This is a genomic window from Porphyromonas loveana (assembly GCF_003096695.1).
In the GTDB taxonomy this organism is placed as follows: Bacteria; Bacteroidota; Bacteroidia; order Bacteroidales; family Porphyromonadaceae; genus Porphyromonas; species Porphyromonas loveana.
Genome location: NZ_QEKY01000002.1, coordinates 1 through 57,671, shown reverse-complemented (window position 1 = coordinate 57,671; position 57,671 = coordinate 1). Strand labels below are relative to the sequence as shown.

At 49.8% G+C, this 57,671-nt stretch carries 44 protein-coding genes and 2 riboswitches (1 of these 46 running past the window's edge); of the genes, 36 read left to right on the top strand and 8 right to left on the bottom strand.

What is annotated here, in order from left to right; genetic code table 11:
• A protein-coding gene (locus tag C7382_RS01205; RefSeq protein WP_116678501.1) for a M24 family metallopeptidase crosses the window boundary here: on the bottom strand, positions 1-751 show its 5' portion. Its footprint begins 437 nt before the window's first position; only the first 751 of its 1,188 coding nucleotides appear in the window; its start codon is at positions 749-751; the stop codon falls past the left edge of the window.
• 430 nt (positions 752-1,181) lie between these two features.
• On the opposite strand from C7382_RS01205, the gene C7382_RS01200 reads away from it, so the two are divergent.
• From C7382_RS01200 to C7382_RS01180, 5 genes are read left to right on the top strand one after another with little or no spacing between them, the layout of a single operon-like run.
• Positions 1,182-3,932, top strand: coding sequence for a calcium-translocating P-type ATPase, PMCA-type (locus C7382_RS01200; RefSeq protein ID WP_116678500.1), 2,751 nt, complete (start codon positions 1,182-1,184; stop codon positions 3,930-3,932).
• 51 nt (positions 3,933-3,983) lie between these two features.
• On the top strand, positions 3,984-4,712 hold the full coding sequence (locus C7382_RS01195) for a nucleoside-specific channel-forming Tsx family protein (RefSeq protein ID WP_116678499.1): 729 nt from the start codon (positions 3,984-3,986) through the stop codon (positions 4,710-4,712).
• Positions 4,713-4,730: 18 nt separating this feature from the next.
• Positions 4,731-6,032, top strand: a complete 1,302-nt coding sequence (locus C7382_RS01190; RefSeq protein WP_116678498.1) for an NCS2 family permease — start codon at positions 4,731-4,733, stop codon at positions 6,030-6,032.
• A gap of 22 nt (positions 6,033-6,054) precedes the next feature.
• Positions 6,055-6,879, top strand: a complete 825-nt coding sequence (gene ispE, locus C7382_RS01185) for a 4-(cytidine 5'-diphospho)-2-C-methyl-D-erythritol kinase (RefSeq protein ID WP_116678497.1) — start codon at positions 6,055-6,057, stop codon at positions 6,877-6,879.
• Positions 6,858-8,774 (top strand): YgiQ family radical SAM protein, encoded by a 1,917-nt coding sequence (locus C7382_RS01180; RefSeq protein ID WP_116678496.1) that lies wholly within the window; start codon positions 6,858-6,860, stop codon positions 8,772-8,774. Before ispE ends, C7382_RS01180 begins: the two co-directional genes overlap by 22 nt.
• A gap of 233 nt (positions 8,775-9,007) precedes the next feature.
• Here C7382_RS01180 and dnaK read toward each other — a convergent pair whose 3' ends face one another.
• Positions 9,008-10,927 (bottom strand): molecular chaperone DnaK, encoded by a 1,920-nt coding sequence (gene dnaK / locus C7382_RS01175; protein WP_116678495.1) that lies wholly within the window; start codon positions 10,925-10,927, stop codon positions 9,008-9,010.
• A gap of 1,134 nt (positions 10,928-12,061) precedes the next feature.
• On the opposite strand from dnaK, the gene C7382_RS01170 reads away from it, so the two are divergent.
• From C7382_RS01170 to C7382_RS01130, 9 genes are all read left to right on the top strand, one after another.
• A complete protein-coding gene (locus C7382_RS01170) occupies positions 12,062-12,994 on the top strand; it encodes a metal-dependent transcriptional regulator (RefSeq protein WP_116678494.1) in 933 nt (310 codons plus the stop codon).
• Between the two features lie 24 nt (positions 12,995-13,018).
• Entirely contained in the window at positions 13,019-13,579 is a 561-nt protein-coding gene (gene fic / locus C7382_RS01165; RefSeq protein WP_116678493.1) for a protein adenylyltransferase Fic, read from the top strand.
• Between the two features lie 20 nt (positions 13,580-13,599).
• On the top strand, positions 13,600-15,774 hold the full coding sequence (gene feoB, locus C7382_RS01160) for a ferrous iron transport protein B (RefSeq protein ID WP_116678492.1): 2,175 nt from the start codon (positions 13,600-13,602) through the stop codon (positions 15,772-15,774).
• A gap of 40 nt (positions 15,775-15,814) precedes the next feature.
• Positions 15,815-17,476: a glycosyltransferase gene (locus C7382_RS01155; RefSeq protein WP_116678491.1), complete on the top strand. Its 1,662-nt coding sequence runs from the start codon at positions 15,815-15,817 to the stop codon at positions 17,474-17,476.
• Positions 17,477-17,528: 52 nt separating this feature from the next.
• Positions 17,529-18,482 (top strand): calcium/sodium antiporter, encoded by a 954-nt coding sequence (locus C7382_RS01150; protein ID WP_116678490.1) that lies wholly within the window; start codon positions 17,529-17,531, stop codon positions 18,480-18,482.
• 13 nt (positions 18,483-18,495) lie between these two features.
• The gene (locus C7382_RS01145; RefSeq protein ID WP_116678489.1) at positions 18,496-18,960 is read left to right on the top strand and encodes an arginine repressor; all 465 of its coding nucleotides are present in this window, start codon (positions 18,496-18,498) and stop codon (positions 18,958-18,960) included.
• 551 nt (positions 18,961-19,511) lie between these two features.
• Positions 19,512-21,299, top strand: a complete 1,788-nt coding sequence (gene lepA, locus C7382_RS01140) for a translation elongation factor 4 (RefSeq protein WP_116678488.1) — start codon at positions 19,512-19,514, stop codon at positions 21,297-21,299.
• 32 nt (positions 21,300-21,331) lie between these two features.
• On the top strand, positions 21,332-22,915 hold the full coding sequence (gene dnaB, locus C7382_RS01135) for a replicative DNA helicase (protein ID WP_116678487.1): 1,584 nt from the start codon (positions 21,332-21,334) through the stop codon (positions 22,913-22,915).
• Positions 22,916-23,096: 181 nt separating this feature from the next.
• Entirely contained in the window at positions 23,097-24,632 is a 1,536-nt protein-coding gene (locus C7382_RS01130) for a T9SS type A sorting domain-containing protein (RefSeq protein WP_116678486.1), read from the top strand.
• Positions 24,633-24,908: 276 nt separating this feature from the next.
• Here C7382_RS01130 and C7382_RS01125 read toward each other — a convergent pair whose 3' ends face one another.
• From C7382_RS01125 to C7382_RS01105, 5 genes are all read right to left on the bottom strand, one after another.
• Positions 24,909-25,661 carry an ABC transporter ATP-binding protein gene (locus C7382_RS01125; RefSeq protein ID WP_116678485.1) on the bottom strand — a complete coding sequence of 251 codons (753 nt, stop codon included), beginning with the start codon at positions 25,659-25,661 and terminating at the stop codon, positions 24,909-24,911.
• Between the two features lie 12 nt (positions 25,662-25,673).
• Positions 25,674-26,741 carry an iron ABC transporter permease gene (locus C7382_RS01120; RefSeq protein WP_116678484.1) on the bottom strand — a complete coding sequence of 356 codons (1,068 nt, stop codon included), beginning with the start codon at positions 26,739-26,741 and terminating at the stop codon, positions 25,674-25,676.
• The gene (locus tag C7382_RS01115) at positions 26,738-27,886 is read right to left on the bottom strand and encodes an ABC transporter substrate-binding protein (protein ID WP_116678483.1); all 1,149 of its coding nucleotides are present in this window, start codon (positions 27,884-27,886) and stop codon (positions 26,738-26,740) included. Before C7382_RS01115 ends, C7382_RS01120 begins: the two co-directional genes overlap by 4 nt.
• Positions 27,887-28,017: 131 nt before the next feature.
• Entirely contained in the window at positions 28,018-28,902 is an 885-nt protein-coding gene (locus tag C7382_RS01110; RefSeq protein WP_116678482.1) for a sirohydrochlorin cobaltochelatase, read from the bottom strand.
• 27 nt (positions 28,903-28,929) lie between these two features.
• Complete coding sequence (locus tag C7382_RS01105; RefSeq protein ID WP_116678481.1) at positions 28,930-31,203, bottom strand: TonB-dependent receptor; 2,274 nt, start codon at positions 31,201-31,203, stop codon at positions 28,930-28,932.
• Positions 31,204-31,420: 217 nt separating this feature from the next.
• Positions 31,421-31,669, bottom strand: a riboswitch (cobalamin riboswitch).
• Between the two features lie 301 nt (positions 31,670-31,970).
• Positions 31,971-32,169: riboswitch (cobalamin riboswitch) on the bottom strand.
• Between the two features lie 537 nt (positions 32,170-32,706).
• Between C7382_RS01105 and C7382_RS01100 the strand changes: the two genes are divergently transcribed.
• The 22 genes from C7382_RS01100 (at position 32,707) to C7382_RS00995 (ending at position 57,277) form a co-directional block, all read left to right on the top strand.
• On the top strand, positions 32,707-34,086 hold the full coding sequence (locus C7382_RS01100) for a tryptophanase (protein ID WP_116678480.1): 1,380 nt from the start codon (positions 32,707-32,709) through the stop codon (positions 34,084-34,086).
• 138 nt (positions 34,087-34,224) lie between these two features.
• Positions 34,225-35,223: a PhoH family protein gene (locus C7382_RS01095; protein ID WP_116678479.1), complete on the top strand. Its 999-nt coding sequence runs from the start codon at positions 34,225-34,227 to the stop codon at positions 35,221-35,223.
• A gap of 43 nt (positions 35,224-35,266) precedes the next feature.
• Positions 35,267-36,208: a phosphoribosylaminoimidazolesuccinocarboxamide synthase gene (locus C7382_RS01090; RefSeq protein WP_116678478.1), complete on the top strand. Its 942-nt coding sequence runs from the start codon at positions 35,267-35,269 to the stop codon at positions 36,206-36,208.
• A gap of 32 nt (positions 36,209-36,240) precedes the next feature.
• A complete protein-coding gene (ubiE, locus tag C7382_RS01085; RefSeq protein WP_116678477.1) occupies positions 36,241-36,978 on the top strand; it encodes a bifunctional demethylmenaquinone methyltransferase/2-methoxy-6-polyprenyl-1,4-benzoquinol methylase UbiE in 738 nt (245 codons plus the stop codon).
• Positions 36,975-37,724: a shikimate dehydrogenase family protein gene (locus tag C7382_RS01080; RefSeq protein ID WP_116678476.1), complete on the top strand. Its 750-nt coding sequence runs from the start codon at positions 36,975-36,977 to the stop codon at positions 37,722-37,724. The genes ubiE and C7382_RS01080 overlap by 4 nt, the downstream gene beginning before the upstream one ends.
• A gap of 10 nt (positions 37,725-37,734) precedes the next feature.
• On the top strand, positions 37,735-40,056 hold the full coding sequence (gene tamL, locus C7382_RS01075) for a translocation and assembly module lipoprotein TamL (RefSeq protein ID WP_116678475.1): 2,322 nt from the start codon (positions 37,735-37,737) through the stop codon (positions 40,054-40,056).
• A gap of 42 nt (positions 40,057-40,098) precedes the next feature.
• Complete coding sequence (locus C7382_RS01070; protein WP_207772688.1) at positions 40,099-41,622, top strand: T9SS type A sorting domain-containing protein; 1,524 nt, start codon at positions 40,099-40,101, stop codon at positions 41,620-41,622.
• A 946-nt stretch (positions 41,623-42,568) separates the two neighbouring features.
• On the top strand, positions 42,569-43,213 hold the full coding sequence (locus C7382_RS01065; protein WP_116678473.1) for a CoA transferase subunit A: 645 nt from the start codon (positions 42,569-42,571) through the stop codon (positions 43,211-43,213).
• 41 nt (positions 43,214-43,254) lie between these two features.
• A complete protein-coding gene (gene kal / locus C7382_RS01060; RefSeq protein ID WP_116678472.1) occupies positions 43,255-43,644 on the top strand; it encodes a 3-aminobutyryl-CoA ammonia lyase in 390 nt (129 codons plus the stop codon).
• Positions 43,645-43,674: 30 nt separating this feature from the next.
• On the top strand, positions 43,675-44,496 hold the full coding sequence (gene kce, locus C7382_RS01055) for a 3-keto-5-aminohexanoate cleavage enzyme (protein WP_116678471.1): 822 nt from the start codon (positions 43,675-43,677) through the stop codon (positions 44,494-44,496).
• A gap of 35 nt (positions 44,497-44,531) precedes the next feature.
• Positions 44,532-45,575 (top strand): L-erythro-3,5-diaminohexanoate dehydrogenase, encoded by a 1,044-nt coding sequence (gene kdd / locus C7382_RS01050; protein WP_116678470.1) that lies wholly within the window; start codon positions 44,532-44,534, stop codon positions 45,573-45,575.
• Positions 45,576-45,680: 105 nt separating this feature from the next.
• Entirely contained in the window at positions 45,681-46,922 is a 1,242-nt protein-coding gene (gene kamA, locus C7382_RS01045) for a lysine 2,3-aminomutase (RefSeq protein ID WP_116678469.1), read from the top strand.
• Positions 46,923-47,039: 117 nt separating this feature from the next.
• A complete protein-coding gene (gene kamB, locus C7382_RS01040) occupies positions 47,040-48,038 on the top strand; it encodes a lysine 5,6-aminomutase reactivase subunit KamB (RefSeq protein WP_449421196.1) in 999 nt (332 codons plus the stop codon).
• Positions 48,038-49,435: a lysine 5,6-aminomutase reactivase ATPase KamC gene (gene kamC, locus C7382_RS01035; protein WP_116678468.1), complete on the top strand. Its 1,398-nt coding sequence runs from the start codon at positions 48,038-48,040 to the stop codon at positions 49,433-49,435. The genes kamB and kamC overlap by 1 nt, the downstream gene beginning before the upstream one ends.
• A 23-nt stretch (positions 49,436-49,458) precedes the next feature.
• Entirely contained in the window at positions 49,459-51,030 is a 1,572-nt protein-coding gene (gene kamD, locus C7382_RS01030; RefSeq protein ID WP_116678467.1) for a lysine 5,6-aminomutase subunit alpha, read from the top strand.
• The gene (gene kamE, locus C7382_RS01025) at positions 51,027-51,818 is read left to right on the top strand and encodes a lysine 5,6-aminomutase subunit beta (protein ID WP_116678466.1); all 792 of its coding nucleotides are present in this window, start codon (positions 51,027-51,029) and stop codon (positions 51,816-51,818) included. Before kamD ends, kamE begins: the two co-directional genes overlap by 4 nt.
• 22 nt (positions 51,819-51,840) lie before the next feature.
• On the top strand, positions 51,841-52,503 hold the full coding sequence (locus tag C7382_RS01020) for a 3-oxoacid CoA-transferase subunit B (protein WP_116678465.1): 663 nt from the start codon (positions 51,841-51,843) through the stop codon (positions 52,501-52,503).
• A gap of 45 nt (positions 52,504-52,548) precedes the next feature.
• On the top strand, positions 52,549-53,688 hold the full coding sequence (locus C7382_RS01015) for an acyl-CoA dehydrogenase (RefSeq protein WP_116678464.1): 1,140 nt from the start codon (positions 52,549-52,551) through the stop codon (positions 53,686-53,688).
• Between the two features lie 14 nt (positions 53,689-53,702).
• Positions 53,703-54,488: an electron transfer flavoprotein subunit beta/FixA family protein gene (locus C7382_RS01010; RefSeq protein ID WP_116678463.1), complete on the top strand. Its 786-nt coding sequence runs from the start codon at positions 53,703-53,705 to the stop codon at positions 54,486-54,488.
• A gap of 13 nt (positions 54,489-54,501) precedes the next feature.
• Positions 54,502-55,509, top strand: coding sequence for an electron transfer flavoprotein subunit alpha/FixB family protein (locus C7382_RS01005; RefSeq protein ID WP_116678462.1), 1,008 nt, complete (start codon positions 54,502-54,504; stop codon positions 55,507-55,509).
• 108 nt (positions 55,510-55,617) lie between these two features.
• On the top strand, positions 55,618-56,388 hold the full coding sequence (locus C7382_RS01000; protein ID WP_116678461.1) for an enoyl-CoA hydratase-related protein: 771 nt from the start codon (positions 55,618-55,620) through the stop codon (positions 56,386-56,388).
• A 43-nt stretch (positions 56,389-56,431) separates the two neighbouring features.
• Positions 56,432-57,277, top strand: a complete 846-nt coding sequence (locus tag C7382_RS00995; protein WP_116678460.1) for a 3-hydroxyacyl-CoA dehydrogenase family protein — start codon at positions 56,432-56,434, stop codon at positions 57,275-57,277.
• Between the two features lie 119 nt (positions 57,278-57,396).
• Here the strand turns inward: C7382_RS00995 and C7382_RS10150 are convergent.
• A partial coding sequence (locus C7382_RS10150) for a hypothetical protein (protein ID WP_207772686.1) occupies positions 57,397-57,671 on the bottom strand: 275 nt, incomplete at its 5' end.

Below are 57,671 nucleotides of genomic sequence, written 5' to 3'. Positions count from 1 at the left end.
AATAGTTACCCGCCATATCCACCATCACACACATACCTTCCTGCATGGGAGAACCGTCGGCACCCAACGGCAGAGCATCCGTGCCTCCTCCACCCATGGCGAAGTCGTAAGGCGAAGGAGACTCGGCATTGTCTCCCACAATTACATTGCCCATGTATATCTCCATTGCGGCATCATAGGTCCTGAAAATACCTTCCGAACCACAGCTACGCATGAGGTGCTCGATCTCGACCTGAAACTCCCTGTCGGTCATCCCCGGGCAGAAGACAGAAGGAATGCGGGCATAGACCTCCCCGTGCAGAGCTGCCGTACGACGGAAGAGCTCGATCTCTCCCGGTGTCTTGATCATGCGCACGCGGCGTAGCAGCGCAGTAGCATTGCCATATTGGGCACAGGGGAAGAGCTTCTGCTGGCGCACGATGTCGCTATATGCTGTCTCGTCTGTCTCCAGCATGACACGGCCAGGAAGTACCCCTCCTCTACTCTCTATTTGAAGCGGAATATCTTCCAGCTTGCGCATGGGGCATACACAGGAGCCTGTAAGCGACTGGGGACGTCGAATGAAAAAGATGGGATCGCCTTCGGCAGGCAGATAGGCAGCACCACCATATATAGAACCGAAGAGGTAAAGCAGATTGACGTTGCTCGTTACGAGGAGAGCATCGTATCCTTCCTCGACCATAGCCGAGCGTACGCGTTCCCTGCGTAATAAGAGATCTGCTTGGAGTGCGGCAGGTGATAGTGTGATCATTATAATTGTATTGTTTTGATTATCGGTGGCAAAAGTACTGAAAAAACAGACCAACCTGTCTTCTAAACAGCTCTCAGACTGGTATATCAGGATCTTTTCCACTCCATCTTTCGCACGAGAAAGGAGGGCTCCGGTTGCGGACACGAAGGCGTTCGTGACGCAGCACTTTTCAGAAGAGGAGGTTCTTTCGGCCTATTGAGATTTATGTGCCTAAAACCATTCGGGCAGTGCGCCTAAAAACGTGGCGCGTATTTTTTTGAGATTTGGCACCTTTTCAAAAATATTTACGCGCCATTTCAAAAATAATTTGGTGCCGTTTTTCTGAGATTTTGGCGTAACATTTTTCTCCTTTCAGGTGCCAAAAGTTGTAGTATGACGAACAAAGAAAGTGTACATTTGTCCCTCATTACCGCTTAATAATAGATCGACGATGCACATATCCACAGAAAGACTTGACAAGAAGTCTCCTTCTACTCACAGCGGGCTCACCGATGGTGAAGTCCTCCAAAGCCGTGCCACGCATGGTAGCAATGCCCTGACTCCTCCCGAGAAAGAATCGCTCTGGAGCAAATTTGTCAGTAAGTTCAAAGACCCCATTATCATCATCCTATTGGTAGCCATGGTGCTTTCGTTCGCCGTGTCCTGCTATCATTATTTCGGAGCAGGCGACAGTGCATCCGTCTTTTTGGAGCCTGCCGGCGTGCTCTTGGCCGTTATCCTCGCCACGGGTGTGGCATTCTACTTCGAGCTGAAGTCTGAGAAGGAGTTTGAGATACTGAACCAAGTGAATGAGGACATCCTCTATAAAGTGTATCGCAATGGCAAGATCAGTCAAGTATTGAAGAATGAGATTGTCGTAGGCGACATGGTGATACTGGAGACCGGAGAACAGATCCCTGCCGACGGACAGCTCATAGAGGCCATATCGTTGCAGGTGGACGAGTCCAGCCTCACCGGCGAACCTGTTGTGAATAAGACGATCCATGCCGAAGACTTCGACGAGCATGCTACTTATCCATCCGACTACCTCTGCCGCGGCACCACGATCCTCGACGGGCACTGCACCTATCGTGTGGATAAGGTGGGCGATGCCACCGAGTACGGACGCGTATTCGAAGGCACTCAGATAGACGCCAGCGTGCAGACACCTCTCAATCGTCAGCTCGATCAGCTGGCCAGACTGATCACCAAGATCAGCTACAGCATCGCAGCACTTGTCCTCATCGGCAGCATCCTTGTGTATGTGGCAGAGAACGACTTCGATGCTTTTGACTGGGCCGATGCCATGACTTTCTTCCTCAATAAGATAATGATAGCGGTGACGATCATCGTCGTGGCCGTACCGGAAGGATTGCCCATGAGTGTCACACTCAGCTTGGCATACAGTATGCGGAGCATGATGAAGACCAACAATCTGGTCAGGAAAATGCACGCCTGTGAGACGATGGGTGCAGCCACTGTCATCTGCACGGACAAGACGGGTACCCTCACGCAGAACCGCATGACTGTAGCGGAGACTTTCTTCGCCCCCGCCTATCAAGATCAAATGCCACTCATAGCCGAAGCCATGGCCGCCAATTCGACTGCCCATCTGGACTATTCGGATGAGAAGACGGTGCGATCGCTCGGCAATCCCACGGAGGGGGCATTACTCCTATGGCTGAGTGATAAAGGGATAGATTACCTGACGGTGCGAGAATCCTGTCCTATCGTCTTACAACTTACGTTCTCCACCGAGCGTAAATATATGGCTACAGTGGTGCGCTCGGCCACGCTGGGCAAACCGATACTTCTCGTCAAGGGTGCACCGGAGATCGTGATGAGTTTCTGCTCATCGCTTGCGCAAGAACAAGAGCAAGAAGAAGCCTACCGTCAGAAGCTCGTCGAGTATCAGAACAAGGCTATGCGCACCATCGGCTTTGCATACAAAGAGCTGTCGTCCGAGGAGGAAGAGGTATTTGCCAATGGTCGTCTCCATGTGCATGATCTCAACTTCATGGGCGTTGTGGGCATTAGCGACCCCATCCGCCACGACGTGCCAGAAGCAATAGACAACTGTATGCAGGCAGGCATCCAGGTGAAGATAGTCACAGGCGACACGCCGGGCACGGCACGTGAGATAGGCCGCCAGATCGGCCTATGGGATGAGAGCTGCACGGACAGATGTCTGATCACAGGAGCCGACTTTGCTGCGCTCTCGGATGATGAGATCCGCACAAGGTTGGGTGATCTGCGCATCATGTCGCGAGCACGCCCGATGGACAAGGAACGCCTCGTGCGCCTCCTGCAGGAAGAGGGCGAAGTGGTGGCCGTGACGGGTGATGGCACGAACGATGCGCCTGCACTCAATCGCGCTCAGGTGGGACTCTCCATGGGCGACGGTACAGCTGTGGCCAAGGAAGCCAGTGACATCACCATACTGGACAATTCATTCAACAGCATTGCCCAAGCTGTGATGTGGGGACGCTCGCTCTATCTCAATATCCGTCGGTTTATACTCTTCCAGATGACCATCAACGTGGTTGCTTGCATCATTGTGCTCATCGGTGCGTTCCTCGGCACAGAATCTCCCCTGACGGTGACTCAGATGCTGTGGGTGAATCTGATCATGGATACCTTTGCCGCACTGGCTTTGGCGTCACTGCCACCGGACAAGGCGGTGATGAAGGACAAACCCCGCCATCAAGAGGATCCTATCATCAGTCCTCAGATGGCCAAACGCATATTCGCTCTTGGCATCGCCTTTGTACTACTTCTCTTCAGTCTCATCCAATACTTCAAACATGCCGAGGTAAATAGCATGATAGACTTCAGCCTCAGCGCATGGGCGGCTGCTCTCACGGACTTCAGTCCTGTGGAAAATGCTCTATCGGGATTTGAATTGAGTGCGTTCTTCTCCATCTTTGTCTTCTTGCAGTTCTGGAACATGTTCAACGCCAAGGCATTCATGACGGGACGAAGTGCTCTCCGGCGATTGAGCGAAAGCAAAAACTTCATGCTCATTGCGCTGCTGATTCTCGGAGGACAGATCCTGATCACTACTTTGGGCGGGGAGATGTTCCGTGTCGTTCCTCTCAAGTTGATCGACTGGATCATCATTGTCCTCTCGACAAGCGTCATATTCTGGATAGGAGAAATCACTCGCATATTCTCTCGCAAAGACAAAATGGCGGGAAACTAAGATGTAATCGAATTAAGTTTGTAGAATACAACCAACAAATAAAGAACTAATATGTTGAAAAAAGTTACTCTTTTGGGTGCAGCCATGCTGCTCGGATTCGGAGCCAAGGCTCAGAATATTCAAATGCACTACGACTTCGGTAGTGGTATCTATGATGAGCTGGGAGGACGTCCCAAGCTGACAACCACCGTAGAAAACTTCACGCCCGATAAGTGGGGAAGTACATACTTCTTCGTTGATATGGACTACACGGGACAAGGCATCCAGACGGCCTATTGGGAAATAGCTCGTAATCTGCAATTCTGGCAGGGACCTTTGTCTGTACATATAGAATATAATGGTGGTCTCTCTGCTCAAGGTTCTTTCGGGCACGACTTCCTCGCCGGCGGTACATACACGTATAATGATGCCACATTTACAAAAGGGTTCTCCTTCAGCCCTATGTACAAGCATTTGGGTTGGGATGACTATCATACATTCCAGCTAACCGGTACATGGTATATGCACTTCGTAAACGGTCTGCTGACCTTCAACGGCTTCTTTGACCTATGGGGCTGTCCCGAAAAACTTCTGGATCCCGGTACTAATTCATCATCTAAGAATGATCGAGTTATATTCCTTGCAGAACCCCAGTTCTGGCTCAACCTCAATCGCATCAAGGGAGTGGACAAGGACTTCAACCTCAGCATTGGTACAGAGTGGGAGATCAGTCGCAACTTTGCTCGCACTAATAGCTTTGCCATCATTCCGACTTTGGGTTTGAAATGGACATTTAAGTAAACCCCTCAGTATAGCACTATGAAAGCATGGCAAACGGCCCTCGGATTTAATCCGTCCAGACATTCTGTCAAAACGGAATTCGTAGCAGGGCTAACGACTTTTCTGACCATGAGCTATATCCTGGCTGTGAATCCGGATATACTCTCCGCTGCAGGCATGGACAAGGGTGCGGTCTTTACCGCCACAGCCTTGTCGTCTGCCGTGGCTACACTACTCATCGCCTTCATGGCGAAACTTCCCTTCGCTCAAGCACCAAGTATGGGTATCAATGCATTCTTTGCATTCACCCTTGTGCAGGGGATGGGGTATTCGTGGGAAACAGCACTCGCAGCTGTCTTTGTTGAGGGGATCGTCTTCATTTTGCTCACGGCGTTTAATATCCGTGAGAAGATAGTCGATTGTATCCCTTATAACCTACGCTATGCCATTTCGGCGGGCATTGGTATGTTTATTGCCTTCATTGGACTGAAGAATGCCGGTATCATTGTAGCGCATCCTGCCACATTGGTAGCTTTGGGACCGTTCACGCCCCTATTCCTCATTGCCATTATCGGTATTATTCTCAGTGCCGTATTGGTAGTGCGTAAGGTAAAGGGAGCGCTCTTCTATAGTATTGCCATTTGTACTCTCATAGGTGTTCCGTTGGGAGTGTCGAATATCCCTGACAGCTTCTCACCCGTCTCCATGCCGCAGAGCCTGAGCCCTACTTTCTTGAAGATGGACTTTGCTCCGCTGCTTTCGTTCGATATGGCTATGACCATCTTTGCACTCGTCTTCATGGATATATTCAACACTATTGGTACGCTTATCGGTGCTGCTGCCAAGACTGAGATGATGGATGAGAAGGGCAACGTCAAGAACATCAAGCAAGCCATGATGGCCGATGCTATCGGTACCAGCCTCGGTGCGATACTCGGCACCTCTACCGTGACCACGTATGTAGAGAGTGGATCGGGTATTGCTGAAGGAGGACGTACGGGTATGACAGCCTTGGTTACCGGTTGTTTCTTCCTATTAGCTCTCTTCTTCTCCCCGTTATTTTTGTTGGTACCGGGTGCAGCTACGACGGGAGCATTGGTGATGGTCGGGGTGTTCATGCTCAGCTCTATTTCGATGATAGACCTGTCTGACCTGTCCGAAGCCTTTCCTGTCTTCGTCACATTGCTGACCATGGTCCTCACCTACTCTATTGCAGAAGGGATGGCACTGGGTATGCTGGCATTCGTATTCGTCAAGCTCCTGTCAGGACAGCTCCGCGATGTATCTATGCCGCTATACATCCTGACGGTTCTTTTCATCCTACGCTACATTTTTGCCTAATCACTTCTCAAACGACAGCGCTATGATCGTATTTCCCAATGCAAAGATCAACCTCGGTTTACAGGTAGTCGGCAAGCGACCGGACGGATACCACAATATCGAAACGGTCTTCTACCCCATTCCATTGACCGATGCGCTGGAAATAGAAGAGCGAGAGGGCAATACGGATAGTCTCACCGTCCACGGCATCGCCATTGATGCCGTGGCGGAAGACAATCTGGTAATCAAAGCAGTCAAAGCTATGCGCCGCAAGTATGACTTCCCATTCCTCACTATCGAGCTGATCAAGCATATCCCCTCGGGTGCAGGCTTGGGCGGAGGTTCTTCGGACGCTTCTTTCATGCTGAAGTTAGTGAGAGACCGCTTTGCTCTTCCGATTGATGACCTGCAATTGGCTGAGATAGCACTCTCTCTGGGTGCCGACTGCCCATTCTTTATCAGCAATCAACCCGTTCTGGCTACAGAATTGGGACAGGTCTTTACTCCCCTGCCCAACTTCTCTTTGTCTGGCATGCACATCGTGGTGGTGAAACCGCCCATCCATATCAATACGGCTGCTGCCTATAAAGGACTCACACGCGTGGGCAAACGCGAGATGATGCCCGATGCTATCTTGCGCAATCCAATAGAGACATGGAAAGGACAGCTCGTCAATGACTTCGAGACAAGTCTGTTTCCTGCCCATCCCCGTTTAGCCGAACTCAAAGATATGCTCTACCGATGTGGAGCTTTGTATGCCGCTATGTCGGGTTCCGGCTCTGCTCTCTTCGGTCTTTTCAGGGACGAACCTCATATCGAAAAGGATATAACGACCGATTGTTTCGTATGGCAAAGCAATTTGCCCTGACGGATTGGCTCCCGACCTCCAAAAAGGAAATGGAGGCAAGAGGCTGGGAAGAGGCTGATGTCATTCTTTTCAGCGGAGATGCCTATGTGGATCATCCCTCTTTCGGCGCTGCTGTCGTAGGACGCATATTGGAAGCTGAAGGACTGCGTGTAGCTATCGTGGCGCAACCGAATTGGCGAGACGACCTGCGCGACTTCCGCAAGCTCGGACGCCCCCGACTTTTCTTCGGCGTATCGGCCGGTGCCATGGATTCGATGGTAAATAAGTACACCGCCAATCGTCGCCTTCGCAGCGAAGATGCATATACGCCGGACAGGCGTTCGGATATGCGCCCCGACTACCCCACCATTGTCTATACACGCATCCTCAAGGAGCTTTTCCCCGATGTGCCCGTCGTTGTCGGCGGCATCGAGGCTTCGCTCCGCAGGCTCACGCATTACGATTACTGGCAGGACAAACTGTTGCCGAGCATTCTCTGCCAAAGTCAAGCAGACCTACTCATCTATGGTATGGGAGAGCTGCCATTGCACGAGATTGCACAGCGATTGCTGAATGGAGAGCCGTTCGATCGGCTCAAGGACGTTCGTCAGACTTCCTATCTGGTTCCGAAAGGGGAAGAAATATCCTCACACGAAAGGGATATCCGACTCTTTTCTCACGAGGAATGCCTGATGGACAAGCGCAAGCAAGCACAGAACTTCTGTCAGATAGAAGTGCAGAGCAATTGCTACGAAGCGGATCGTATCCTGCAAACAGTCGGTGATGTTACTGTGGTGGTCAATCCACCTTTCCCGCCGATGAATACGGAGCAGGTGGATTGCTCCTTCGACCTCCCCTATACCCGCCTGCCGCATCCTCGCTATCGCGGGAAAGTGATCTCTGCGTATGAGATGATCAAGCATTCGGTCAATGTGCATCGTGGTTGTTTCGGTGGCTGTGCTTTCTGTACCATCTCGGCGCATCAAGGCAAGTTTATCGCCTCGCGAAGTGAAAGCTCAGTCTTGCACGAAGTGGAACAAATCACGCAAATGGAAGATTTTAAAGGCTATCTGAGTGATGTGGGCGGCCCCTCTGCCAATATGTATCGGATGCAGGGCTATGATTTGGCCATCTGTAAACGTTGCCAGAGACCCAGTTGCATACATCCCAACGTTTGCCCCAATCTGAATGCCGACCACCGTCCTTTATTGGAGCTCCTGCGTAGGATTGACAAACACCCGAAGATCAAGAAAAGCTTTATCGGCAGCGGGGTACGTATGGACTTGCTACTGCATGTATATAAAGACAAGGCGCTGAGAGAAGCGGCCGACCAATATACCGAAGACCTCATCGTCCGGCACGTATCGGGCCGTTTGAAGGTTGCGCCCGAGCATACATCCGAAAGCGTTCTCAATCTCATGCGCAAGCCACCTTTCCGACAGTTTGCAGAGTTTACGAAGCGTTTCCACCAGATCAACCAAGCACACGGTCTGCGTCAGCAGCTCATCCCTTATTTTATCTCCAGCCACCCGGGCTGTACAGAAGAGGACATGGCAGAATTGGCTGTATTGACCAAGAAGTTGGATTTCAAATTGGAACAGATCCAGGACTTCACCCCCACGCCGATGACTTTAGCCACCGAAATGTACTACACGGGTTACCATCCCTATACGCTCCAACCCGTGTACACAGCAATCAAAAAGGAGGACAAACAGAAACAACATATGTTCTTCTTTTGGTACAAGCGCGAAGAAGCCGATCGCATCCGTCGCGAACTTCAGCGCATCGGCCGTCCCGACCTTATCGCCAAACTCTTCGACCGCCCCACTCCTTCACACCACCAATCAGACACCCGTCCCTCTCGTCCTTCATCTCGCCCCGTCCGCAAAGGCAAGAACCACCGCTCCCGCAACTAAGCAAACGTTCTGTATATCCTCAGAAGTTGGCAACAAAAGGCTCGCAGATATATTAAGTGACGAAAAGTCAAAAGTAGTCTTGAAAAGAGCGATTGTCAGGAAATACGTTCTCATGATCATTTGCATGAGTGGATATTGCTCGACTTCTCCATCCATCAAACAGAAAAAGCCGCAGTAAGGTGAGCTTACTGCGACTTTTCTCATATTGTGTGTACTCGTTAGAAAGCAAGGGATTACTTCACTTCTTCGAAGTCGACATCGGTGACAGTTTTGTCGTCTGAAGGTTGGTTGCCGGCATTGGGCTGTGAACCGCCGAAGTCTGGTCCGGATTGAGCATCGCCTTGTGCAGCACCTGCATTCTTGTAGAGCTCTTCGCCTGCGGCAGAGAGTGCTGCCTGCAGTTCGGCCATTGCCGTGTCGATAGCAGCTACATCCTGTGCCTTGTGCGCTTCTTTCAGTTTGTCAAGAGCTGCGTCGATCGGAGCTTTCTTGTCGGCGGGGAACTTATCGCCCAACTCCTTCAGTTGCTTCTCCGTCTGGAAAATCATACTGTCGGCCTGATTGATTTTGTCGATGCGTTCCTTTTCTTTCTTGTCAGCTTCTGCATTGGCCTGAGCTTCTTCCTTCATGCGCTTGATCTCATCATCGGACAGACCACTCGAAGCTTCGATACGGATATTCTGCTTCTTACCCGTAGCCTTGTCAAGAGCCGTCACATTGAGAATACCGTTGGCATCAATGTCGAACGTCACTTCGATCTGCGGTGTCTGACGAGGAGCGGGAGCGATACCGTCCAGATTGAAACGACCGATGCTCTTGTTGTCCTTCGCCAACGAACGCTCGCCCTGGAGTACGTGTATCTCCACAGAAGGCTGGTTGTCCACTGCCGTCGTGAATATCTCGCTCTTCTTTGTCGGGATAGTCGTATTGGCATCAATGAGACGTGTCATCACACCACCCATCGTCTCGATACCAAGAGAGAGAGGCGTTACGTCCAAAAGGAGGACGTCTTTCACTTCGCCCGTGAGCACACCACCTTGGATGGCAGCACCTACAGCGACTACTTCATCGGGGTTTACACCCTTGGACGGAGCCTTACCAAAAATCTTCTCCACGATCTCTTGGATGGCGGGGATACGAGTCGATCCACCTACGAGGATAACCTCGTCAATGTCGCCACGTGACATACCTGCATCACGCAAAGCCGTCTCGCAAGGAGCCACACAAGCCTGAATGAGGCGGTCGGCCAATTGCTCGAACTTGGCACGCGTCAGCGTCATCACCAAGTGCTTGGGAATACCGTTCACCGGCATGATATAGGGGAGATTGATCTCCGTAGAAGTCGTGCTCGAAAGCTCGATCTTGGCTTTTTCGGCAGCCTCTTTAAGTCGCTGCATGGCCATCGGATCTTGACGCAGATCCACACCTTCCTGAGCCTTGAACTCCTCTGCCAACCAGTCGATGATCACGTGGTCAAAGTCGTCACCACCGAGGTGCGTATCACCATTGGTTGATTTCACTTCGAATACGCCATCGCCCAATTCGAGGATAGAGATATCGAACGTACCACCACCCAAGTCGAATACGGCGATCTTCATATCCTTATTGGACTTGTCCAAACCGTATGCCAGCGAAGCAGCCGTAGGTTCGTTTACGATACGACGTACTTTGAGACCGGCGATCTCGCCTGCTTCTTTTGTGGCCTGACGCTGAGCGTCGTTGAAGTAGGCGGGTACCGTGATCACAGCTTCGGTCACTTCCTGCCCCAGATAGTCCTCGGCTGTCTTCTTCATCTTCTGGAGGATCATGGCCGAAATCTCCTGCGGCGTATAGAGACGACCGTCGATATCTACACGCGGGGTGTTGTTGTCGCCACGTACCACCTTGAAGGGTACACGCTCCACTTCCTTGCTTACCTGATCGAAGGTCTCACCCATGAAACGCTTGATCGAATAGATCGTCTTAGTCGGATTGGTAATGGCCTGACGCTTGGCAGGATCGCCCACCTTACGCTCGCCACCATCCACAAAAGCCACTACAGAGGGTGTCGTGCGTTTGCCCTCGCTGTTTGAGATAACGATAGGTTCGTTACCCTCCAATACAGAGACACAAGAGTTCGTTGTGCCTAAGTCGATTCCAATAATCTTTCCCATAATGCTATATTCTTTTTTGTTGTTTATTTCTGAGTTGTTTTCTGAGCTGCACCACTCACCGGTGGTCGCTCTGCATCTATATGGGCAATTTGCATGCCAAAAAGAAAAGAACGCCCGAGACTGACAAAAAATGACAGATTGTCACAATCCGATGGTCCAAAAACCGACAAAAGGACTGCCCAAAGGCTCTTCCGCCGCCTGTGGCTGTCAGTCTTGAGATGAAAAAATGGAGAGCATAGCCACTCCTGTCATGCCGAGGAGAGCAGCACAGTACCATCACGATGGACTGCCACGATTTGCTACCTTTGCATATCGGCGTGGATACCCCATAAACGTAAACGACTGAATATCAGCGGGCATCAACCGACATAATCGAATAATAGCAGTAAACGACCTCTATGATGCGTAGCCAACTCATGCATGTAGTTTGCGGGAATCGCCCCGCCACCCTCCCCTTTTTGTCTATCGTCCTGCACGGCAATGGCTGTGTGGCCAAGAAGTGTGTTAACAACTGTTCCCATACCGATGGCAGATAAGCAGACATAAGCCCCCTAAGTCATTGCAAAAAGCATAAAGCCCGTGTTGCGTTCATGGCAGAGCGCAACACGGGCTTTTCATTTCTTGCCCTCTCCTATTGCCTTTGAGGGGATGCAAACTATATACTTTTCACCTGCTAACAATTAGAAGTTTGCATCTCATTATTATCATTATCGGAAACGATATCTATAAAGATCATATCTATTCTTTATATAGTTGAAGCTCCAGACCTCTGAAAAGTCAGATTCATACTTTCCAAAACACCTTTCCTAACTTCTTTTGCACATCAGACAGCCTCCGAAAAGTTGCTTATTTAGAATGATTCTAAGCGAACCTTCGGTGTTGATAAGTTTTTTGGCACATAAAAAGAAAGGAGACAAATTACACGAATTAACACGAAAAGAACCTCAGAAGTAACTCAGCAGTTCGCACTTGATGACACAAACTCTATGCGAGGCAGTTTGTGTTTATGGCATTTGAGACCGCGTGAATACAAATTCTTAGGCGAAAAATATGCATCTTTGTCTTGCTGTGAGTGCCGTGGCATAGGATTGGTCTCGGACACTGCACCAATATAGAATAGAAGAGAATAGTAGCATGACCATACTCTCGAACCTCTTGTTCCGTTTCGATGTGCGTCGTCTGTCCGAAGACACGCTCAAGGCCATTTACGCATTGGAGGAAGAGGGCCTACCCATCAACGCGGAACAATTGGCTTCGATGACCGGCCTCAAGCCCGCCAACCAACGGTACATTCTCGACCGCTTACATAAGCAAGGCTATTGCTTCCTGTCCGACTCGCATCTGACCGATAGCGGGCGTAAGTATGCCCTCAAGATCATTCGCCGCCATCGCCTGCTCGAAAAATACTTGTCCGAACACTCCGGCTACAAACCCAGCGAGTGGCATACCCGTGCCTGTAAGGAAGAGCATTATCTGTCCGATGAGGAGCAAGAGCGCATGGCTGCTCAATTGGGACATCCTCTATTCGACCCGCATGGCGACCCCATCCCCACAGAGGAGGGACTCATCGAGACAGTGGAAGGGATGCACGCCGATGAGCTGTCGGACGACTTATATCTCAAGGTCCTACATATCGAGGACGAACCAGCCGATCTCTACCGGCAGATAGAGGCGGTGGGGCTCTTCCGCGGTGCCATCTTCCATCTGGACCACACCGATGCCCGAGGGGTACATATCACCTTTGAGGGGGAGCAGTTCGTCCTCTCGGCCGAGGCTGCACACAATCTCACCGTCAAGCACTGCTTGGATGAGGGACTGATGGAGATGGCCAAGAAGACCGTGAAGCTGACAACACTCCGTCAAGGAGAAGAAGCCACCATCGCAGGCATCAGCAAAGCCTGTCGCGGAGTGAATCGCAGACGTTTGTTGGATCTGGGATTTGTGCGTGGCAGTCAGGTGGGCATCGACCTCACCAGCCCGCTTGGCAATCCTACCGCCTATGTAGTGCGAGGCACAGCCATCGCATTGCGACACGACCAAGCACGATACATATTGATATATAGATAAGACCAAAAGGAGAGAGACAAGCGCATGAGCGAGCATAAAAACAACATAGACGGTCAGAGCCTCCGGAAAGCATATACACTATTCGAGAGTGGCGACATCGCCGGAATAGAAGTTGGCACCGCAAGCGGACTATGCCGGATACACCGATACTTATTCGACGGTCTGTACGACTTTGCCGGCGAGATACGCACGCTCAACATAGCCAAAGGAGGATTCCGCTTCGCCAATAGTATGTATCTGCATGCCATCCTTCCGGTCATAGAAGCCATGCCGGAGGATACGTTCGAAGCCATCATCGCCAAATATGTGGAAATGAACATTGCCCACCCTTTCATGGAAGGCAACGGTCGCGCAACCCGTATATGGCTCGACATGATGCTGAAGAAGAACCTCGGCCGAGTAATTGACTGGCGACGAGTGGACAAGCACCACTATATGCAAGCCATGGAGCGCAGCCCCATCAACGACTTAGAGCTTCGCACCCTCCTACAGCCCGCTCTCACTGACCACGTGGACGACAGGGAGGTGATATCCCAAGGCATTGATCAATCCTACTACTACGAAGGCTATTCCAAAGAGCAATAGCCACACATCGTCATCTGTTTATGAAAAAAGGCAATACCCCATCAGCATCCTGCGACGGCTGCCCGCTCCAAGGCGGCGGCAAGCTACGCCGTCTGGGTGCCGATGCCGAACGATACGACTTCACCATCGCCCTCGCAGGCAATCCCAATACGGGCAAGAGCACCGTCTTCAACGCGCTGACCGGACTCAAACAGCATACGGGCAACTGGCCCGGCAAAACGGTGGAGAGAGCCGAAGGCGGATTCTCCTATGGCGATGCTTCCTATAAGATAATAGATCTCCCGGGCACCTACTCCCTCCTATCCACTTCGGAAGATGAGGAGATCGCTCGCGACTTTATCCTCTTCGGTCGTCCCGATGTTACCCTTATCGTCGCCGATGCCACCCGTTTGGAGCGGAATATGAATCTCATCTTGCAGATCCTTGAGATCACGGATCGTGCCGTGCTCTGTACCAATCTGATGGACGAAGCCAAGCGTAACGGTGTAGAGATAGACCTGAGGGGGCTGTCGCGCAGACTTGGGATCCCCGTGGTAGGAGCCAGTGCCCGATCGGGCAAAGGGATCCCTGAGCTGCTGCAAGTGTTGTCCGACGTAGCCAGGGGCAACTACCCCTGCCATCCGCACAGGCTCACGAGCATCAGTCCGGAGGTGGACGAGCGGATAGACGACATCGCCTTATCCATTCGCGACCTTGCTCCCGACACTCCCAACAGCCGATGGCTGGCTCTGCGACTGATAGAAGGAGATCGGCAGGTAGAAGAGATGGTTTACACCTCCGAGGGAGACGAAACAGAAAAGCTCAAAGGCAAGGTGCAGGACTTCCGACGCTATTATGGCGAAGATCTCCACGACCAATTATCAGAGGCTTTATATTCTAGCGCAGGGTTTATCTGTAGCGAGGTAGTCACCCAAGCCAATAAACGCGGGCGAACACCCTTAGACATCCGTATTGACAAGATCGTCACCAGCCGGAAATGGGGATTCCCGCTCATGCTGCTGATGCTTGCGGCAGTGCTCTGGCTGACCATTGTAGGCTCCAACTATCCGTCGCAATGGCTGAATGAGAGTCTCGTTGGCGACCTGCATCCGCTGTTCAAGACTTGGGCCGACAGCATACTGCCTACATGGCTGAGTGGCTTTCTGGTAGACGGTGTGTATCTGGCCACGGCTTGGGTCGTGAGTGTAATGCTGCCTCCGATGGCTATCTTCTTTCCGCTATTTACACTATTGGAAGACTTTGGTTTCCTACCTCGTGTGGCTTTCAATCTGGACGAACTATTTCGGCGCTCCGGTGCTCATGGCAAGCAAGCCCTCACAATGACGATGGGCTTCGGATGCAACGCCGCAGCCGTGATCAATACCCGCATTATCGACAGTCAACGAGAAAGACTCATCGCCATTCTGACCAATAATTTCTCCCTCTGCAACGGCCGATGGCCTACGCAGATCCTACTGGCCACCATATTCCTCGCCCCCGCTGTACCGGCCTATCTGAGTGGAGTGATAAGCATTGGGGCTGTTGTGGCCATTGCCCTGCTGGGGATCGTCTTTATGTTCTTCTTCTCCTGGGTACTCTCCCGTACGCTTTTGCGAGGTCAGGTCTCCACATTCAATCTGGAGCTCCCGCCCTATCGACCGCCCCAGTTCTGGCAGACGATATACAAATCGTTGGTAGATCGCACCCTTGTCGTATTGTGGCGTGCCGTTGCCTTTGCGGCTCCTGCCGGTGCACTTATCTGGCTCACCTGCAATGTTCATATCGGAGGCGTTAGCATAGCCGAGTCGCTGATAGCCGTATTGGACGGCCCCGGGTGGTTGATGGGGCTTAACGGCGTAATCCTCATGGCCTACGTGCTGGCCATCCCCGCCAACGAAATTGTGGTGCCGACCATCCTCATGCTCACGGTTCTGACCACCGGAGGAGTCGAAGGAGCAGGAGCAGGAGTTATGTTCGAAGCCAATGGAACAGCAGAGACGGCTCAACTGTTACAAAGTGGCGGATGGACATTGCTCACGGGTATCAATCTCATGCTCTTCTGTCTGCTGCACAATCCATGCAGCACTACCTTATTCAATATCTATAAGGAAACGAAGAGCTGGAAGTGGACCCTTCTATCGGCTTTCATTCCGCTCGCTACGGGCATCATCCTCACCATCTTGGTAGCAACCATCTGGAGATTGGCAGGCGGCTAAAGCCCCCTCTCTCCTACACACTCCTCTGGCAATAAACTCAATGAAACATCCCTCCACCCATCGTCCCGATCTTCTGCTGGAAGCAAGCTGGGAAGTGTGCAATAAACAAGGCGGTATCTATACTGTACTGACTTCCCGTGCCCGTGAAATGATGAAACGTCACAACGGGCAGATCATCTTCATTGGCCCCCTTCTTGTTCAAAACGCGGACCTTCCTGCCGATTTCGATGAGAACATTCCTCCGATCTTGGAGGATTGGCAGAGAGATGTGGCACCCACACTTCCATTTGCGTGCTGCTGTGGCAATTGGCGTGTACCCGGCAGTCCTCCGGTTGTGCTTGTGGACTTCGCTCCGCTCTATGATGAGAAAGGAGCACTCTACTACGAAATGTGGGAGTACTTCGGCATCCAAAGCGACAAAGGCTATGGCGACTACGACGAGGCTTCGCTATTCGGTATCGCGGCAGCGCAGATGATGCAGAGCCTATACGAATACCTGTGCCCCGAAGGTCAATCCGCCATCGGCATCTTCAACGAATGGATGCTGGGCATGGGTTTGCTCTATGCCAAGCGACATTGCCCACATTTGAAGACACTCTTTCTCACCCACGCCACCACTGTAGGACGCTCGATAGCCAGCAACAACAAGGCTCTCTATGCCTATATGACAGGCTACAACGGCGATCAGATGGCGGCCGAACTGGGTGTAGAAGCCAAGCACGGCATAGAGAAAGCAGCTGCATGGCAGGCAGATTGCTTCGCTACCGTTAGCGAACTGACAGCCAGAGAATGCCGACAACTGATCGAACGCGATCCCGTGGTGCTACCCAACGGATTCGAACCCGACTTCGTACCACAGGGAGATACCTATACAGCGCAACGCACAGCAGCACGGAACCGGATATTCAGCGTAGTCGAAGGGCTGACCGGATCGCCTCTTCCTCCTGACACACTACTCATCGCCACAAGTGGTCGGTACGAGTACAGAAATAAGGGGATAGATCTCTTTATAGATGCCATGCAACAAGCGGGCGAATCCGAGGAGTTAAAAGGGCGTACGGTGGTCTGCCTGTTACTTGTTCCGGCATGGGTGGCTGAGCCGCGTGCCGATCTGCGCTACCTACTCCTCCATCCCGAGGGAACGGAATACCACGATAAACCGCTTTCCTACCCTTATCTCACACACTGGTTACACAATATGGAAGAGGACACCATCGTCCAACGATTGAAAACAATTGGCACTTCCGAGGGGCTGCGCTTTGTCTTCGTGCCTTGCTATCTCGACAGAGAAGATGGACTATTTGATCGTTCCTATTATGACCTCCTCATTGGTATGGATCTCACCGTCTTCCCGTCCTATTACGAGCCATGGGGATATACGCCCCTTGAGAGCATCGCTTTCGGTGTCCCCACAGTCACGACCAATCTCTCCGGATTTGGTATATGGGCCATGCAGGAACGAGGCAGCGGCGACAATCTCGACACCGGAATAGCCGTCATCGAACGCACCGACTTCAATTATCCGGAAGCCGTGTCCGCCATTGCCCGTTTGGTAGGCACGCTTGCGACTACGAGCGATAAGCAAGCGTCCCGCAGTGCAGCAGCCATGCACGCTGCATCCTATGCCGAGTGGCGACTTTTCTATGACAAATACGAGGAAGCCTATGCCCGATTGCTCGAATCGGGAGGGCAAGAACGATGAAAAAGCTGCACCTTTGCAGTAATAGGATTATCATAATAATACAGAAGAGACTATGATCGCAAATATCTTGCTTCTCCTACTCGGACTGATTCTGCTCGTAGGTGGTGCCAATCTCCTCACTGATGGTGCAGCATCTGTCGCCAAACGATTTCGACTGTCCAATCTGGTTATCGGTCTGACTGTAGTGGCCTTCAGCGTCTCAGCGCCGGAGTTAGTCGTCAGCCTGACGGCCTCACTCAAAGAAAGTGCCGATATAGCCGTGGGCAACGTCCTCGGCAGCAATATCGTCAATATACTGGCCGTCGTAGGCGTGGCAGCGCTCATCGCTCCGCTCTCCATTTCGAACAATACCCTTCGCATCGGCATCCCCCTTGTCATCTTGTCCTCGTTGGCACTCTTCTTCATGGCCAACGACCGACTATTCGACCACTCAATGGAGAACATCCTCAGTCGCACAGAAGGCTTTGTTCTCCTCGTCTTCTTCGTACTATTCCTCTTCTACGTCTTCGGCCTGTCGCGTGGCGACGACGCTCCTACTCCGATAAGGCAGTTCGCTCTCGGCCTCTCGGCCTTGATGATTGTAGGCGGTAGTATTGCCCTCTTCTTCGGCGGTCAACTCTTCGTAGATCATGCCGCCACATTGGCCGCACGTTTGGGGGTAAGCGAGTCGGTCATTGCCCTCTCTGCCATGGCAATAGGCACGTCGCTGCCGGAGCTGATCACCACCATTGTAGCTCTGGTGCGCAAGCAGTCTGGCATGGCCATCGGCAATATCGTGGGTAGTAATATCTTAAATATCCTCCTCGTCCTCGGTGTCAGCGCCTCCATCAGTCCGATGCGCATACAGAGCATCACCCTTATAGACTATGGCATATTCATCTTCGCGGCACTCCTATTATATGTGTTCGGTCTCTTCTTCGGGGATAAGACCATCCAACGCTTCGAAGGTGGCATCCTCGTCACGCTCTACGTATGCTACATCTCTTTCCTGCTATTCACCGCTTGATAAGTATGCATAGATGCGTCCCCAACGTCTCCATACCATCCGTCGCCTCATCCTCCGTCGTGAGCTGCACACCCAGCAAGAGCTACAGGAAGCCTTGCGAGCCGAGGGCATCAGCGTGTCGCAATGTACCTTGTCGCGGGATTTGGAGCTGCTGCGTGTCGAAAAGGTGACCACCCCTTCGGGCAAAAAGATATACGCTCTCCCCGATGACGACCGCACCCTCTCCCCGCACGGAGGCATCACCATCGGACACACACCCGGTTTCCTCGGTCTCATGGAGACGGGCGAAACACTCCTTCTCACTACAGCCATAGGCTATGCTCAACGAATAGCGTTGGACATAGACAACTTGCATTCGCCCGAGGTAGCAGGCACTGTGATCGGCAACAGCTGCGTACTCGTGATCGGATGCAAAGGCATATCGAGAGAGAACCTCATTAGAGCTATTACACCTGCCGTCCCCGAGCTTTTCCGCTAAGCAACCTCCTACATCGACCTGAAAACTTCTGTATTTGCCTTTGCATACAAGTCCGCGAAGGCGAATATCAGGAGATCGGGTGATTGTATTTTCCACTAGTAAGTGCAACACTCTTACATTTGAAAGTTAGACTCTGACTTCCTGCCGTCCTTGAGCAGAGAGAGGAAAGTAAAGCCGGTCTTCCTATCCACATAACGTCAGTATTGCTTCGCTGCCTGACGCCCCTATAATTCCATTTCGATGTCCCCTATACGCTCCTTGGCTTCGATAATGGGCAGGCGATCAAGAATACTTTTGCGCCCCTTTATCCCTTATAAAGGATAGATTTGTCCTTGACTGAGGACAGAACTGTCCTTACCTAAGGACAAAACTGTCCTTACCTAAGGACAAAACTGCTTTTCTATATAATCGGCATTGGTGTCGCCAACGAACGCTTACGAGAGCATACATGCTTCGATAGCTGCTTCTTTGGCTCCTTTTTGTATTTTTGCAAGCACAAGGCCTAAAAAGAAAGAGGTCTGTGAATCAGGTAGTCCACTCCAAAAGCATCAATGAAGAATATCCGCAACTTCTGCATCATCGCGCACATAGACCACGGTAAGAGCACTTTGGCCGATCGTTTGCTCGAATATACCAACACTGTTTCTGGCAAAGACCTGCAAGACCAAGTTCTGGACAATATGGACTTGGAACGTGAGAGGGGTATCACGATCAAGAGCCATGCCATCCAGATGGACTACCGTCTGGACGGGGAGAAATACGTACTCAACTTGATAGACACACCGGGACACGTGGATTTCTCCTATGAAGTGTCGCGCTCGATCGCAGCTTGCGAGGGTGCACTGCTTATCGTGGATGCAGCACAAGGCATTCAGGCTCAGACCATATCTAATCTCTATATGGCCATCGAGAATGACCTCACCGTCATTCCTATCGTCAACAAAGTAGATCTCCCCAGCGCCATGCCGGAGGAGGTGGAGGATCAGATCATCGAACTACTCGGCTGTAATCGCTCCGAGATCATCCGTGCCAGCGGCAAGACGGGCGAAGGCGTAAACGATATTCTCCGCGCCATCGTAGAGCGCGTGCCGGCTCCGGCGGGCGATCCCGAAGCGCCACTACAATGTCTGATCTTCGATTCAGTATTCAATCCATTCCGCGGCATCATCGCCTACTTCAAGGTGGTGAACGGCAGCATCTGCAAGGGCGACAACGTGAAGTTCATCGCTACGGAAAAAGAATACGATGCTGATGAAGTAGGCGTGCTCCGTCTGGATATGGAACCGCGCGCTGAGGTGAAGACCGGCGACGTAGGCTACATCATCAGCGGCATCAAGACGAGCAAAGAGGTAAAAGTGGGTGATACGATTACGCACGTGAGCAGACCGGCCAAAGAGGGGATCGCAGGCTTCGAGGAAGTGAAGCCGATGGTATTTGCCGGACTATACCCGATCGAAGCAGAAGACTTCGAGAATCTGCGCACCTCATTGGAGAAGCTCCAACTCAACGATGCTTCGCTAACCTTCCAACCAGAGAGTTCGGTTGCACTCGGTTTCGGATTCCGTTGCGGATTCCTCGGGCTCTTGCACATGGAGATCATCCAAGAACGCCTGGACCGAGAGTTCAACATGAACGTCATCACCACGGTGCCGAACGTATCCTATAAGGTGTACGACAAAAAGGGCGGCTGCAAAGAGGTGCATAATCCATCGGGACTGCCCGAGCCAACACTCATTGACCATATCGAGGAACCTTTTATCCGTGCATCGGTCATTACCAATACCGCATATATTGGTCCTATCATGACGCTTTGCCTCGGCAAGCGCGGCGTACTGGTGAAACAAGAATACATATCGGGCGACAGAGTGGAAATCTTCTACGACCTGCCGTTGGGCGAGATCGTGATCGACTTCTACGACAAACTCAAGAGCATCTCGAAGGGCTATGCCTCCTTCGACTACCACTTGCACAACTTCCGCGAGAGCAAGCTCGTCAAGCTGGACATCCTCCTAAACGGAGAGCCCGTGGATGCCCTATCGACCTTGACGCATGTGGACAACAGCGTCTCCTTCGGCCGACGTATGTGCGAGAAGTTGAAAGAGCTCATTCCCCGCCAACAGTTCGAGATTGCCATCCAAGCTGCCATCGGCGCCAAAATCATCGCTCGTGAGACTATCAAGCCCGTACGTAAGGACGTAACTGCCAAGTGCTACGGCGGTGACATCTCTCGTAAGCGCAAACTACTGGAGAAGCAGAAAGAAGGTAAGAAGAGAATGAAGCAGATCGGCACTGTCGAAGTGCCGCAGAAGGCTTTCTTGGCCGTCCTCAAACTGGACTAATCACATTTTCCCAACGCATACAGCTACCCACTGTGCCTACCCCTAAGCCTCGCACCAAACGTACAACCACAGAGAGCATAACCGCTCCTCTGGAGGGGCGTATTCCGCCTCAGGCTCCGGAACTCGAAGAAGCCGTTCTGGGAGCCATCCTCTTGGAGAAGGATGCCTATATGCAGGTGGGAGAACTGCTGCGTCCGACTACTTTCTACGTCAAAGCTCACGAACTGATATACGAGGCTATCACCCAATTGGCTCTGAGCCAGAAGCCCGTTGACTTGCTCACCGTGACTGAGCAGCTCAAGAAAAACGGCAATCTGGAGATCGTGGGTGGCCCCTCATATATTGCAGGCCTTACGCTGAAGGTAGCCAGCTCGGCCAACTTGGAGTTCCACGCCAAGATACTCGTCCAAAAGGCATTAAGTCGTGAGGTGATCGGTTTCTCCAGCGAGGTATTGAAACGCGCTTACGACGACACAGACGACGTAGAAGAGCAACTACAGCAGGCCGAAGGTCGCCTATTCGAGATCTCGCAGCGCAATATGAAGCAGGACTTCAAGGCTGTCGATCCAATCATTGCGGAAGCCATGCGAGAGATAGTCACCGCAGCCAATCGTAAGGAAGGTCTTAGCGGACAGCCGTCCGGCTTCCCTGCCATCGATAAGCTCACAGCCGGTTGGCAAGCTTCGGACCTGATCATTATCGCTGCCCGTCCGGCCATGGGTAAGACAGCTTTCGTGCTGTCAATGGCCAAATATATGGCCATTGACTACAATATACCAGTGGCCATCTTCAACCTGGAAATGAGCAGCATCCAATTGGTGAAGCGCCTGATGTCCAACGTATGTGAAATACCGGGGGAAAAGCTGAAAACCGGTCGTCTCGAAGGACATGAATGGGAACAGCTCGACTCCAAGTTGAAAGACTTCGAAAACAAACCGCTGTACATAGATGACACACCTTCACTATCCGTCTTCGAGCTGCGTACCAAGTCGAGACGACTCGTGAGTCAGTACGGCGTACGAATGATCATCATCGACTATCTCCAGCTCATGAATGCCAGTGGGATGTCCTTCGGCAACCGTGAGCAGGAAGTAAGTACCATCTCTCGATCGCTCAAGGTCTTGGCCAAGGAATTGAAAATCCCTATCGTTGCCCTCTCCCAGCTCAATCGTAGCGTAGAGACGCGCCAAGGGGACATCAACAGCAAACGACCTCAGCTCTCCGACTTGCGTGAGTCGGGTGCTATCGAGCAGGATGCCGATATGGTTTGCTTCATCCACCGTCCGGAGTATTATAAACTGACAGAAGATCAGCAAGGCAATTCGCTTGTCGGTATCGGAGAGTTTATCATCGCCAAGCATCGTAACGGTCCGGTAGGAGATGTGCGATTGCGATTCCGTGGAGAGTTTGCCAAGTTCTTGCCCCTTGAAGCAGAGAGCATCATCAGACGTCACTCTCGCATAGGAGCCAGTCCTACGGAGGAAGGCGTAGGCAACGGTTCTTTTGCTCCTCCTCTACCTCCTCCGGACGACCCTCTATCGGCAGGAGGCTATGTAGGCAGCACATCGGAAGATGACTTTCTGAAGGAATCGTCCGATATCGGAACTCCTTTTTGATCTGAAAGGATTTCAGCGATAATCATTCAATTGTTTATCCTTCATCCGAGCAGGATATATGCGTTTATTCGGATGGCATTCTCTATATTTGCAGCCGTAAAAAAGCAGCAAAGCGGTTGCAATATCGGGAAAATATAGTCCAAATAGCCACCTATCACAAACTTTCAATAATAAAAACAGTATGAAAACAATTAAACTATTTGCTGCTTTTGCCTTGGCTTTCCAGTTGGCAAATGCACAACAACCGGGTGATCTCGACCCGACTTTTGGCACCAATGGTGTAGCACAGACAGTAATTGCCGATAATCAGTCGTGGGAGGCAGATTTGGTCAGCAGTGTCGTATCTTTGTCTAACGGTAAATGTTTGGCTGTAGGTTCATCTCGTCTTGGTAGTACAAGAAGAGTTGCCTATGTATGTTACAATGCTGATGGTACGTTGGACTCTTCCTTCGGCGATAACGGTATTCTGTTGGTTTTGCCTTCTGCAGACTTACAGAACTACGGGATGGATGCAGTGGAACTTCCCGACGGCACTATTTATTCATGTGGCCATATGTTCAGTGTTGCCACTTACGAGACATGGCCTTTTTTGGTTAAGATCAAAAATGGTCAACTGGACACTTCATTCGGCTCCAATGGTTATCTAATCATTGACATTGTGAATGCACTGGGAGAAAGAATGGTGGTCCAGCCTGATGGAAAAATAGTGGTAGGAGGATATTTGGAGGACAATATTCTGGCCATGCGATTTAATCCTGATGGTTCGCTGGATAATACCTTCGGAGAGAACGGTCTCAGCAAGATTGTTATCGAAGGCAGCGAAGATGCTTCTTTTGTTAAGGATCTGATACTGCAACCTGATGGAAAAATCCTCCTTGGTGGTTTCTACTCAACTGATGCTACTTACAAATGGGCTATTGTTCGTCTTGGAGCAAACGGCAAATTGGATACGACCTTTGGAGAAGGGGGCATAAAGAAGATGAGTGTAGGCTATGGTCACGACTTTGTCCAAGGCATTGGTCTGCAAAGCGATGGCAAGATCGTTGTTGCCGGTCACTCATGGGATGCCAATCTCCCCACGTTGCGTTATAGTGCCGCTGTCGTAAGACTTAATGCAGATGGCTCACAAGACAGTACATTTGGCTCCGACGGCATATTTAGGAAGAACTTCACAGCAGAAGGTTGTAGTTATGTAACTGATTTGGCCGTTTCCTCTGAGGATAAGATTTATGTAGCTTGCTCTCCGCAAGAATTCACCGTCTATGACTTGGGCATATTCAGTCTCGATAAGGATGGCAATCCCAATGCCACTTTCGGGGACGATGGTTATACAAGCACAGACCTTGAAGGCAAAGAAGATCAATCCAAAGCTCTCGCTATCCAGTCCGACGGCAAACTACTAATGGGTGTTGTTTCATATGGCCCCAATGGTTCTCCTTTCGGGGTGGTTCGTTACATCAGTGACATTGTAATCAGCAGCAACGCAATTGTTACGACCGAGCAAACATTCGTAGCATACCCCAACCCTGTGAAGGATGTCCTGAATATCGAATTCGATGGCAATTTCAGCATACAAATCTTCGACATGGCCGGCCGTATGGTACTGACAAGTGAAAATATTCGCACAATCGACGTGAAGGCTCTCGCAGCAGGTAACTATGTGATCAAGTTGACTTCCGGCGACAAGGCTTATACCGATCGCTTCGTAAAGCTCTAATAAAAGACTAAGGCCTTTAGGCCCCAAACGAAAAGCCCCTGCTCGTCCGTGAGTAGGGGCTTTTTTGTTACAATCTGAAACAAACAGGCATGAGACGAGGCTTTGTCATAATGGGCGAACTGCTGCGTATATCATTAGATACTCCCGTACCCTCACTCTCAGCCCCTTGCATTTCACCCTTTCTAACACAACCTCCGAGATTGCATCAAAATCTTCATTTTGACACAGCCTCTTACCTCTTGATAGTATTAAGTCCTACCACTTAATAGTATCAAGTCACACCATTTGATTGTTGGTGTCGGTGTATCCGAAATAAGTGTGGAAAGCGGGGTGCAAAGAGGCAGGACTGCCCTGACAAAAAGGACGCTCCCTATCCAACAGCCACACATGGTCGGCCATGGGAAGGATAGCGTCCAGATCGTGAGTCGACAGGAAGATCGTACGCCCTGTATCATGCGCCAGACTATATAAGAGACGCAATAGGTCCATCTTGCTCGGATAGTCGAGAAAAGCCGTAGGCTCGTCCAGAAAGATGATCGGAGTCTCCTGAGCCAGCGCCTTGGCGATCACCACTTTCTGTCTCTCTCCATCGCTCAAGGTCGTCAGCTCGCGATTGATCAAGGGGCCTATCCCCACACGTTCGATGGCTTCGGTAACAAGCTGCCTATCTCTCTTCTGCAGCCTTCCCCAGAATCCGGTATAAGGGCTTCGTCCCAATGCGACCAATTCGCCGGCAGTCATACCGACGATCCGGCAATTATCGGTGAGCACAACCCCGATACGCTTCGCCACTTCGCTCTCGCTATAGTCCTCCAAGGGGCGATCCAAGAGCCTGATCGTACCTGCCAGCGGTTTCATAAAACCCGCCATCGTCCGCATGAGCGTACTCTTGCCCACGCCATTAACGCCTAACAGAGCCGTCAACTGTCCGCTCTGTAGATCGGCATCAATGTCCGAAACCACGACACGAGTTCCCGTCTTCGTTCGGTAGCCGATGGCAAGCCGATTGAGTTCTATTGACTTCTCCATGCGTTCGCTCTATTAATCGGTCTCTTCTTTGAAACGCCTGCGCTTGAGCAATACCGCTACGATAATAGGAGCTCCGACCAAGGCTGTCACCGAATTGACAGGCAGTGCGCCCTCGAACCCCGGCATACGAGCCACAATATTGCAGAAGAGCGCCAACGCACTACCGATCAGACAGGTGGCAGGCATCAAAATACGATGATCGGAGGTGTGGAAGAGGACTCTCGCCAAGTGAGGCACGGCCATCCCCAAAAAACCGATCGGCCCACAGTAAGCCGTCACGGCAGCGATGAGAAAGCCGGCCGATGCGATGACAAACAAACGAGCACGACGTGTATTCAGCCCCAGATTGCGCGCATAGCTCTCACCCAAAAGCAGCAGATTGAGCCACTTGACCAACAGCATACTGCTCGGTACAAAGATCAACATCAGTATGGCGAAGAAACTAAGCTGTGTACCCGATGCCCGCGAGAAACTACCCAGCCCCCAGATCACATAGGCACGAATATCCTCCTCTACACTGAAGAACTTGAACACACCGATAACAGCCGTGGCAACATAACCGATCATCACACCGATGATCAGCAAGGTAACGTTGCTGCGCACTTTGGTGCTCACGAATACAATCAGCCCCATCACAGCCAACGAGCCAAGGGCCGCAGCTATATTCATCGCCACCTCGCCCATATAGCCCAGACTACTCAGTGCCATTCCTCCCAGGCTGCCACTCAGTAATACGACCAAAGCAACGCCCAGGCTCGCCCCCGAACTGATCCCCAGCACAGAAGGGCCGGCCAAGGGATTGCGAAAGACCGTCTGCATCTGCAATCCGCTCACCGACAAGCCTGCTCCGGCAAGTGTAGCCGTGAGGGCCTCGGGCAAGCGCGACTTCCACAAGATGTTATAGTGTATCAGCGCCTCTCCCCCCTCGGGTCGGTCCGATATGAGATGACGCAGGATCTCTGCCATCGGGATGGTGACAGAGCCCAAGAAGAGATTGATGGCGAAAAGGGCGAGAAGCCCTCCTGCCAACCCCAAGAGCAACAGCGCCACGGAGCGAGAGTGGAAATGATCCGAGATCATCGAAGCAAATAGTAGAAATGGGGTTGATGATCGGGCAACAAGGATGGGTGCATGATAGCCATGAGATCGGCAAGCACCCAGTCGGGATGCATCGGCATAAGTTCATAGAAAGCTGCTTCGCGGAGATTGCAGTAGATCACCCCTTTCTCTCGGAAAGCCTTGAAGTCGGCATATCGTGCATCTTCGGCCTTCAAAGCGTCGTAACTAAACTTGCCCGGATAGCTATTGAGAATACGCCAGAAGCGAGCCGAGTCGGACTGGCTATAGACCGTTTCAAAATCGAGTGAGACACCACCGGAATGCTCATCATCCCTAAGGAAATACTCCCCTCCAGCGTCGCGTATCTGCTGAGCCAAATAGCTTTTGCCACCGACGGCATACCAGTTGCCCCCGCGCATCTCCCCACTGAATACGACCGGACGTTCGCTCACTTTGTCGGCATATCCCTTCAATGTCAGATAACGGGATTCGACCTCCGAGAAGATACGACAAGCCTCCTCATAATGACCGGTGAGCAATCCTATGACTTTAACCCACTCGGCCTGCCCCAGAGGAGTCAGCTCTTTGTAGCCCAAATGGGGCACCAATGGAGCAGATACTTGTTCCAGGACATCATAGCCACCGCGCTTGAACGGGGAGATCAGAATCAGATCGGGCTGTAGAGACATGACCACCTCCCGATCGAAATTGCCCTCGATACCGATCTTATTCGTTCGCCCGTCACTGAGCTGTTCTTTCATGGTAGAGTCTCGCAGATAGCGGGTACTGGTAATGCCTGCTACCAATGGTTGTTGTCCCAAGGCGATAAAATTGGACAGTTGGAGCGTGGTCATACACACCACCCGCTCCACAGGAATAGACACCGGCTGATAACCCTCAGGTACGGACCCCTGCATCCCCTTGGGCACCAAGGCAAAACGATAGACTTTGTGCGACTCCTTCTCCGGATCTTTTATCGTGAGGAGATAGACGCCCCTCTGCTCTTCCAAACCAAAGCCCTCTGCATAGAGAGGGTTCAAGCTGTCCGAAGAGATGAGCGAAGCGGATTTGTCACCTCCCCGACCGGATCGGTCACAACCGAGCATGAAGAAAAGAGCGATAGTGGCTGCGAGAAAGAATGCGATGGTAGTAATACGTTGCCTCATAATCGTCTGAATATTTGATAGAAAAGAAAGAGCACCTAATCTCGGTGTGGCAGATACTGATACTATCCATTACCGAGGTCGGTGCTCCATACTAATATGATGTAAGAGGGTGATCAATCACGCCTATGAGCTTAGCGACGGGTCAAAGCTGTAGCCATGTGCTTAACCCAAATCTTACGAATGGCCTCGATATCCCCGAGAGATGAGAAATTGCCGTTGTTGAGCGTGTCGATCTTCACTGTATAGCCAGCCTTAAGCAGAATAGACTTCCAGCTATCATCTTCGTCTCCAGCCATATCATTGGTGGCGTGATCACCAGCAATACTCATCAGCGGCATCAGCGTCACTGTTTTGGCACCGGTGGCAGCCAGTTCGGTCATTACATCTTCGATCGTAGGTGATCCCTCTACAGTGCCGGTTATCATAAGCGGACTGAAGTCCTTCATGATGCGATTGATGCGATCATAACGATCGTTCGCATCATGATCGGTACCATGCCCCATGAAAACGACAGCTTCTCCCTTCTCCAAAGTTGATTGGAAGCGAGTATGCAAAATATCAGAAACCTCACGCATATCCTCATCCGAAGACAGCAAAGGGGCACCGATCTTGACCACGATGTCACTGTGTGCAGCTTTGAATTTGTCCACGAAATCCATCATCTCATAATACTCATGACCGGGGATGACGTGCAGACTTTGCACATTAATTCTTTTATAGCCAAGGCGTGCGAGCTTCTCCAACGCCTCATCAGGAGCATCGATATAGATACCTTGCTGAGCCAACTTCTTACGGATAAATGCAGAAGTATAGGTCCAGCTGTACTTCTGTTTGGGGTAGGACTTAACAAAGGTCTTTTCGATCTCTGCATAAGTAGCACGAGGGGCTTCGTAAGAGCTACCGAAAGTAACGAGAAGTGTGGCCTCACCCGTATTCTCCGGTTCCTTGTTCTTACCTGAACATGAGACTAAGGCAACTGCCATTAAGCTCATAACTGCGAAAATTAGTTTTTTCATCACTGTTGTTTGATTAATTGTGAAACGTTAGTTATTGAATCGAATCGCTATCTGTGCAAAGACGGTGCGGCCGGGCGTCACGGTGGCATAGTTGACACCCATGGGACGATCATCCACATAGTCGAAGATATTGTCCACACCCAGTGTACCGTCAAGGACGATATGACGGAAGTGAGCAAAGCGGTGCGTCGTGCTCAAACGCCAGAGGGAATACTCGGGGGAATTGCCATCATCATAGTAACGCTCGCTCTGGATGCGACCGAAGAGACCGATGCCCAGTCTATACTTGCCCCAATGACGAGCCCAGTCGAGATGCACATTGGTATGGTGACGAGCAGCTCCTTCGAGCCATTTATCTGTCTCCAGATTCTTGGCTTCCACCAAGCTGTATCCGGCACCGAGTTTGAAGCCCCATCCGATGGCAGCATCGCATAGGAAGTCGACTCCTCTGCTGCGGGCTTTGCCTACATTGGCGTACAACTTAGTTTTCTTGATACCGGCAGCCTGATTTTCAGGTGTGGTGGGGATGTCGATGTAAGCGATGAGGTTGCGGAGTTCATTGTCGTAGGCCGTCACACTCATAGAGACAGGGCCCTGGTTGTATTCCAGTCCTACGGCATAGTAATCCGATGCCTGAGGTTTGAGTTCCGGATTGCCGAGATAGAGCGTGTGTGACCCCATCGAGCTGAGCTCGTTGCGGGCAAAAAGCTCCTTGAGAGAGGGTGTCTTGTAACCGTTGGCATAGGTGGCTCGGATATTCAAGGCTCCTAACGTAGCAAGCAAGGACACCTTGGGAGTCAGACGTGCTCCGAAGGCTTTGTGATTGACCATACGTAAACCGGCTGTCATGCTGAACCAATGGAGTGGCTTCCACTCATCCTGCGCATAGGCCGAGAAGGTAGATGCTACCGCCTCGCTGGCTGCGAGGTTGTAGGGAGACACTAATTCTTCGCGGAAATACTCCAGTCCGGTAGTCAAGCGCTGTGCATAAGGCAGCGTAAAGATGCCTCGCACCTCTGTACTATAACGCGTCTGGTCATTCTTGTTGCGGAGTTGCCCCGGGAAGAAGGTGGGTTGCTCGGTCACTCCCTGACTGTTGATGAGACTCTCACCACTGTCCTTATCGTGATAGAGATAGCCGAAACGGAAACGATCGTACACGGCATCCCATGAGAGCGAGTGAAGTCCGTTGCCGAAAAGATAGTTGGCTCCCAGCGATGTAGTCAGTGCCCGATAGTCCAGATCATAAGGTTTCTTCTCCGAAAAAGTGGGCGTGAAGATCTGTCGCTTGTTGTACTGCAGACTACCCGTGAAGCTGAGGTTGCTCGTGGCATAATAGGAAAGCGTCTCACTTATGCCCATATTCTCTTGCGCGCGAACGGTCTTTTTATAGGTTTCTTCCAAGATGAGCTCGTCTGAGCCTTTCTTTTTGATGTATTCAAAGGGACTGTTCTGCCATCCGTCTGTGTGGTAGAAGAAATAATTGGTACTGCTGCTGAACTTCCCAATGTTGAAGTCAAGCGAAGTATTGGTCTTGCGATCGTTGTAGTCCGATATACGCTGCGACGTATAAGCACTGAGCTTATTTGTATTCTTCTTGGTAATGATATTGAGCACGCCCGCTATGGCATCAGAACCGTAAAGCGAACTGGAAGCACCCTTCACCAACTCAATGCGCTCTATCTGATCCGGGGAGATACGGCTGAAGTCAGCCTGTCCGCCCACATCCCCATAAACTCGCTTACCATCAATCAGGATGAGGATATATTTGCTGCTCAAGCCATTGAGCTGCATGAACGAACCCATCAGATTGGGGGCATAGTCGAAGGACGGACTCACTCCGCGCAGCAGCTCCTCAGTCGTGGGAGCCGAGTAGGCGGCTATTTCCTTGGCCGTGAGGATCTCGGTAGCCACTGGTACATCGACGAGGCGGTGGCGCGTGCCGGTACCGGTCACTACGACTTCTTCCAAATTGTTCACTCTCGATCTCAGCACAAAGTTCAGCGATACTGTGCGCCCGGCTTCGAGATCTATCGCCTCCTCCTTGGTACCGTAGCCCGTATAGGAGCATATGATCGTGTGCCGCCCCGAGGATAGCGTCTTCAGCTCGAAACGCCCGTCCGCATCTGTACCCACGACCGCGTTGGTACCCTTTACTTCGATTCGCGCTCCTACCAGCGCCTCTCCCGTCTCTGCATCTGACACCACACCCTGCAGCGAGGCTCTACTCTGAGCGTAGAGTGCCGATGAGGTGAGGGTTGCCAAGCAGAATAACACCAAAAGAATAATTCTCTTCCGCATAATTGATACTAATTAGTTAGTTTGCACAATAATTGCGGGACGAAGAAAATGCAAGGAAAGAACGACGATCAAGAGCTGATGCGTCTTCGGAAACAATCTCATCATTTAGCTCTCTGCACACAAGTGTATCCCTCATTGATAGAGGAAAGGCACTTACGGATATGAAAGATGAGACGGCACACGTCTTTTCTAAGCACTCCTAAATCCCTGGAGTTCCAAGAACACATTTACTCAAGCAGGTCTTCTGGCTTGGCTTCTTCTCGAGTTTTTGTCGGCCTTCCCATAGCGAATTGTTGTCGCCAACAGTGACCATCGTGATTGACTACACACCCCATCACCTCCTATCGATCGGCAGAAGTGATATCGAAGCATTACAGCTGAGGGCTCAGCTCCGGATTTGCACCGGATTCCCTTGCACCATCCTCACAAGTGTCGGAGGACAGCTACTTCAGTCTTTTCGGGCACAAATGTATAGTATTATTTCCATGCAACAGAGATAGAAAAGGTATTATCGGCTGAAAAAGCGGTGGGAATGAGAAATGATAAGACCCTTAGGTCAGCCTTGGTGGAGCTCATCCCACCAAGACATGACCATAAGGGTCCGCTCACAATACACTCCAATTCCTGGCAAAAAGAATCGGATCGTTTCCGCTGCGTCGGAAACAAAGATTTTCCTCGGGGGATTGATTGGGGAAAGAAAAAGGATCCTGGTGGAAGTAAAAGTCGGAAACAACCACAGAGGTATTCTCTCCCGGCTTTTCCTCGAAGCCGCAGACAAAGGCTTTGCAGGTCTTCTGGCTCACCCCATACCGCCGACTCCTTCCCATCCGCACAGAACGGACAGTGGATATATATGTCGGCAGCCTAAGAGGGTTCACAGCAGCGGGACTGCTCGGGATTCGCACCCGATTCCCTTTTAATCATCACCGCCCCACCCCACAGAGAGCAAAACGGATCAGAACAAAGCCTGTGCAAAGGTATGAAATAATTCCACCGCACCCAAAGAAACATCCAGGGAACCTTATCAAAATAGGAGTTATCATTCTCAGAAAGAGTTTGGCAGGTTATTTGTCAGCGATACAAATCCTGAAATGCCCTCAAAAAATTGGCCAAAAACTTTTGGCGTTCACTTCAAGAGTGACCGTTGAATGGCAACAAAGCGAAGGATAAAATTGTCCTTTATAAAGGATAGATTTGTCCACCATAGAGAACAAAACTGTCCTTGCCTAAGGACAAAGCTGCACTTCTATACAACCGACAGCACCTATCGCCATCTCACCGATCGGTCAGCAGATAAGGGAAACGATAATTGGGCAGTCTTCCTCTCCAAGGACTTGTATGGAGTCTGACACCAAATTTGACAATCACTTCCGGAGAGGAGGAAATCAAGAAAAAGGAGTTTGGGGAGAGAAACTAACCTACTGACAATAAAAAACTGCTAAATTAGCCGCCCGTAAGAACACAATAAGAAAGCTAACTTCTCAAAACACAGTTACTAAACACATGGAATTACCTTTTTCAGAGTCCTACCGCATCAAAATGGTAGAGCCTATCCGCAAGAGTACGCGCGCTGAACGCGAGCAATGGATGAAAGAAGCACACTACAATCTCTTCCTCCTGAAGAGTGACTACGTGTTTATCGACCTACTCACCGACTCCGGCACAGGGGCCATGAGCGATCGTCAGTGGTCGGCAATGATGCTCGGTGATGAGAGCTATGCCGGTGCACGCTCCTATTATAATATGAAGAATGCCATCCGCGACATCCTGGGATTCGATTACTTCCTCCCCACTCACCAAGGACGTGCCGCCGAGAATGTGCTCTTCTCTGCTCTCATCAAGGAAGGAGATGTCCTGCCGGGCAACTCACACTTCGATACAACCAAAGGACATATCGAGTACCGTCGTGCTTTCGCTCCCGACTGCACCATCGACGAAGCTGCCGATACGCAGATCGAGCTTCCTTTCAAGGGCAATATGGATCTCGGGAAACTCGAAAAAGTTCTGAAGGAAACACCGAAAGAAAAGATCCCATGCGTCGTGCTCACGATCACGAACAACACGGCCGGCGGACAGCCTGTATCTATGAAGAATATCCGCGAAGTAAGCGAACTGACGCATCGTTACGGTTTGCGTCTGCTCATTGACTCGGCTCGTTTCGCAGAAAATGCCTACTTCATCAAGACTCGCGAAGCAGGCTATGAGAACAAGTCCATCAAGGAAATCGTACGCGAGATATACTCCTATGCCGACATGATGACCATGTCCAGCAAGAAGGACGCCATCGTGAATATGGGTGGATTCGTCGCTTTCAAGGACGAAGAACTCTTCAAGCGTTGTCAGATGTTCTGTATCATGAACGAAGGTTTTATCACCTATGGTGGTATGAGCGGTCGTGACATGAACGCCTTGGCACAAGGTCTGGACGAAGGTACCGAGTTCGACACATTGGAGACCCGTATCAAGCAGGTAGAATATCTGGGTAAGAAGCTCGACGAATACGGCATTCCCTACCAACGTCCCGCCGGTGGTCACGCCATCTTCCTTGACGCCAAGAAAATCCTCACCCATGTGCCCAAAGAAGAGTTCATCGCTCAGACGCTCGGCGTAGAGCTGTACTTGGAAGCCGGTATCCGCGGTGTAGAGATCGGTTCTATCTTGGCTGACCGCGATCCCGTAACAAAGGAAAACCGCTATCCGCGTCTCGAACTCCTCCGCTTGGCAATCCCCCGCCGCACGTACACCAATAACCATATGGACGTAATCGCTGCTGCGGTGAAGAATGTGTACGATCGTCGTGAGAGCATCACGCGCGGATACGTTATCACATTCGAAAACCCCATCATGCGTCACTTCACTGTAGAGCTCGAAAAGGCTAAATAAAAACAGGAAGAACTCATCAAACCCCGTCTGAGGGCTGTGTCGCATGGCACAGCCCTCATTCTTTTCCTGTCGCGCCACTCAGAAAAAGTCTTCCATAAAACGAAAAGAGTACATTTGCACTATTGCTATTAGACATATATGCTGATAACAGAGAGAATCTACGTGCTGGAGGACATCGACGGACAAGCTTTCCTCGGTGTGAACAACAGCAATCTCATGCTCCTGCGCACACTTTTTCCTAAGCTGCGCCTGGTGGCACACCACAATGTGCTTAAGATAATGGGCGATTCGCGAGAGACGGATCGTTTCCTTGAGGTACTGGAGCCGATGGTGGCATACTGTCGCGAATATAACGTACTCCCCGAAGACGTGATCCTGCGCATAACCCAGGGAGCCAAGCTGCCAGCCGATGCACATCCTCAACACCTCATCCTCCACGGGACAGGTGGCCGTAGCATCGTGGCCAGAGGTGACAATCAGCAAAAACTGGTGGAAGCCTTCGAGACCAATGACCTCGTTTTTGCCATCGGCCCGGCGGGGACAGGAAAAACCTTCGTGGCTATCAGCTTGGCTGTGCGAGCGCTCAAAAGCAAACAAGTGCGTCGCATCATTCTGTCCCGACCGGCGGTAGAAGCAGGCGAAAAGCTGGGATTTCTTCCCGGCGAGATGAAAGACAAGCTCGATCCGTACCTGCAACCACTATACGATGCATTGGAAGAAATGATTCCTGCGGTCAAGCTGAAAGAGTATATGGAGAATAACATCATCCAGATAGCACCATTGGCCTATATGCGCGGGCGCACGCTCAACGACGCCGTGGTCATCTTGGACGAAGCTCAGAACACGACCGAGTTACAAATGAAGATGTTCCTCACCCGCCTCGGTGCCAATGCCAAAATGCTCGTGACCGGTGACATCACACAGACCGACCTTCCGCGTGGCGTACGCTCCGGTCTGCGCCAAGCGTTACAGCTACTACACGGCATGCAGGGCATCGGTCATGTTACATTCGACAAGGCCGACATCGTACGCCACCCGCTGGTGCAGCGCGTGGTAGATGCTTACGACCGATACGATGCCGAAAAGAAAAAAGAAGCCGCTGCAGCTGCTCTGGCAGCCCAAGCTGCTGAGATATAGTCAAACGAATAAAAGATACAAAACAGATAAAACAGAACCCACGATGAAAGAAACATTGACTCGTACAGATTTCAATCTGCCCCGACAAAAGGCCGTCTATCACGGTAAGGTACGCGACGTATATACACTGGAGAACGATCTGCTGGTGATGATCGCCACCGACCGCATCTCAGCATTCGATGTGATCCTACCCGCCGGCATCCCCTACAAGGGACAAGTACTCAATCAAATTGCAGCCCATTATTTGGATACCACTCGCGACATCGTACCGAACTGGAAGATCGCTACCCCCGATCCGATGGTCACAATTGGTCACCGATGCGAGCCTTTCAAGGTGGAGATGGTAATCCGCGGTTATATCACCGGTAGTGCCTGGCGTGCTTATTCAGCTGGTGATCGTGTGCTGTGCGGTCTGCCTCTGCCGGAGGGAATGCGCGAAAACCAGCGTTTCGACAAACCCATTATCACCCCCACAACCAAAGCGGACGAAGGACATGACGAGAACATCTCTCGCGAAGAGATCATCGCTCAAGGGTTGGTATCAAGAGAAGACTATGAGCAATTGGAGCGCTATACCTATGCTCTCTTCGAACGTGGCACCCAAATGGCTGCCGAGAAAGGACTCATCCTGGTGGACACGAAGTACGAATTTGGCAAGAAAGATGGTAAGATCTATCTGATCGATGAAATCCACACGCCGGACTCCTCTCGTTACTTCTATGCCGAAGGGTATCAAGAACGTTTCGAGCGTGGAGAAGCACAGAAACAACTCTCCAAAGAATTCGTGCGTCAGTGGCTAATCGAGCACGGATTCCAAGGCAAAGAGGGACAAACGATACCCGAAATGACCGAAGCATACTGTGACAGCGTATCGGAACGCTACATCGAGTTGTTTGAGGGAATCGTGGGTAAACCCTTCGAAAAAGCCGACCTGAGTAATCTCGCACAAAGAATAGAAAAGAACATCATGGGCTATCTGCGCTAAGAGAGAGCAGATAGCCCGGGCAATAACACGCCATGCAGAGCCCCGAAACAATCAATCCATATAAAAGCGATCGCCCCAAAGGTGAACAAGTAGAGGCCATGTTCAACCACATAGCAAGTCAGTATGACCACCTCAACCATCTCTTTTCGTGGGGGATGGATCGAGGATGGCGTCAGAAAGCCATCGAATTGATTGCACCCTTCGCTCCACGTACGGTACTGGATGTGGCAACCGGAACGGGTGATCTGGCTATAGAGCTATGTAAGGATATTCCTTCGATCAAACAGGTAACAGGGATAGACCTCTCCTTCGAGATGATACGAATAGGAGAACAGAAGGTACGATCCGAGAACCTGGAGAATCGGATTACCTTTTTGCAAAAGGACTGTCTTGATCTTCCCTTCGAGGACGAAAGCTTCGATGCTGTGACGGTAGCATTTGGCGTGCGCAACTTCCAAGATATCAGGCAAGGCTTGGGAGAAATGTATCGTGTTCTTCGCGTGGGAGCTCCATTGATGATATTGGAACTCACCCATCCTGTCAGCTTCCCGTGGAAGCAAGGTTACAATTTTTACTCCACGCACATTATTCCCATCTTGGGACGCTTGCTATCGCAAGATGCAGAGGCATACAACTATCTGCCTGAATCGATTGCAGCCATGCCGCAACGAGAAGAACTGACGGACATCATGCAGTCAATAGGCTTCCGTGAAGCTTACTTCCGGAGCTTATCGTTCGAGGCAGCAACCGTTTATATGGGACTGAAATGAAAGAATATGGTCTGATCGGTTACCCTTTGGGACACTCTCTCTCAGCAGATTTCTTCAACGCGAAGTTTCAGACGGAACGGATCAATGCCGTGTACAAGCTCTTCCCAATGGAATCGCTTTCGGAGCTGAAAGGGGTACTCTCGCAGCATCGCAACCTCGCCGGACTGAATGTGACAGCACCCTATAAAGTGAGCATACTCCGCCATCTGGACAGATTGGACGAAGAGGCAGCTCTCATCGGAGCTGTCAATACCATCCGAATAGAGCGGTCGCGTTTCCGCGGTCCCCGCCTAATCGGATATAATACAGATGTATCAGGATTTGCAGATAGCTTGGAGCTTGTCCGTCAGCCTTGGCATGCGCGTGCATTGGTATTAGGATCAGGAGGTGCTGCTCTCGCTGTCATGCGTGCCATGAAGAAGATGGGTATCGAACATAGACAAGTCAGCCGCACCCCATCGGACAAAACCATCTATGCATACTCGGACCTGACTCCCGATATTATAGATCGGTACAAGCTGATAGTCAATGCTACTCCGGTGGGATTGTATCCTCACATTGACCAATGTCCTCCCATCTCTTTCGAAGGTATAGGAAAGGAGCACCTCTGTTACGATCTGATATACAATCCGGAAGAGACCATCTTTATGCACCGCGCTCGTATGCAAGGGGCAACAGTCCACAACGGCTTGGAGATGCTCTTGATTCAGGCGTTGTGCAGTTGGCGTATTTGGCAAGAAGAATAGCACTTATCCTATGCCCTCCTCTCGGCTCACCCACTCCATATTAGCCGCTCTATTGCTCGTGGCCGTCTCCTCCTGCTCTGTCATCCGACACGTCCCGGATGGAGAGAAACTACTCGACAGAGTAACGATCGTAAGCGATGTGGATAGCATCCCCTTACCGGAGGATATACGCGACTATACACTACAACAACCTAACTATCGCCTTTTCGGTATGACCCGCTGGCAGTTGCGCCTATATAGCGGATCCAATCCCGAGAGTAACAACTGGTGGAATCGCTCGCTGCGAAAAATGGGCGAGCCTCCTGTACTCATTGACACCCTACTTACTGATCGCACTGCGACACGTCTGGCAAGAGCTATGGCAGGAGACGGTTATCTTGATGCTTCGGTGCGAACAGAAGTGGATACCAGTATATATAAGAAAGCACGCGTTACCTATCACATTCATCCCGGACAACGTTATTACATTCAAGACATAGCCGTAGAAACGCGGAACCCTCTGCTTCCCCCAATCAGCCTAAACGACTCTCTGTCCAATGTCTATCAAATTGGGATCAGATCCGACACTCCGCTCTCTCCCATCATATTAGATGAAGAACGTAAGGCTATCGCCCGCTATATGCGCAACAATGGCTACTGGAGATTCTCCTCAGAAGAGATCTACTTCGAGGCGGACACCACCGTAGAGGGTGACAAAACAAGAGAGAAAATGGCCAATCTGCGCCTGATCGTCAATGGCCGCAATAGTCATCCATATCAGGTAGGCAACATATACTTCCACACAGATTACAATCCTTTCGAATCGGACCTGGCAGTCGAAGAACTGCCACGCATCGACTCCATTCGTCATCGAGAATACACCGTTTACTACGGGAAGAAAGGACGCTACATCCGAGCATCTGCTCTGGCTCGATCCGTTTCGATCATACCCGAAACGCTCTTCAGCGAGGAAGAAGTGGAACGCTCCTATATCAAGCTCAATGCCCTGCCGATCATCCGCAACGCCAACATCCGCTTCATCGAACGAGAGAGAGCAGACAACCTCTCGCTGTCCGACAGTTTGCGAATCATAGATTGCCACATCCTTACGGTACCTGCGCGCAGCAAATCATTCGAAGCAGAGATCCTCGGCACCAACTCAGCAGGAGACTTCGGTGCAGCCTTATCAATCGGCTTTGTCAATCGTAATCTCTTCCGGGGTGGAGAGTTCTTCAACATCAAGCTCAAAGGAGCCTACGAAGCCATTCGCGAAGGGGCACACAGTTTTATGGAATACGGGGTGGAGAGTTCGCTCCGCTTCCCACATCTCTTATTCCCATTTATTTCGGAGAATACACGTCGACGCCTCCGTGCATCAACCGAGTGGAAGATAGGCTACAACTACCAGACAAGACCCGAATTTGACCGTGTCATCCTCTCAGCTCAACTCAACTATTCGTGGCAGACCTATCGACACAGCCAACTACGCCATACCATCCGCCTACTCGATGTGGATTACCTCCATCTTCCCTACATTGATCAAGAGTTCGCCCAATCGCTCCCGCCCACCACTGCGCTGTATAACTATACAGAGCAGTTCATCTTAGGCTCGGCCTATATCCTGAACTATACCTCGACGCAATCCCCCGAAAAAATCGGATCCAATCCTTTCACGGCACGATTCAGCATACAGTCTGCAGGTAATCTGCTCCAAGCCATCTCCTACCTCACCAACTCTAAGAAAGATGAACTCGGAGCATACCAAATGTTCGGACTCAACTATGCTCAGTTTGTCAAGTTGGATGTTGATTTGGCTAACACTATTCAGCTCGAAAAAGACAATAGCCTGGCACTGCATATAGGCATAGGAGCTGCCTTCCCCTATGGCAATGCCCGTCACATTCCATTTGAATTACGCTACTTTGCGGGTGGAGCCAACAGTGTACGCGGTTGGAGCGTACGCACTCTCGGGCCTGGTAGCATGAAAGTGACACCAGACAAAACTTTCTTCGACCAGATGGGCGACATACGTCTCGACATGAATGTAGAATATAGGACCAAGCTATTCTGGAAATTCCGTGCCGCAGCCTTTGTTGATGCTGGCAACGTGTGGACGATACGCGATTACGAGAATCAAGAGGACGGACTCTTCCGCTTCGATCGTTTTTACAAAGAAATTGCACTGGCTTACGGTCTGGGACTTCGATTGGACTTCGACTACTTCCTCGTACGGCTGGATGCCGGCCTCAAAGCTTACGATCCTCAGCAGACCGGTCGCTACAAATGGGCTATCACCCGTCCCAACCTCTCGTCCAATTTTGCTTGGCACATCGCAGTAGGATACCCGTTCTAAGACTGGTAAAATTCAATCAATTATTATAATAAAATGACAGGCATGAAAAGTTTTCTTCCAAAAATCATCCTACTTGGGTGTGCGCTATTATTAGGCCAATCGGGTCAAGCACAGTTCATATCAGCTCCAACCGATGGAGCGAAAAATCAAAAATACTCACCTGCTCCTACCTCAGGGCCACGGATGTCTCTCACCACAGGCCTCACCACAGGTTCTATGCTGAAACTGATGATAGAAGCACAAGAGGCAGATATATGGATTGACCTCAACAACGATGGCATCTATCAAGAAGAAGAGGCAGTAGTGAGCATGGGCGTGGATGCATTCTATCCAGTAGAGACTCAGCAGATAAGCATATACGGAAAGGTGAAGTATCTCAGGTGCTCCAACAACAGTATTTCCAGCCTCACAGTAAGCACCAACCCTGAATTGGAGAAACTTTCATGCGGGATCAATCAGATAAAGGCCTTAGACTTGTCGGGCTGCAAGAATCTCAAGATGCTCTACTGTGCCCTCAATCAGTTAGAGTCGTTAGACCTTACAGCCAACACGCTATTGGACGATTTGGACTGTAGCCACAATCAACTTGAGGCTTTAGATGTATCCAAGAACACCGTCTTGACCAGTCTGCTCTGTAGTTCGAACCTAATCTCGCATCTATTGGTCCATAACAATCCCGAATTAACTGTTTTGGCTTGCGACGTCAATGAATTGACAGCTCTTGATCTCACCCAGAACAAGAAGCTAATCAGGCTAAACTGCTATTCCAATGCCTTGACCAGTCTTGATCTTTCTCAAAATCAACAGATTAAATACCTCTCCTGCTCTAACAACGGACTATCAGCCCTTGATCTAAAAACAGTTCCCCTTCTGTCCTATCTCACTTGCGACGCTAATGATTTTGAAGAGTTGGATTTAAGTCATTGTCCCTTGATCACTTATTTGTCTTGTGCTCAAAATTATCTCATGACATTGGATCTCTCACAGAATCCATTACTAGAAAAAGTGTTTTGCAACACCAATCGGCTTACCTCTTTGGATTTCGGCAACAATCCGAAAATAACAGAATTGTGGTGTTTTGAGAATCAGATCCGAAACGAGGCTATGGGACAGATGATCGAGTCTATGCCTCTGTTGCAAGCAGGTAATAACCAACCCTTCTATGGAGATTTTGTGGTGATCAACACGACCAATCCCGAAGAAGGTAATATCTGTGATAAAAACCAGGTGAGTGCAGCCAAAGCCAAGAATTGGAAAGTCTATGACTTTAATGGAAGCCAACTGGCCATGCACCCCTACGAGGGTAGTGAAGTTTCGCTATCCGATATCGCCCACCCCCTTGCTGGCCGCGTGTATCCGACACCTTTCAAGGATAGCTTTGTAATAGTAGTTGCTGATGAATGGATTGGGAAGACTGCCATTTTGTACAACGCTGCAGGCAATCTTGTTTCAAGACACGAACTGCATGAGCCTGTATATAGAATTGATGCAAGCACGCTTCCAGTAGGGCATTATTTCTTACAAATCGGTACTCAGGGAGTCAAACTGACAAAATCAAACGATTGACATTTCCACAATTCGTGCTATTTTCTCTCCCCTTTTTATGGGTCAAAAAAGTTTTCAACACTGAATATCTGTTTAGATTCATTCCAGATAAGCAGTTTTTTGAAGTTCGGCCGGAGGGCAAAATACGATCGAAAATCAGCTTTTACCTCCCCCTATGATGAAGTTTAGGGATTTGAGATGCAATCTTTATAATTCTTATTTTCGATCTTTATAAATATCGTTTGTAACATTAACGAGTTTGAATGTCAAAAATCATAGAGTTGATCGACACAAAAGACTACTAAGACAGCTAAAAAACGAAAAGTCCCCGTTGTATCCTATAGTGAATACAACGGGGACTTTTAGCTTTTGGCTATGTCGATCCTGCTTTACTCGATCCTATCTACCATCCGCCCTCTGAGATCTTCACACACACTGCTGCCACACGGCCGTGCCGTGCAAGCATTACAAGAGAAAGAGGATGGAAGCGGAGCGATTTCCGCAGGTTTTGATAAGTAGCGATGGATCATCATGTCTGTCTTTTACGATATAGTGCTGTCTTGTATGGGCAGATGCTGTCCGATATTCAAGCATTTACTCTCTACAGCACCCCTTACCAATATGCAAAGGTAACAAAAAGCCAAAACTCAACCGTGTCACTCTCTTCGCCCATTCATGCATGAAAAGAGATGAAGTCTCTGCCTCCAAATTATTGATCTGAAGTTTTGCTTGAAAAAGCTTACTATTCGCCTCCTTGGACTCAGAGACATATTCATCGCCTCGAAATGACAGAGAGATGGCTCCCGAGCATAGGAATCTACAGAACATCTTTTTTGGCCTGCCGAAATTTTCACAACTCCCAAATTGGAACTATCTTTGACGGCGAAATGTGATGATGGGAAACTGTCACACGAGATTAGTCACAGAAACGGAACGAAAGGTTATTCTCAAAATAATAAGACAATCCATGAACAAAGCTATAACAGTCGAAAAGCTGTCTGCCCTATTCAAGGACGGAATGACTATCATGGTGGGTGGCTTCTTAGCGAACGGTACCCCCGAAAGAATAATGGATGAATTAGTGAAAAGTGGAGTCAAGGATCTAACGTTGATCGCCAATGACACGTCCTATCCCGATCGTGGTTGCGGTCGCCTCATCGCTAATCGTCAAGTGAAGAAATTGATCGTCAGCCACATCGGTACCAATCCCATGACCGGTGACCAGATGAATGCCGGTGAGTTGGAAATCGAATTCAGCCCCCAAGGAACACTTGCAGAGCGTGTACGCGCCGGAGGTGCAGGCTTAGGTGGAGTTCTTACAACGACCGGGCTCGGCACCGTGATCGAAGAAGGCAAGCAAAAGATCGAAGTCGATGGTCAGACCTTCTTGCTTGAGAAACCTATTCGTGCTGACTTCGCTTTCCTCAAGGGCAGCATCGGCGACGAATTTGGCAATCTCGTTTACAAAGGCACATCACAGAACTTTCAGCCACTGATGGCCATGGCAGCCGATTGTGTCATAGCAGAAGTGGATGAGCTTCTACCAATAGGGAGTATCCCGATGGAGCAGGTGCACACAAGTGGCATATTTGTGGATTATATCCTGCTATAAGCCCGACAATCACGTATAATCCCCTCACAAAATATCAAACTATGGCAAAGACATCAATGATCCGCCTGCGAATGAGTGCTCACGATGCACACTACGGAGGCAACTTAGTTGACGGAGCGCGTATGCTCCAACTCTTCGGAGACGTAGCTACAGAACTTCTGATCATGCAAGATGGTGACGAAGGTCTCTTCTGCGCTTATGACAATGTAGAGTTTCTGGCCCCTGTATTTGCAGGAGATTACATTGAGGCAGTGGGCGAAATCACCCATGTGGGCAATACGAGTCGTAAGATGAAGTTCGAAGCACGCAAGGTGATTCGTCCCCGTACCGACATATCTGAGTCAGCAGCCGATGTGCTCGACGAGCCCATCGTAGTATGCCGTGCATCCGGCACCTGCGTTGTACCCGCTCAGGCTCAACGCAAGAAGTAAAAAACGACAAATCACCCCAACTAAGCTATTATGGAAAAACTAATTATCACCGCTGCCATCTGCGGAGCAGAGGTGCTGAAAGAGCATAATCCGGCTGTCCCCTATACGGTGGAAGAGTGTGTACGTGAGGCCAAGTCGGCATACGATGCCGGCGCCAGCATCATCCATCTCCACGTGCGGAACGATGACGGTACGCCCACACAGGACAAGAATCGCTTCAAAGAGGTAATGGACGCCATTCACAAGGTTTGCCCCGATGTAATCATCCAACCTTCTACTGGCGGTGCTGTAGGCATGACCAACGACGAACGCCTACAGCCTACAGAGCTATCTCCGGAAATGGCCACATTGGACTGTGGTACGCTCAACTTCGGAGGGGACGAAGTATTCACCAACACTGAGAATACGATCAAATACTTTGGCGAAAAAATGATTGAGCGTGGCATCAAACCTGAACTTGAGGTATTCGACAAGAGCATGATCGATATGGCTCTCCGCCTCCACCGCAAGGGATACATCAAATCTCCCATGCACTTCGACTTCGTGATGGGTGTCAATGGCGGTATTAGCGGCGAGATGCGCGACTTTGTTTTCTTGCGTGAAAGCATTCCTGCAGATGCCACCTATACGGTAGCCGGCATAGGGCGCTATGAGTTCCCATTGGCAGCTCTGGCTATAATCGATGGCGGCCACGTGCGCGTAGGATTCGAAGACAATGTATATATCTCCAAGGGAGTATTAGCTCGCTCTAACGGAGAATTGGTAGAAAAGGTAGCGCGTATGGCCAAAGAAATGGGCCGTGAAATTGCTACTCCGGCCGAAGCCCGCCGCATTCTGGGGCTTGCTCAGTAAAGACTCTCACAAATTTCACTCAAAACATTCCGACTATGCAAAAGAAAGGAAACAAATACGGCACACACCGTGTAATCGAACCGCTGGGCGTTCTTCCCCAGCCGGCCCTGAAGGTAGATAACAACATGGATGAGATCTATGACAACGAGATCCTCATCGACGTACAAACCCTCAATATCGACTCTGCCAGCTTCACACAGATCGAAGAGCAAGCCGGTGGCGACAAGGCCAAAATCGCTGAAATCATGCTTGGCATCGTGGCAAAGCAAGGCAAGCACCGCAATCCTGTAACAGGCTCGGGTGGTATGCTACTCGGTACAGTGGAGAAAATCGGTGATGCGCTCAAGGGCAAAATCGACCTAAAAGAAGGTGACAAGATCGCCACTCTGGTATCTCTGTCTCTGACACCACTCCGCATCGACAAGATCAAAGAAATCCGCCCCGATGTAGATCAGGTGGACATTGATGGCAAGGCTATCCTCTTCGAAAGCGGTATCTATGCCAAGATTCCTGCCGACCTGCCTGAGAAGCTCGCACTATCGGCTCTGGACGTGGCAGGTGCTCCCGCACAGACAGCCAAACTTGTAAAGCCGGGTGATACGGTGCTCATCATCGGAGCAGGTGGTAAGAGTGGTATGCTCTGCTGCTATGAAGCAAAGAAACGCGCAGGCGTGACCGGCAAAGTAATCGGTCTCTGCCACTCACAGAAGAGTACTGACCGCCTCAAAGCTCTCGGCTTCTGCGACTACGTATTCTCAGCCGATGCTACAAAACCGGTACCCGTAATGGAAGAAATCGAGAAGCTTACTAATGGCGAAATGTGTGATGTTACAATTAACAACGTGAATATCACCGACACGGAAATGACCAGTATCCTCTGTACGAAGAATGATGGTCTCGTGTACTTCTTCTCAATGGCGACGAGCTTCACCAAGGCAGCTCTGGGTGCAGAAGGTGTAGGTAGCGACGTAACTATGATCGTAGGTAATGGCTACACCAAGGGTCATGCCGAGATCACGCTGCAAGAACTTCGCGAATGCGAGGAACTACGTAAAGTTTTCACAGAATTGTACGCTTAATATCGAGGATGTTTGCACCGTGGCAAGGGCGAAATTGCTCGATTTCGATCAGCTCCCTTCCCGCGGTGCATACATGCTTATTTAAGCTCAAGCTCACAAACGATTATGGCAGAAAGTCGTAGAAAATATTACTTCCCCGACGTTACGGATGAGCAATGGAACGACTGGCATTGGCAGGTTCTCAACCGCATTGAGACTCTTGACCAACTGAAGAAGTACATTGTGCTCACTCCGGAAGAAGAGGAGGGAGTAAAGGAGTCACTCAAGGTTCTCCGTATGGCTATCACTCCTTATTATTTAAGTTTGATAGACCCCAATGACCCCAATTGTCCGATTCGCAAGCAAGCTATTCCTACTCATCAGGAATTGCTCCGCGCACCGGAAGATCAAGAAGACCCGCTGAGCGAAGATGAAGATTCACCCGTACCGGGATTGACTCACCGTTATCCCGACCGTGTGCTCTTCCTCATTACGGACAAATGCTCTATGTACTGTCGTCACTGCACACGTCGTCGTTTTGCCGGACAGAAGGATGCGTCCTCTCCTTCAGAACGTATTGACCGCTGCATCGACTACATCGCTAAAACGCCTACCGTACGAGACGTTTTGCTTTCAGGAGGTGATGCCCTTCTCGTTAGCGATGAACGTTTGGAATACATCGTGAAGCGCCTTCGTGAGATACCTCACGTAGAGATCATTCGTATCGGAAGCCGCACGCCTGTGGTATTGCCTCAGCGCATCACGCCGGAGTTGGTGGACATGCTCAAGAAGTATCATCCGATATGGTTGAATACGCACTTCAATCACCCCAACGAAGTTACTTCGGAAGCGGTGGAAGCATGTGAGAGAATGGCTAATGCAGGCATTCCGCTGGGCAACCAGACTGTGCTGCTGCGTGGTATCAACGACTGCACACACGTGATGAAAAGACTTGTACACCTGCTCGTAAAGATGCGCGTGCGTCCCTACTACATCTATGTTTGTGACCTCTCACTCGGCATTGGCCATTTCCGCACACCGGTTTCCAAGGGTATAGAAATCATCGAGAACCTGCGTGGCCACACGTCGGGTTATGCCGTGCCGACTTTCGTGGTAGACGCACCGGGTGGTGGTGGAAAAATTCCGGTAATGCCCAATTATGTGGTGTCACAATCGCCAAGACATGTGGTACTCCGCAACTATGAAGGCGTTATTACCACCTATACCGAACCAGAGAACTATACTGAGGAATGCGACTGTGAGGATTGTCGAGCTAAGAAAGCCCGCAAAGGTGTGGCTGCACTCTCGGCCGGTCAGCAACTGGCTATTGAACCTTCGGACCTCACCCGCAAGAAACGTAAATTCTAAGGACGGACTGACTTAATTAAGAATTGACTCCTCCCCCTCCCGCCTCATGGGTTAAGGAGGGGGAGAGATAATTCACTAAGGACAAGGAACAGAGAATTGCCTTTTGTCGAAAAGATAATGCAGTGCCGGAGCATATCCATCTTTGGGATGGAGAAGAATACAGGCAAAACAGAGACGCTCAACTACATCATCCGGCGACTCAATGCCTATCAGCATCGAGTGGCACTGACCTCCATCGGTATCGATGGAGAGAAGAGCGACCAAGTGACACAGACCCCCAAGCCTGAAATTGTGGTTCCAGAGGGTATGCTATTTGTCACGTCGGAACAGCATTATCTGCAGAAGCAGCTGCTCGCAAAGATAACAGATGTAAGCGAGAGCAGAACAGCATTGGGACGTCTCATTACAGCCCAATCGCTTGAGGCTGGCAAGGTGCTCCTTTCTGGACCTTCTACCACAGGAGGGCTCAAGAGAATGATTACATCTCTCGCAGCCAACGGCGTCCAAACAACGATCGTGGATGGTGCACTCTCACGAAAGGCTCTAGCGTCACCAGCCGTCACCGATGCCATGATTTTGGCCACGGGAGCAGCTTTGTCCATCAACATACCGCAGCTCGTACGCAAGACGGCTGCTGTGTACAGACTTATATCCCTACCAACGATGGAAGAGGCCATAGCCGAAAAGCTAGATCTGATCGAACAGGGTATTTGGGGGATAGATGAGACGGGAGGAATCCATGATTTGGGGATTCGCTCGGCTTTGATGCTCAATGCATCGAACAGAAGCCATCTGACACGACATGGCAATAGAATTTACGTGTCAGGAGCAGTCAGTGACAATTTATTGGAGCAGCTTAGGCTATCCGAAGAAAAAATATGTCTGATCATACGAGATTTTACTCGTATGTTTGCTCTGCCCGAAACGGTAGATCGTTTCCTTCAGAGCAAACATGAGATCAGATCGCTCTATGGAGGTAAACTCCTTGCAGTAACGGCCAATCCAGTAGCACCCAGTGGCTACAAACTGAAATCGGATGTGCTGCGAGAGGAAATGCAAAAAACTCTTGGTATCCCCGTCTATGACGTTCGGGAGCTGAAAGAATATGAGAGTTGATGAAACTACGAGAACAGATCAATAGGATCAGCGGCCTTCGCTACGTAACAGACGAATTGTGCATACATTCGGCTGCAGGCCGCCGTTGTCTCATGGAACAAGAATGGCTGACGGACAAGGTTGCTATAGAAGAGCTCCTTTCTCGTGTTGACACAGCGATCTCATTTCGTTCTGAAATCCGAAAGCAAAGAGGGATTGAAGAAATAGCCCACAAGCTAACGCAGCTCCACGACATAAAAGGTACGATCCAGACACTCTCGCATCGCACTGTGTGTACAGACATTGATCTGTTTGAAGTAAAATATTTGGCCATCCTGAATGAGGATATTCGAGATCTGATCCGCTTCTACGAATTAGAAGGCATTAGCTCTCCCCTTCCCGATCTGTCGCATATCGTTTCGGTTTTAGATCCGGAAGAGAAAAAGATACCTCACTTCTATATCTACGATGCATACTCCATCAAACTGAAAGAACTACGAGCACAGCTGAAAATCGAAACAGACGAAGAAAAAAAATCGATCATTCGTAATGCCGGATTAGAAGAAGAGGACGTCGTTCGCAAGCAGCTATCACAGCACCTTTCACCCCATGCGACATCATTAGAAACAGCTTTGGAGATGTTAGGAGCATTGGATCTGTTGCTGGCCAAGGTGGAGCTTTTTGTGCAACTCCAATGGAGCAGACCTCGGTCAGCTCAACAAACAACGACTCTCGTTGGATTGGTACATCCGCAAGTGCTGTGCATCTTGGGAGAGAAAGGCGACACATTCCAGCCCGTTGACATAAGTATTCCCAAGGAACCAACGCTAATAACGGGAGCCAATATGGCTGGTAAGAGCGTATTACTACAAGCCGTTGCGTTGGCACAGACTCTTTATCAATATGGTTTCTACGTGCCCGCTGCAAAAGCAGAAATTTGCCCGGTAGATAATGTAATGCTCTCACTGGGTGATGCACAGGATATCAGAGAAGGGCTCTCCTCATACGGAGCAGAAATGATGTATCTCTCTGCCATTGCAGATGAAGTAAAACAGGGAACAACCCTACTGGCATTGGTAGATGAACCAGCAAGAACGACCAATCCTATAGAGGGAGAAGCGATCGTGGGCGGTCTTCTCTCTCTCTTGGGCAAACGCGAGGTTAGAGCACTTGTGACAACTCATTATGGCAGCATAGGCATACCTTGTCGCAGGCTAAAAGTACGAGGGTTCAGAGAAGATAAGGTAAAATTACCTTTGCAAGTAAATGCACTTGGCAAATGTGTGGACTACACCCTTGAAGAAGTAAGCGGAAACGATGTTCCACGGGAAGCCATCCGTATAGCAGAAATCCTCGGTGTCAATGAGGATCTGATGATGGAATGTAAACAGTATCTGTGTAATACAAGAATAGCTTAAAAGATAGGAATACATATCAGAATATGCAAAAAAGTAAAGTCGGAATTGATTTCTCCAAAGTTGAATACGCCAGAAGTATCGCCGGAGAAATAGCCGGAAATGTACAGACATTTGTCGAACAATACACGACGGTAGCCGTAGAACGCACCCTCTGTCGCCTAATCGGGATAGACGGAGTGGATGGCAATGCTGTTCCACTGCCTAACGTATTGGTTGACCATCTGAAAGACCGGAATGTATTGGGACACGGATCTCTATTCTTTTTGGCAAACGGAATGGTAGCGACCGGCAAAACCCCTCAAGAAATCGCAGAGAGCATTGCTCTCGGAGAAACAGATCTCACCTCTTATCCTTTCTGTTCATCTCAAGTAGTGGCTGACATGCTGGCTCCGCTCATCACAGCCGGCATGCAAAAGATAGCAGACAATAGAAAGAGAAGAGAAAACTACATCAATACTCTTGGGGAAGGCCCCAAGCCATACCTCTACGTTATTGTTGCCACTGGCAATATATACGAGGACGTAATTCAAGCTCAAGCAGCAGCTCGTCAAGGAGCAGATATTATAGCTGTAATCCGCACCACAGGACAGAGTTTGCTCGATTATGTGCCATTCGGTGCTACTACAGAAGGGTTTGGTGGCACCTTTGCTACACAAGAGAACTTCCGAATCATGCGAAAGGCTCTTGACGAAGTGGGCGAAGAGGTAGGCCGCTACATCAGACTCTGTAATTATTGTTCGGGACTATGTATGCCCGAAATTGCTGTAATGGGTGCACTTGAAGGGTTGGATGTGATGCTCAACGATGCACTCTATGGTATCCTCTTCCGCGATATCAATATGCAGCGGACCCTTGTAGACCAGTATATGAGTCGCGTAATCAACGGTTTTGCCGGTGTCATCATCAATACAGGTGAAGATAATTATCTTACAACTGCCGATGCAGTAGAAGAAGCACATACGGTACTAGCATCGGATCTTATCAACGAACAGCTCGCTCTTACAGCCGGACTGCCGGCAGAACAAATGGGACTTGGACATGCTTTCGAAATGGATCCCATGCTCGAAAACGGATTCCTCTTTGAGTTGGCACAGGCTCAAATGACAAGAGAGATCTTCCCAAAAGCCCCACTCAAATATATGCCTCCGACCAAGTTTATGACGGGAAACATCTTCCGGGGTCATTTGCAAGATGCTCTTTTCAATATCATTGGTATATGGACTTCTCAGGGTATTCAGTTACTTGGAATGCCGACCGAAGCCATCCACACGCCTTTCATGAGCGACCGCTATCTCTCAATAGAGAATGCCAAGTACATCTTCTCTAACATGAAAAATATTGGCTCTGAAATCGAATTCAAAGAAGATGGCATCGTTCAGACTCGTGCTCGAGAAGTCTTGGACAAGACCGTTGTCCTACTTGAAAGATTGAAAGAAGAAGGTCTTTTCTCTGCCTTGGAGAAAGGTATTTTCGGTGATGTAAAGCGACCGATGAATGGTGGTAAGGGACTCAGTGGTGTAGCCAAAAAGGACGAACACTACTACAACCCGACAATTGAGTTGATGAAGAACTTTAATATGGAAGGTAAGTTATGAGTGGCGGACTATATTCTACAGAAGGAAGAGACTTTGATCAGACCTTAGACCTTTCGCGCATCAAGCCTTATGGCGACACGATGAACGATGGTAAGGTACAATTGAGCTTTACGCTCCCCGTTCCTGCCGGCGACGAAGCAATTGAAGCGGCAAAGCAACTCATCAAGAAGATGGGGATGCAAAATCCCCAAGTAGTTTTCTACCGTGAACTGACCGAAGGATTTACGTTCTTCAATTGCTATGGCAGCTGTGAACATACGGTAGATTATAGTTCTATCTATGTGCCAAAGGTAGAATCTACAAAATGGGATATGGCTGAGACGGATGACTTTATCCGTGAGAATATCGGCAGGAAAATCGTAATAGTAGGAGCCAGTACAGGAACCGATGCTCATACTGTGGGGATAGATGCCATCATGAATATGAAAGGCTTTGCAGGCCATTATGGTCTGGAGCGTTATGACATGATTGAGGCATATAATCTCGGGAGCCAAGTCCCTAATGAAGAATTCATCGCAAAAGGGATTGAACTGAATGCCGATGCCCTACTCGTATCGCAGACTGTGACGCAGAAAGATGTTCACATCAAGAACTTGATTGAACTTGTTGAATTGATGGAAGCTGAAGGTCTCAGAGATAAGATGATTTTGGCATGCGGTGGCCCTCGTATCAGCTATGAATTAGCCAAAGAACTTGGATATGACGCAGGATTCGGTGCAAATACTTATGCAGATGATGTTGCATCCTTCATTGCACAAGAACTCCATAAACGGATGAATAATAAATAATCACGATAAAAGGCTTTTCATCATGGAAAAAGATCAAATCAGAGAAGTGATTGCCCGACGTGTCGCCCTCGAACTAAAAGACGGTGACGTAGTTAATCTCGGCATCGGATTGCCAACAATGGTGCCCAATTATCTCAAACCCGGCATCCAAGTCTATCTACAATCAGAGAATGGAATGATAGGCATGGGGCCGGCCCCTGAAGTAGGTAAAGAAGACCCTAATCTGACCAATGCTGGCGGAGGATTCACATCTGCAATTGCAGGTGCGGCATCATTCGACAGTGCAACATCATTTGCCATTATCCGCGGTGGGCATGTGGATGTCAGTGTTCTTGGTGCTTTGCAAGTAGATGAGAATGGAGATTTGGCCAATTGGTTGATCCCCGGCAAGAAAGCACCCGGCATGGGAGGGGCTATGGACCTTCTTGTCGGTACACGTAAAGTAATTTTGGCAATGGAACATACCGCCAAAGGTAGCCCTAAGATTATGAAGAAATGCTCGCTCCCTCTTACGGCTAAGGGGCAAGTGAATCTGATAATCACAGAAATGTGTGTGATAGAAGTGCACCCGAGTAAAGGTCTAGTTGTCACCGAAATCCATCCAGAATTTTCGGCAGAAGAAGTGCAAGCAGCGACAGAAGCTACGCTGACTTTTGCTTCTGAAGTATTGCCGATGAAACAATAACAATGAGTTTTTAGTATCACTACAATCCAATAAACTTCAAAAATTATGGACTTTTCTCAGACACCCCAAGAACAAATGTTTCTTGAGATGATCCGCAGTTTCGCCGAGAAGGAAGTAAAACCCTTAGCGGCCGAAATTGACGAGCAGGAACGTTTCCCCATCGAAACAGTAAAGAAGATGAGTGAAATCGGACTGATGGGTATCCCATTCCCTGTGGAATATGGCGGTGCCGGCGGTACGAACGTAATGTATTCAATGGCTGTGGAAGAACTGAGCCGCGTATGTGCGACAACCGGTGTAGTTCTTTCGGCTCACACCTCTCTGTGTGCTGCTCCCATCTACGAAAACGGTACAGAAGAACAAAAGAAGAAGTACCTTCCTAAGCTTTGCACAGGAGAGTGGATCGGAGCCTTCGGTCTCACCGAACCTAATGCCGGTACTGACGCTGGTGCTCAGCAAACTTTTGCTGAAGAAAAAGACGATCACTATGTCCTCAATGGAAACAAGATCTTCATCACAAATGCTGAATACGCTCATGTGTATGTGGTATTTGCCATGACAGACAAGAGCCAAGGCACACGCGGCATCACTGCTTTCATTGTAGAAAAAGGCACTCCGGGCTTCTCTATCGGTAAAAAAGAGCTGAAGATGGGTATCCGCGGTTCAGCTACTTGTGAGCTTATCTTCGAAAACTGTATCGTACCGAAGGAAAACCTTCTCGGTCGCGTTGGTGATGGTTTCAAGATCGCCATGAAGACACTTGACGGAGGACGTATTGGTATCGCATCCCAAGCCCTTGGTATTGCTCAAGGTGCTATGGATGAGACCGTGAAGTACACGAAAGAGCGTAAGCAGTTCGGTCGCAGCATAGCACAATTCCAAAACACACAGTTCCAATTGGCAGACCTCCAATGCCGCATTCAGGCTTCTCGTCTGTTGGTACGCCTGGCTGCATGGAAGAAGGATATGAAGATTCCCTTCACAATGGAGTCAGCTCAAGCAAAACTTTATTGTGCAGAAACAGCTATGGATATGACTACAAAGGCAGTCCAATTCCATGGTGGCTATGGCTATACACGCGAATACCCTGTTGAGCGTATGATGCGTGATGCTAAGATCACTGAGATTTATGAAGGTACCAGCGAAGTTCAACGCTTGGTAATCGCATCCCACTTATTAAAATAATCAAGCTTACGACTATGAATATTGTTGTTTGTATCAAACAGGTACCCGATACTACGGAAATCAAATTGGATCCTGTAAAAGGCACGCTCATCCGTGATGGTGTGCCTAGCATCATGAACCCTGATGACAAAGGAGCATTGGAGCAAGCACTGCGTCTCAAGGATGCACATAATGCACATGTTACCGTAATCACGATGGGCCCCCCTCAAGCTGAAGCTATCCTACGTGAAGCTTACGCTATGGGTGCAGACCGTGCCATCCTCGTTAGCGACCGTAAGTTTGGTGGTGCTGACACGCTGGCAACCAGTTATACCTTGTCGCAAGCAATGCGTAAGATCGACTACGATCTCATCATTGCAGGCCGCCAAGCTATTGATGGTGATACGGCTCAAGTAGGTCCTCAGATTGCAGAACAACTCGATCTGCCTCAGATTACTTATGTAGAGGAAGCTACTTTCGATGGCAAGGAGACTCTTACAGTACGCAAGAGCACAGAAGAAGGTCACGAAATTTTGGAAGTTGATCTACCATGTATGCTCACCCTCTTGGCAACTGCCAACAAGCCCCGTTATATGCGCGTTCGTGGTATTATGGAGGCTATTGGGAAGCCTATTGAGTGTTGGGGAGCAGGCGATATTGAAGTTGATCCCGAAAGAATCGGTCTTGCCGGTTCACCCACAAATGTGAAGAAATCATTCACCAAGGGAGCTAAGGCGATGGGAGCTCTGCACGATGAGGTAACACCCGAAGAAGCTGCAGACATTATCTTCAACAAACTGAAAGAGAAATTCATCATCTGAACAACAAACAACTATGGATAAGGAATTATATAAAGGTGTTTTCGTCTTCGCAGAGCAACGCGAAGGAGTGATTCAGAACGTAGCATTCGAACTTATCGGCAAAGCTCGCGAGTTGGCGGATAGCATCGGAGAAAAAGTGACGGCCATCCTCTGTGGTTACAAAATGGGTGAGATGCCGAAAGAACTCATCGCTGCAGGTGCAGACGTAGTTCTCGTTGTAGATGATGAGAAACTCGAGCATTACCTTACCGAACCCTATGCACAAGCTGTGACTCATATCATACAAGAGTGCAAGCCCGAAATCGTACTCCTCGGAGCGACAACGATCGGTCGCGACCTCGGTCCTCGCCTGTCCTCTCGTCTTCGTACGGGTCTGACAGCAGACTGTACGTCTTTGGAAATCGGAGAAGATCGCAATCTGATGATGACTCGTCCGGCTTTTGGTGGTAACTTGATGGCTACCATTGTAAGTAAAGCACACCGTCCACAAATGTCGACAGTTCGCCCTGGTGTTATGCGTCGTCGTGTTGCTGATAACAGCCGTCAAGGTACAGTTGAAAATGTAACTGTACCCTTCGACACAAGCAAATTCCGCGTACGATTGGTTAAGAAAGTTCACGAAGAGAAGAACATGGTCGATATTACCGAAGCACATATCTTGGTAAGTGGTGGCCGCGGTGTTGGATCACAAGATGGATTCAGCAAGCTGACTGACTTGGCTGGCCAGATTCACGCCGAGGTATCATCCTCTCGGGCCATGGTCGATGCCGGTCTGATCGGGCATGAGCGTCAGGTGGGTCAGACAGGTAAAACTGTTCGTCCTGACATCTATATGGCTATCGGTATCTCTGGTGCCATTCAGCACCTTGCCGGTATGGAAGAAAGCGACTTTATCATTGCCATCAACAAGGACAAGTTTGCTCCTATCTTTCAAGTGGCCGACCTCGGCGTAGTAGGCGATTTGCACAAGATTGTGCCCATCCTCACTGCCAAGCTTCGTGCCTCCATGCAGGACAAGTAATGATTAGATAGTAATAATCATACTACAATTCAGCAAGGGAACCAATGAGGCATGGGGCTATACTCCAGCTTTCATTCGGTTCCTTTGTCATTTTGAGAGGAACTAATTATGAAATATCAGAATTTGAAGATCAAAACGAACGATCGCATCACTATCTTGACGTTAGATCGTCCCGAAGCGATGAACGCTCTTTCGTCAGATGTTCTCTGCGAACTCAAACATACCATTGAAGAGATCCGAAAGGATTGTCCTCGCGTACTGATCATCACCGGTAGCGGAAAGGCATTTGTGGCAGGTGCTGACATCGCCCAAATGCAACATATGACCGCCATGGAAGGGAAAGCTTTTGGTCAACTAGGATCAGAAGTTTTTAGGCAGATAGAAGAACTCCCCTTTCCGGTCATCGCCGCTGTAAACGGTTTTGCTTTGGGTGGCGGATGCGAATTAGCTCTCGCTTGCGATCTCAGAGTCGCATCCGACAAAGCCAAATTCGGACAGCCAGAGGTAGGACTTGGCATTACTCCGGGATTCTCCGGTACACAACGACTCCCACGTCTCGTTGGAATGGCCATAGCCAAGGAACTCATCTATACAGGACGCATCATCAATGCAGAAGAGGCTCTTCGTATCGGACTTGTCAATAGAGTCACAACAGCTGAATCTCTTGATACAGAAGTAATGGAGTTGGCACGAGAGATTGCAGCTCGCTCTGCAACAGCTGTATCCGCGTCTAAAGAAGCTATTAATCGTGGTACTCAGATGCATATTACAGAGGGAATAGCTTTGGAGAAAAATCTTTTTGGACTATGCTTTGCCGCAAAAGATCAAAAAGAAGGTATGACAGCTTTCTTGGAGAAAAGAAAACCCTCTTTCCAATAGAAGAGTTATCGTAAAATAGAAACACATTAAATATCATCAGAAAATGAAAATCGCAGTAGTAGGTACAGGTGCTATGGGAAGTGGCATCGTACAATGCATCGCACAGAATGGTATGCAGGTCCTCATGAAAGGCCGCAGTACAGAATCCATTGGTCGCTCTCTGAAGGGAATAGAGAAGAATATGAGTAAGCTTGTCGAAAAAGGTAAGATATCTGCCGATGAATGTAAAGCAGTGCTCGCACGTATTGAGACAACATTAGAATTCTCAGCTTTGTCCGATGCTGACATTGTCATTGAAGCCATCGCAGAAGAAATGGACATTAAGCGTCAAGCTCTCAGCGCTGTTGCAGCTGTCGTATCCGAAAAGTGCATCATTGCCACCAATACCTCTTCTCTAAGCATTACAGCTCTTGCCGGTGAAATACCCACTCCGGAGAGAGTTGTAGGAATGCACTTCTTCAATCCAGTTCCGCTGATGAAGCTAGTTGAAGTAATCGCAGCACACCAAACAACAGATGCAGTCATGCAATCAGTAGTTGCTCTCTGTGAACAACTTGGCAAAACTCCGGTCCGCATCAATGAAGCACCAGGCTTTGTCGTTAATAGGATTCTCATCCCTATGATCAACGAAGCAATTGGAGCCTATGCCGATGGAGTTGCGGGTATTGAGGATATTGACCGTGCCATGATGCTTGGAGCCAATCATCCGATGGGCCCTCTCACATTGGGAGACTTTATCGGTCTTGATGTATGCCTTGCTATTATGGAAGTTCTCTTCCACGAATATGGCGATCCCAAGTATCGTCCACATCCCCTCTTGCGCAAGATGGTACGTGCAGGAGCACTCGGTCGCAAGAGCGGCAGAGGCTTCTACGACTACTCTCGATAACTGACAATCGGAGCAAAGTCAAACCAACTACATCTGAGGAGAAGAGATTCTTCCTCAGATGTAGCCCGTTCCTTATCTACATGAATAAATCCTTCTTCTCTCCTGCAAAATAAACAAACTCACGCGCCTGTATTGAGCAAAAAGTCGGGCGATTTGTGTTTCGTTTTGGCGCCATTTCTCCATGATTGATGCGCCGTTTTCTTTTCCCTTTGGCGCGACTTTGCATGCTCATCCGGCGCCACACTCTCATCGCTGCTGGCGCCAAAAATCCCCCCTCGTACGTTTTCCTTTGCTCTCTCTTCATCCCTCTCTCTCCCCTCCGCGAAAGCGAAGAGGGAGCATCCGTCTATCTTTCGACGAATACTCCCTCTCTCTCTTCTAAAAAAACGGCGGC

Bases quoted from the DNA above. Each gene is read 5' to 3' on its own strand.
- C7382_RS01080 (WP_116678476.1), top strand. From the start codon at position 36,975: ATGAAAGAATATGGTCTGATCGGTTACCCTTTGGGACACTCTCTCTCA.
- C7382_RS01110 (WP_116678482.1), bottom strand. From the start codon at position 28,902: ATGAAAAAACTAATTTTCGCAGTTATGAGCTTAATGGCAGTTGCCTTA.
- C7382_RS01070 (WP_207772688.1), top strand. From the start codon at position 40,099: ATGAAAAGTTTTCTTCCAAAAATCATCCTACTTGGGTGTGCGCTATTA.
- C7382_RS01200 (WP_116678500.1), top strand. From the start codon at position 1,182: ATGCACATATCCACAGAAAGACTTGACAAGAAGTCTCCTTCTACTCAC.
- C7382_RS01180 (WP_116678496.1), top strand. From the start codon at position 6,858: ATGGCAAAGCAATTTGCCCTGACGGATTGGCTCCCGACCTCCAAAAAG.
- tamL (WP_116678475.1), top strand. From the start codon at position 37,735: ATGCCCTCCTCTCGGCTCACCCACTCCATATTAGCCGCTCTATTGCTC.
- lepA (WP_116678488.1), top strand. From the start codon at position 19,512: ATGAAGAATATCCGCAACTTCTGCATCATCGCGCACATAGACCACGGT.
- kamA (WP_116678469.1), top strand. From the start codon at position 45,681: ATGGCAGAAAGTCGTAGAAAATATTACTTCCCCGACGTTACGGATGAG.
- C7382_RS01000 (WP_116678461.1), top strand. From the start codon at position 55,618: ATGAAATATCAGAATTTGAAGATCAAAACGAACGATCGCATCACTATC.
- C7382_RS01015 (WP_116678464.1), top strand. From the start codon at position 52,549: ATGGACTTTTCTCAGACACCCCAAGAACAAATGTTTCTTGAGATGATC.
- kamD (WP_116678467.1), top strand. From the start codon at position 49,459: ATGCAAAAAAGTAAAGTCGGAATTGATTTCTCCAAAGTTGAATACGCC.
- C7382_RS01145 (WP_116678489.1), top strand. From the start codon at position 18,496: ATGCGTCCCCAACGTCTCCATACCATCCGTCGCCTCATCCTCCGTCGT.
- C7382_RS01115 (WP_116678483.1), bottom strand. From the start codon at position 27,886: ATGAGGCAACGTATTACTACCATCGCATTCTTTCTCGCAGCCACTATC.
- feoB (WP_116678492.1), top strand. From the start codon at position 13,600: ATGAAAAAAGGCAATACCCCATCAGCATCCTGCGACGGCTGCCCGCTC.
- dnaK (WP_116678495.1), bottom strand. From the start codon at position 10,927: ATGGGAAAGATTATTGGAATCGACTTAGGCACAACGAACTCTTGTGTC.
- C7382_RS01095 (WP_116678479.1), top strand. From the start codon at position 34,225: ATGCTGATAACAGAGAGAATCTACGTGCTGGAGGACATCGACGGACAA.
- kal (WP_116678472.1), top strand. From the start codon at position 43,255: ATGGCAAAGACATCAATGATCCGCCTGCGAATGAGTGCTCACGATGCA.
- C7382_RS01190 (WP_116678498.1), top strand. From the start codon at position 4,731: ATGAAAGCATGGCAAACGGCCCTCGGATTTAATCCGTCCAGACATTCT.
- kce (WP_116678471.1), top strand. From the start codon at position 43,675: ATGGAAAAACTAATTATCACCGCTGCCATCTGCGGAGCAGAGGTGCTG.
- ispE (WP_116678497.1), top strand. From the start codon at position 6,055: ATGATCGTATTTCCCAATGCAAAGATCAACCTCGGTTTACAGGTAGTC.
- C7382_RS01100 (WP_116678480.1), top strand. From the start codon at position 32,707: ATGGAATTACCTTTTTCAGAGTCCTACCGCATCAAAATGGTAGAGCCT.
- C7382_RS01150 (WP_116678490.1), top strand. From the start codon at position 17,529: ATGATCGCAAATATCTTGCTTCTCCTACTCGGACTGATTCTGCTCGTA.
- C7382_RS01010 (WP_116678463.1), top strand. From the start codon at position 53,703: ATGAATATTGTTGTTTGTATCAAACAGGTACCCGATACTACGGAAATC.
- C7382_RS01130 (WP_116678486.1), top strand. From the start codon at position 23,097: ATGAAAACAATTAAACTATTTGCTGCTTTTGCCTTGGCTTTCCAGTTG.
- C7382_RS01020 (WP_116678465.1), top strand. From the start codon at position 51,841: ATGGAAAAAGATCAAATCAGAGAAGTGATTGCCCGACGTGTCGCCCTC.
- C7382_RS01170 (WP_116678494.1), top strand. From the start codon at position 12,062: ATGACCATACTCTCGAACCTCTTGTTCCGTTTCGATGTGCGTCGTCTG.
- kamB (WP_449421196.1), top strand. From the start codon at position 47,040: ATGCAGTGCCGGAGCATATCCATCTTTGGGATGGAGAAGAATACAGGC.
- C7382_RS01065 (WP_116678473.1), top strand. From the start codon at position 42,569: ATGAACAAAGCTATAACAGTCGAAAAGCTGTCTGCCCTATTCAAGGAC.
- C7382_RS01105 (WP_116678481.1), bottom strand. From the start codon at position 31,203: ATGCGGAAGAGAATTATTCTTTTGGTGTTATTCTGCTTGGCAACCCTC.
- C7382_RS01090 (WP_116678478.1), top strand. From the start codon at position 35,267: ATGAAAGAAACATTGACTCGTACAGATTTCAATCTGCCCCGACAAAAG.
- C7382_RS01195 (WP_116678499.1), top strand. From the start codon at position 3,984: ATGTTGAAAAAAGTTACTCTTTTGGGTGCAGCCATGCTGCTCGGATTC.
- fic (WP_116678493.1), top strand. From the start codon at position 13,019: ATGAGCGAGCATAAAAACAACATAGACGGTCAGAGCCTCCGGAAAGCA.
- C7382_RS01155 (WP_116678491.1), top strand. From the start codon at position 15,815: ATGAAACATCCCTCCACCCATCGTCCCGATCTTCTGCTGGAAGCAAGC.
- C7382_RS01120 (WP_116678484.1), bottom strand. From the start codon at position 26,741: ATGATCTCGGATCATTTCCACTCTCGCTCCGTGGCGCTGTTGCTCTTG.
- C7382_RS01125 (WP_116678485.1), bottom strand. From the start codon at position 25,661: ATGGAGAAGTCAATAGAACTCAATCGGCTTGCCATCGGCTACCGAACG.
- C7382_RS01005 (WP_116678462.1), top strand. From the start codon at position 54,502: ATGGATAAGGAATTATATAAAGGTGTTTTCGTCTTCGCAGAGCAACGC.
- kdd (WP_116678470.1), top strand. From the start codon at position 44,532: ATGCAAAAGAAAGGAAACAAATACGGCACACACCGTGTAATCGAACCG.
- C7382_RS00995 (WP_116678460.1), top strand. From the start codon at position 56,432: ATGAAAATCGCAGTAGTAGGTACAGGTGCTATGGGAAGTGGCATCGTA.
- kamC (WP_116678468.1), top strand. From the start codon at position 48,038: ATGAAACTACGAGAACAGATCAATAGGATCAGCGGCCTTCGCTACGTA.
- ubiE (WP_116678477.1), top strand. From the start codon at position 36,241: ATGCAGAGCCCCGAAACAATCAATCCATATAAAAGCGATCGCCCCAAA.
- kamE (WP_116678466.1), top strand. From the start codon at position 51,027: ATGAGTGGCGGACTATATTCTACAGAAGGAAGAGACTTTGATCAGACC.